This is a genomic window from Arthrobacter sunyaminii, assembly GCF_018866305.1.
Taxonomy (GTDB): Bacteria; Actinomycetota; Actinomycetes; order Actinomycetales; family Micrococcaceae; genus Arthrobacter_B; species Arthrobacter_B sunyaminii.
In genome coordinates, this window is sequence record NZ_CP076456.1 from 3,602,643 (window position 1) to 3,658,208 (window position 55,566).

The window sequence follows — 55,566 nt, forward strand, 5'->3', positions numbered from 1 at the left end:
GCCGCGGGTGCGGGAACGGCCAACACGGGTGCGGGACAGCTCGCCAACGGCGGCATCCAGCTTCGCGACGGTGCGGTCCGCGCTTCCGACGGTGCGCAGCAGCTTGCAGCGGGTTCGGGGGAACTGAACAACGGAGCGCTGAGCGCCGCTGAAGGTGCCGGTGCGCTTAACGCCGGTGCCGTAAAGCTCAACGACGGCGGTCTTGCACTTCGCAACGGCGCGGGACAGATTGTGGGCGGAGCCAAGGCGCTGAACGACGGCGGCGTGAAGCTCCGCGACGGCGCCTCGGCCGCCAATACCGGAGCGGGCCAGGTGGCCGCGGGAGCCGGGGACCTCAACAAGGGGGCACTTGCCGCCAAAGACGGTGCAGACCAGCTGACCGTGGGTGCCGGAGCCGCCAAAGACGGCGCCGACAAGATTTCCGGCGGCGCCGGAGCCATCGCCGACGGCGCGTCTGCTCTCAACGACGGCAGCATCGAGCTGAAAACCGGTGCCGAGAATGCTGACAAAGGAGCACAGCAGCTCGCCGCAGGCACAAAGGACCTGAACACCGGCGCAAAGTCCGCAAAAGCGGGCGCCGACCAGGTTGCGGCGGGAGCCAAGCAGGTTAATGGCGGCGTCTCCAAGCTGGCCAAGGGTGCCGGCGACCTCCGCGTAGGCGCAGTGGCCCTGTACGAAGGAACCGGATCTGCGGTGGCGGGCACCGAGGCGCTGCTGGCCGGCGCCAACCGGGTGAATGCGGGAGCGGCGGCTCTCAGCGAAGGCGTCAACACGGCTGCAAACGGCTCAACCGAACTGGCAGCGGGCGCACGGAACCTCTCCAACGGCATCAATGCCCTGGTCAATGGTGGTCCTGCGCTGCGTGACGGTGCTGCGAGTCTCGCCACCGGGATTCCCCTGGTCAACGGCGGAGCAGCCGGCCTGACATCCAGCGCCGATACGGTGGCAGGCGGCGCATCCAGCGCGTCCGCAGCCGCAGCCAACATGGTGGCCCAGCTGCAGCAGCTGCAGCAGGATGCGCCTTCCCTGACCGAGGCTCAGCTTGCTGAGCGCCTGACGGCCATCACGGCACAGGCGCAGGAAACCAAGGCCGGCGTGGACGGCATCGCCACCGGTGCCACCGACTTCAGCAATGCCTACAACACCCAGCTCAAGGACGGGCTGGAGCAGGTTCGTGCCGGCGCAGTGGATGCGGGTGCAGGCGCAGCGGCCGTGGCTGCCGGAGTCTCCGGCGTACGGGACGGCGGAATGCAGGTTGCCGCCGGCGCCGAGGCGCTGAACAACGGCGTCCTCGCCATCAAGGCCGGTTTCGACGGCCAGGGCACGCCGGAGGAACCGGGTCTGCGCAACGGTGCCAAGGGTGTGGCCGACGGTGCCGCGCAGCTTGCCGCGGGTTCCCTGCAGCTGCAGGGTGGGGCGAAGCAGCTTGTTGACGGAGCCGGTGCGCTCGAAACCGGTGTTGCCGATCTGGCGGCCGGAACCGGCGCTTTGGAGAACGGATCCGCTGATCTGGCCGACGGCAACGGAGAGCTTGCTGCCGGTGCCGGACAGCTGGACACCGGGGCCCAGACCCTCGCGGCCGGCACCCCGCTCCTCTCAGCAGGTGCAGGTCAGCTCGCTGCAGGTGCCGGAGCGCTGAACGCCGGAGCAACGGAGCTTTCCACCGGCGCGTCAGACCTCTCCACCGGACTGACCACACTGAGGGCCGGAGCAGGCAGCCTTGCCGCCGGCAACGGAACCATCGCTGTAGGTGCCGGCAAATTGAACACGGGCGCAACCGCTCTGGCGACGGGCACCAAGGCCCTGGAGACGGGCGCCGCCCAGCTGGCTACCGGTGCGGGTGTCCTCACGGCGGGTGCAGAAACGCTTTACGCAGGAACCGGGGAACTCTCCACCGGCCTGGCCACGCTCCGGGCAGGTGCCGGATCGCTGGCATCAGGCAACGGTGCCATTGCAGAGGGCGCCAACAAGCTCAACGCCGGAGCATCCGAGCTGGCCGCCAAGACACCGGACCTGGTTGCCGGTGCAGACAAGCTCGCCACCGGCGCGCAGACCCTCTCCACCGGCTTGAGCACCCTTGAGACCGGCGCGGTGACGCTCTCGGAAGGCAACGACCAACTGGCTACCGGGGCAACCACTCTGGCCGAAGGCACCAGCAAGCTGGTGTCCGGCAGCGGCTCGCTTGCGGACGGCACCGTCAAGCTGGATGAGGGCGGCAAGACGCTCACCGCAGGAACGGCGGACCTGAAGGACGGCGCCGCTGAACTGGCCGAAGGCAACACCAAGCTGGCCGAGGGCAGCACAACCTTGGCCGACGGCAACGGGGAAATCTCCGACGGCGCCGACACCATGCGGGCCAGCACCACGGCCATGACCCCCGGCGAAATCGTTACTTCCCCGAAGGTTCTGGCAGTGCTCATCCCGCTGCTTCTGCTCATGATTCCGGCGGTCATGCTGGTTTCCGGCCGCTCACGCGAGTCACAGCACTAGAAGCGAAACCACGTCCCGCCGAAAGGGCGGAGCCGCGCACGCGGCTCCGCCCTTTCTTTGTGGATGCTTCTTTGTGGACGCAGAGGCCTCTAGCCGGGCTCTTGGCCGTTGAACTCCTGGGAAATGGAGGTGGCGGCAGAGCGCAGCAGCGGAACAGCACGCTTGGCGAAACTTTCGTCCACCCGGGAGATGGGTCCGGAAACAGAGACGGCAGTGGGCGTGGGAGCGTCCGGCACGGCGATGGCGAAACAGCGCACGCCCAGCTCCTGTTCCTGTTCGTCGATGGCATATCCGCGCTTGCGGATCCGCTGGAGGTCAGCCAGCAACTCATCCATGGTCCCGATGGTCTTGTCGGTGGGTGTCGGCATCCCGCTGCGGGCGACGATGTCGCGCACCTTGTCGTCGGGCAGCTGCGCCAGGATGGCCTTGCCGACACCGGTGGCATGGGGGTGCACCCGGCGGCCGACCTCGGTGAACATCCGCATCGAGTGCTGGGAGGGGACCTGTGCCAAGTAGACCACCATGTCTGAGTCCAGCACCGCGATGTTGGCCGTCTCTCCGAGCCCGTCGACCAGCTTCTTGAGCTGGGGAAGGGCAAGGGATCCCAGCTGTTTTGTGGCCCCTTCCCCCAACGGGATGAGGCGAGGACCCAAGGTGTAGCGCCGGTTAGGCAACTGGCGGGCATATCCAAGCGTTACCAGGGTCCGGAGCAGCCGGTGGATGGTGGGAAGCGGCAGATCCGTGGAAGCCGAGAGTTCGCTCAGTGTTACGGCTCCGCCGGCATCTGCAATGATTTCCAGCAGCTCAAAAACGCGTTCGACTGACTGCACGCCGGAACCGGCGGCTTTTCCGGCCATGAGTTTTCCTTCCGAGATTTTCCTGCAAACTTTATCGCATGGCGGAAACTCTTTATTGCACTTCGGTTAGAGACCGATGCGCGGCCCCATATCCGCGGTTCCGAAAGGGATCGGCCGCAGCCGCAGGTGGAAGGTACCGCTGTCCAGGGTTTCCGATTCGAGAACCTGGAACCCTGACGGCACGGACCCGGCGTCAAAGAGACGCTTTCCCGTCCCCACCACCACGGGAAAGACGAGCAGCCGGAACTCGTCCACCATGCCGGCATCGTGCAGTGATCTGGCCAGCCGGTGACTTCCGTGAACCTGAATCTCGCCGCGCCCGCGCTTCAGCGCCTCAACGGCATTGAGCGGGTCCCCGGGGAGAACCTGGGTGTTGTGCCACGTCGGGTTTTCCACGGTGGAGGAGACCAGGTATTTCGGAAGGTGGTTGAGGGCGTAGGCAACGGCGTCGTCCGGGTCGGTGACAAGCTCCCAGAAGGGCTGCATCATCTCGTAGGTATACCTGCCCAGGAGCAGCGAATCAGCCCTCGCCAGCCAGCTGTTAACAATCTGTCCCACCATTAGGTCATGGAGGTAAGGCGCCAGCCAGCCGCCGCGGTCAAAGCCTCCGGACAGGTCTTCGTCCGCTGAACCCGGGCCCTGCATCACGCCGTCCAGACTCAGGAAGATGTTGACGGAGAGTGTCATAAGGGCAAATTTACGCCGCGGCAGGGCGCCACCGGTATGACCACTGCACCTTTTGCCGCTCCGGGGCCTTAGCTCTCTGCCCCTTGGGCCCAGGCGTGCGGCGCCGGCCGGCGGGTGCTCGGGAGTGCGCCGTCGGCCCGCCACTGCCGAACCCACTCGGGCAGTTCCAGATCCGAGGGAGGCAGGACTCCGGCTGCTTTGAAGATCTCTTCGTTGCTCACCGGACCGTTCTTGGACACAAAACGTGCGGCAATGTAGGCACGTGCGTAAATCTCGCCGTCGGCCACCATGCGCTGCTCAATGTAGCTGGCGCGGTCATCGAAGCCGATAACCTTGGTTTCGATCGTGTACCGCTGGCCCAGCTGAAGGGATTTGCGGAAACTGATCGTCTCGTTGCCCACCACCGGGCTCCAGCCGTTGCGCCGCATGCTGTCCCAGAATCCGCTGCGGACCATGAGGTCGAAGCGGCCGAGGTCCATCAGCGAAAAGTACATGCCGTTGTTCAGGTGCATGGCGATGTCGATGTCGGTGGGAAGCACCCGCATCGGGAGCGAGGACGAATCGAAGAAGTCCAGTTTCGGACGCCGGCGGGAACGGAACAACACGAGAAGAGTGCGAAGAAGAAGGTGCATGGACGCTATATTACTGGTCAGTAACTTAGTGGGCTACCCATTGCCGTGGCGGAAACGGCTGCCCACACTGGTTTTATGACGAATTCACCCGACGCGAACCCGCGGTATGCCGTGGGCGACCAGGTTCGCTGGAACTACCGGGGATCGGATATTAGCGGCCAAGTCACGGAAATCCATACCGCTGACTTTGAGTTCATGGGCCGGGTCCGGGCCTGCTCCGAGGACGAGCCGCAGTACAAGGTCCGCAGCGACTCCTCGCACCGCCACGCGGTCCACAAGGGTTCAGCCCTCCGGGCGGCGGAGGACTGAAGCTTCCCTCGTGGTGCAGCCTTACGTTGGGAGCCCGCGCTGATTTCCCTCCGTTTTGGGAAACGGCGACCGCTTTGGGAAACGGCGACCGTTTTGGGAAATCGCTGCCGGTTTAAAACGGCAGGGATTTCCCAAAGTGGCAGGGAATTCCCAAACCGGAGGGAAACGAGGGCCGGAAAAGTGTCAGCTGAAGGACCACCCCGCCGCTAGTTCTTCCCTGCGCCCCGCAGCGCCTTCCACGCGCCGGTGGACCACAGGGCCCAGATCACCAGCAGTGGCTGGAAGAACAGCCGGCCCAGACGCTTGCCGTCCGTATCCAGGCCGAAAGCATCAGTGTGCGTGACGTACTGGGAAATGTTGCCGGGGAAAATCGCCACAAAGAACGCCGCCGCGGCCCATCCCACCGGCACCCGTCGCTTGCGGAGCAGAATCAGCGCCGCGCCAAGACTGATTTCCGCCACCCCGGAAAGCAGCACCACGGCGTCGTCATCCAGGGGCACCCAGTCCGGAACCTGCGCCTGAAACTCCGAACGGGCAAACGTCAGGTGCGAGGTTCCGGCAAACGCCAGGATCGCACCCAGAGCGATCGCGCCCAGCCGTCGGGGTTTCGACGTCGGCGGGGCAGGACGGGCCGCAGCCGCGGCAAGGCGTGAAACGAGAGACATGCGGCCAAGCCTACGTCAGGCGGTTGTAGGCCAGCTGGGCCAGTGCGGCGGCCTGGTCACCCAGCACCGAGTCATCGAAAAGCACCCTCGGCGAGTGGTTCCAGGCCGCCGTTGCGGGATCCAATGACGGCGGTGTGGCACCCAGGAACAGGAAGGTCCCGGGGATTTCGTCCAGCACCAGGGAGAAATCCTCGGACCCCATCAGCGGATCCCGGGACTCCAGCACCCGGTCCTCGCCGAACAACCCCCGGAGGTCCGCGAGCGCCTCACGGGTGCGGCCGGCGTCATTGCGGGTGACGGGATAGCGGACGGTGAAATCGACGTCGACGCTGCAACCGTGCGCGGCAGCAATTCCTTCGGCGAGCGCCTTCGACTCCACGATCACCCGGTCCAGCGATTCCTCGGACAGTGTGCGCACGGACGCGCCCAGTCTGGCCGTATCCGGAATGACATTGATGGCGTCCCCGGCCTCCAGCTGCGTAACGGTGAGGACAATCGGATCAAAGACGGAGAACCGGCGGGTGGACATGGTCTGCAGCGCGGAGGCTATCTCCGTGAGCGCAGGGACGGGGTCGACGGCGGTCTGCGGCTGGGAACTGTGGCCGCCTGAACCTTTGACCGTAATGCGCAGCTCGTTTGCTCCGGCCATCAGCGTGCCCGGCTTGGTGCGGAAAACTCCCAGCGGACCGGGACGCACGTGGATCCCGTAGGCGGCAACGGGGCGTTCTCCTGCGGCGTCGAGCACTCCCTCATCGATCATCAGGCTGGCTCCGTTGTGGCCTTCTTCTCCGGGCTGGAACATGAAGATGACGCTGCCGGCCAGGTCCTGCTGCTGAGCGCAGAGCAGCTTTGCGGCGCCAACCAGCCCTGCCACATGCAGGTCGTGCCCGCAGGCGTGCATGTTTCCGTTGGTTGAGGCGTATTCCAGGTCCGTCAGTTCGGTCACCGGCAGCGCATCCATGTCCCCGCGCAGCAGGACGGCCGGTCCCGGCTCGGCTCCGCGCAGCACGGCGACTACGGACGAGGCCTTCAACCCCAGAGTGATTTCCAGGTCCAGGCCCTCCAGCGCAGCAACGATGCGGGACTGGGTCCGCGGGAGGTCGAGTCCGGTCTCCGGATCCTGATGGAGTTCGCGCCGCAGCGCCACAAGTTCCGGGAGGATCGCCTGTGCTTCAGAAACAAACATGCATTGAGTCCTGTCATCCGCGCTGATGCCCGGCCGCGGCAGCGGCAGGAGTGTTACTAAGGAGTAAACCATCCCTGTTGCTGAGGGCACAGCCGCCGCAGGGCTCCGGGACAGTCCCGGAAGCAACAGAACGAGAACAGTACCCGCGGAAGTTTTCCACAGCCGGCAGCATTACGCTGCCGGTACGGAGCGTCCCTGCCTACTCTGTGCACACGAGTCTGGGCACACGAGGGGGCAAGCTCATGAACTATGACATTGACACAGCGGCCGTACAGGCTGTGCTCATGGCCGTTGCCGTCGAGGGCACGGCACTGAACGAGTCAGCGAACGCTGCCAGGCAGGCGGGCGACGACGCCGCGGCCGGGTTCGGCACGGCGCAGGAAGTGGCGGAGGCCTTCACCAACTTCTGGAGAACCCGGGAAGATGTGGCACAACGGGTTTCCAGCTTGGTGTTCCGCAAGGCAGACAGCGTCGCTTCAGCCGCCCAAGCCTTCGTCGCGGCCAACCAGGAGATGACGGACAGCGCCCATCAGGCTCTCGCCCGCATCAATACGGACTTTGCCGCCCCCGTGCCCCGGCACCGGCCGAAAACTCCTGTGGCCTGACGCCATGGCATCCATCGACCCGGTTCTCCGCATCGACGTCCCCTGGGCGGAACTCACTGTTGCGGTGGAAGACATGCGGGCCAAGGCGTCGACCACCCCGAGCATCCTGGATGCTGCATCCGCTGCCTGGAACGGGCTGCAGCAGGCATATCGCCACCCCGGCACCCAGGACCGGGTTTACGCTGCGCTCAAGGACCTGCGTGATCCCACAGTCGATTGGGCCGTGGCGCTGTCCTCCGCGTGCGCAGCCGTGCAGGATTTTGCGGCGGCCGGGCGGCCGCTGCAGCGCGAATCGGAGTCCCTCGAAGCCGAACGCGCCGGACTCCTGAGAACGGCCGCCGAAGCGGAAGACTCCAGCACTGAGGACCAGGACTCCGCCGAACGCGCCGTGGCGGATTTCAATGACCGGGTTCGGTCCCTGCGGGACAGGTGGAACAGCCTTACTGCGGGCACCGCTGCAGAACTCGCCGGTATCACGGGAGGCACCGGAGACGGACTCCCGGTAACAGCCGCAATTGGCGGCCGGACACTCCCTTCGGTTGACTGGTTTCATCTGAGTTCCACTCTGGACAACATCAGCGCAATCGATCCGGAAGCCGTGGTGGACTCCATCCTTCACCTGAACGCTGAAGAGCTCCGCGAGTGGGCCCAGGTCAATCCGGAGGCGGCGCTTGTCCTAGCGACAAACAAGATGCCCCACCACGGTCGGGATCCCGAGCGGACCATGGGCAACGTCAGCAGCTACGGTTACCGGCGCGAGCGGGGCAGCCTCGCCGCAACCCTGGCGCCGGAAGGCATCGCACTGATCCGGGAGACCTGGCTGAATCTGACGGACCTGGAACAAAAGCGGCTGCTGCTCCTGTACCCCGGCACGTTCGGGAACATGAACGGCATACCGATGGAACAGCGCGCCTTTGCCAATATCGTCACGGTTGCCGGGTTGCGCGAACAGGTCACCCGGCAGATGGCCGCCATGGGAGGTGAACCGGTTAAGAGCAGCTTCGCGCAGAACCCCGGGGAGCAGGCGCTGTACACCTCGCTTCGCTCCGTCTGGGACGAACTCAATAAAAAGAAGACGGGCCTGGACAATGCCGTGGAGAGTAACCGGCAGGTGGTGATGGTCGGTTTGGAGGGAGACGGCCGCATTGTCACCATGAACGGCACTCCGTCGCAGCACGCTAAAACCAGCACCATACTGGTCCCCGGCACCAGCAGCGACCTGTCGGCTCTGGAGGATTACGCCCTGCGGCTGGACAACATCACCTCGGACCGGGGTGCGGACGATGTCTCCTTCTACTGGCAGGGCACCGACCTTCCCAACGAGGTGCCGGATAACAGGTCCAGCTCCTACAACGAAACCGGGGGACCTCTGCTTGCCGGCTTCGACGCAGCCCTTGACCTTGAGTTGTCGCCGGAGACGAGAAGCACGTACATCGGGTACAGCGCCGGAGCCGCCCTTGTGGGGACCGCTGAACGCGAAGGACTCAATTCCACCAACATCATCTATCTCGCCCCTTCCGGTGCCGGCAACGAAGTCGACGGCGTGGAAGACACCCGAAACCGGGAAGCCCACCGATATTGGATCCAGACCCGGGACGATCCCATCGTGCTGGCGCAGCTCCTCGGCGGCATTCCCCAGGGTGGAGACCCGCAGCAGATGGATGTGGTGCGGCTGGAATCCGGGTTCATAGACCACGCCCAGGGCGGCCCGTTGGTTTCGGGCCACGAGGAATACTTCTCACCGGACTCAACGGCCATGCTGAACATGCGCCGGGTGGTGCTCAATGAAGCCGTTTTTCCGTACGTTCCTGATGAAGCCTTCATGGATGAAGGCGGCATGTGGACGTACAGTCCATTACAAACCAGACCGCAGAATTACGCGGGAGAGAAAATGCCCTCGGTCCCCGTGGAAAGTGCAGGCCCCTGATGCAGGAACGTTCCTCGAAATCGCCGCGTCTCGCGGCCGCCGCACTGTTGATCTTCAGCCTGGGAGGCTGCACCTTGATTTCAGAAGCCGGAACACCCGATCCGTCCACCGCATCCTCGCGTCCCGCCGCCCAGGTGCTGCCCGAGCTGGAAACCATCCTGCCGGACCTCGTGGCGCTCGGCGGCGAGGCGTCGCCGCTTGCCGTCCAGCAGCTCAAGGAAGAATCCTGTCTTGACCCCTTGCAGGAGGACAACTGGAATACCCAGACCCGCGCCCTGGGGTGGCTGGTAGGCAGATTCACGGATCATGAGTCAGCCCAGGGAGCCATGGACGCATGGAAAAGCCACCTCGAAACAGGGGGGTGGGTCCAGGACGACGAGTTGCGCAACGCGCCGGAAACCAACGGCGATGTCCACGTCATGCGCTATCACCACGAGGACCTGCAGCTGAGTGCGCGCTACGACCATGCCGAACTTAACGGCAGCCGGAATGTGAGCGTCGTGATCACCAGCCCCTGCATGAAGAACCCCGAAGACCACCGGATGACCCGCTCCAAGCTGGACCCCGACTACGGCGTCAGCAGTAAGTACTATGACTCCGATGCCGAAAAGGCTGACCCCGCCTAGCCCCGGAAGACATGCCGTCCAGCCCTAGACTGTGTTCCATGATCGAGAGCGCGACCATAGGCGAGACCGCCCCGTCCCAAAGCACCGGTTGGGTCCGGGAGCGGCTGCGGAAGAAGAACGACGACGACTGGGAACGTCCGGCGCCTACGCCGGATCAGGTGCGGCGGGACGTCATCGGAACCGCCGCCGTCATTCTGGTTGCCGCAATTGCGCTTGAAACCAGCCGCGGATTCGGCGCTGTGGGCGGGGAGGACCGTCCGTTCTGGCTCCAGTATCTGGTGCTGGCGCTGATGGTGGTGCCTCTGGCTCTACGGCGCCGGCTCCCGATCAGCGTCCTGCTGGTGTCCTCATTGCTTTTCTTTCTCCTGAGCACCTATATGCCGGCCATCAGCACCCAGCTCGCTTTTCAAGCCGCGTATTTCGCCTCCATCTACTCGGCCGTGGCCTGGGCGCGGGACCGGAGGATGCTTCGGCTGGCACTGGCGGCGGTGATCGCGGCAATGGCGCTGTGGTTGATCCTCGGTTTCACCGTGTCCAGCGCCTATGACTCCTTTTTCGAAAACCTCAAAGAGAACGCCCCGGCAGGCGATGAAACCTACGGCGGTCTATTGCCTCCCCTGGCCTCCTACGCCGTGTACTCATTCCTGATCAATGCCGCCTTTTTCGGCGGAGCCATCCTGTTCGGCCTCACCTCCTGGCGCAGTGCGCACCAGCGCGAACGTCTCGCAGAACAGGCAGGGCAGCTGCGCGCCCAGTCGGCGGAGCTGGCGCACCAGGCGGTGGTGAATGAACGGCTGCGGATCGCCCGGGAACTGCACGACGTCGTCGCGCACCATATCGCGGTCATTGGCGTGCACGCCGGGGCGGCACGGCGCGTGATGGAGAAGAAACCCGAAGCCGCTGCGGGCGCCCTGCAAACCATTGAAGATTCAAGCCGTGAGGCGGTGCAGGAAATGCGTTCCCTGCTGGGCGTGCTGCGGGCCGGCGATGAGACCGATCCCGCCGGCGACGGCGCCCTTCGCCGGCCGGAACCGGGCCTTGCGGACCTGGATACGCTGGTGGCCGAACATCTGGCCAACGGACTGCAGGTGACTTTCACCCGGGTGGAAGACACACCGGGGGCGCTCGACGCCGTCGCGGCTCCGCTGGCCCTGTCCGTCTACCGCACCGTTCAGGAATCCCTCGCCAACGTGCGCCGCCATTCCACCGCCGGTTCCGCCGTCGTTGCCCTGCGCAGCGGATCGACCGACGGCGTGCGCTGGCTCGAGGTGGAAACGGTCGACGACGGCCTTCCCCGGACGGGCGGACAGCCCGGCTCCGGATTCGGGCTGCGGGGAATCCGGGAGCGGGCGGCCCTGCACGGCGGCACTGCGGAGATTGGCCCCCGGCCCGGCGGCGGGTGGCGGGTACGCGTCCGCTTCACACAGCGTTGAGATTCCGTGCCGCGGGAGGAAAGCCCGCTAAGCTCGTTGCCGGGGGATGAGGGACACCATGAAACCAATTCACGTACTGCTCGCTGATGACCAGGCCCTGGTGCGGGCCGGCTTCGCGATGATGCTCTCCGTCGAGGACGAGATCCATGTGGTGGGTCAGGTGGCCAACGGCGCCGAAGCAGTGGAATTTGCCGCCGCCAACCCGGTGGATGTCATTCTGATGGACGTGCAGATGCCGGTTCTGGACGGAATCCGCGCCACGGAACAGGTGGTGCGCGCCGGCACGGCCAAGGTCATCATCCTGACCACTTTCGAACGCGAGGATTACCTCTTCGATGCCATCCGGGCCGGAGCGAGCGGTTTCCTGCTGAAGAATGCGGACCCCGATGACCTGGTGGCGGCAGTGCACGCCGTCGCCTGCGGCCACGCACTGCTGGCTCCGGAAGTCACCATCCGCGTGATCGAGCGGTTCGCCCGCTCGCTCGAGTCCGAGTCCGAGGCTGAGTCCGGCTCCGAGGCAAGGGCAGCCGGAACGGCCCTTCCCGCCACGCCCGCCACGCCCGCCACGCCCGCCACGGAGCAGCAGAAGCTCCTGGACACCCTGACCTCCCGCGAGCGCGAGGTTCTCATCCAAATCGCCGCCGGCCGGAGCAACGCTGAAATCGCCCGGGAGATGTTCCTGGCCGAAGCGACGGTTAAGACCCATATCTCCAACCTGCTCGCCAAGATCCAGGTCCGCGACCGGGTGCAGGCGGTGGTGTTCGCCTATGAAAGCGGTCTCATCCTTCCGGGGGAGAACCCATCGGATCCCGCCGTCCGCAGCTCCTCCTAGCCGGCAACGGTTCACCCGCACGGCCGATCCGCCGCCTTCCCGCCGCACCTAGGGTTAAGGGAGAAGATTCCCACCATGCCCGGCGCGACCGGGAAAAGGAGCAGCCACCATGCTGCAGGTGCAAAACCTGACCCGAACATTCGGGGACAAAGTGGCGGTCGACAACGTCAGCTTTGATGTTCCGTCCGGCCAGATGACCGGTTTTGTGGGCGCCAACGGTGCCGGCAAGACCACCACCATGCGGATGATCATGGGGGTCCTGAGCGCCACCTCCGGCGATGTGCTCCTCGACGGTGCTCCCCTGACGGCCCTGGCCCGGTCGACCTTCGGGTACATGCCCGAGGAACGCGGCCTCTACCCCAAGCAGCCCATCCTGGATCAGCTGATCTACCTCGGACAGCTGCACCGGATGAGCCAGTCGCAGGCCCGCAAGGGCGCCATGGACCTGCTGGAGCGGTTCGGCCTCGGCGGCCGGACCAAGGACAAGCTGGAGTCCCTGTCCCTGGGCAACCAGCAGCGGGTGCAGATCGCCGCCTCGCTGCTGCACAAGCCAAACGTGCTGATCCTGGACGAGCCGTTCTCGGGCTTGGACCCGGTGGCCGTGGATTCCATGGTGGAGTTGCTGCGCGAGCGCACCTCCGCCGGAGTTCCGGTGCTCTTTTCCAGCCATCAGCTGGATCTGGTGGACCGGCTCTGCGACAGCATGGTGGTCCTGCAGCAGGGCAAGGTGATTGCCTCAGGCACGGGCGATGCCCTGCGTGCCCGGGCAGTCAACCGGCACCGCATTACGGTTTCCCCGGATGCCGGCTGGGTGCGGGACGAGCCGGGGATACGCGTCCTCGACGTTGCAGGTCCCACCGCCGTCCTGGAATTCGACGACGACGACGCGCGGCAGCGCCTGCTTGCCACCGCGCTCACCCGCGGCTCCGTGGAGGAGTTCGCCCCTATCCGACCGTCCCTGAGCGAAATCTACCGTGAGGTGACCGCAGTATGAGCTCCGTTTCCCGCCCCACGCCCCCCTGGGCGATCGTCACCCTCCGCGAGGTCATGGTCAAGGCCCGCGACCGCAGCTACCTGATCTCCACCCTGGTCACGCTGGTCCTGATTGTGGGCACCGTGGTCTTCAACGCCTACATGAGCACCCGCGCCGACGAATACACCGTGGCGGTGACCGAGATGCAAAGCACTGCCCTCGAGAATCCCGCCAAAGAAGTTGTTGAAGCCGCCAATGAAGCAGGCCAGGCCGACGGCGGCAACACCAGTTTTGAGGCGATCTTCGCGGACTCGCCCGAGCAGGCCGAGGAACTGGTCCGTTCCGGGGAGGCCGACGCCGCACTCCTGGTGGGCTACGACGGCTGGACGCTAACCGGCAACGAGGAACTCGACGGCGGCCTGCAGCAGGGCATCGCCGACGCCCTGCGCGCCTACACCTTGGAGATCAACGCCGGCTACGCCGGGACCACCGCAGAGGCACTGCTGGCAGGCAGCGAGTTCCAGACCGCCCTGTTGGACGGAAACACGGAAAACCAGTTCATGGCCCAGTTCACCGGCTTCGTGTTCGGGTTCCTGTTCTACATGGCTGCGATCATCTTCGGGATGGCGATCGCCACCTCGGTCCTCGAGGAAAAGCAGAACCGGGTGGTGGAGATTCTGGCCACGGCCATTCCTATTCGGCAGCTGCTCTACGGCAAGGTGGCCGGCAACACCGTCCTGGCCATGATCCAGCTGGCCCTCTACGCCGGGGCCGCCCTGCTTGCCCTGAACTTCACAGACACTGCGGAACTGGCCGGGACCATCATTCCTGCCTCGGGCTGGTTCCTGGTCTTCTTCCTGGCCGGCTTCCTGATCCTCGCTTCCCTCTGGGCCATGATCGGTTCCATGGCTTCGCGGTCCGAGGATCTGAACAACAGCTCCGGGCCGGTGCTCACGATCATCATCGCGGCACTCTTTGCGGGCCTGTTCGCCAAGGGACAGTTGCTGGTCGCGGCGTCCTACGTCCCGGTAATCTCCACCGTGGCGATGCCGGTACGGATGCTGAACGGCGACGTGCCGCTGTGGGAGACCTTCCTGTCGCTGGCGATCGCCCTGGCCGCGGCCTATGCACTGCTGCGCTTCGGCGAGAAGATTTACCGCCGGGCCGTGATGCAGAGCGGCGGCGCGTTGACCCTGCGCAAGGCGATGAAGCTGGAGTCCTGATCCGAAACCATCAGCACGGTACGCGGCACTTTGTACCGGGCCGGACGGCCGAAGAAGTGTTCCTCACCTCTTCGGCCGTTCCCCCGGACAGCTAAGTCAGATTGCGTCCCTGAGCAGGTCCGCCAGCGAGTTGAAACGCTCGTTGGACGGCAGATCATCAAGCAGAACGGCTTTGCCGTCCGGACCGCAAAGCGGAATGCGCCAGTTGGGATACTCGTCCCCGGTGCCGGGCTGGTTTTGGGTGCGCCGCTCCCCCACCGCATCAGCCAGCGCGACGCCGATGAGCACGGACGGGGACTGCAGGATGAAGGAGTGCAGTGCCTCCACGGACTGCTGGACGTTATCCGTACCGCTGGCTCCAGCAGGCAGCAGCCCGGCGCTGCGCACCAGCTCCAGGACGGATTCCCGGGCCGCAGCATCCGCTGCCCGCTCCTCCTCCACCGGACGGTTCAAAAGCCCCAGGGACTCTCGCAGGTCCACGTGTTCTCCGGCCAGGTAACCGGCCGTGGGCGGCAGGTCATGGGTGTTGACGGAGGTCAGGGCGCCCTTCCGGTATTCCGCCGGCGGGCGGGGACCGGCGTCGCCGTGCTCAAACCACAGGATGGAGGTGCCGAGCACGCCGCGCTCTGCGAGGTACTCCTGCACCCAGGGCTCAAACACCCCCAAATCCTCGCCGATCACCACGGCACCGGCGCGCTGTGCTTCCAGGACCAGGATTCCTATCAGCGCCTCGTGGTCGAAGTGCACGTATGCGCCGTCGCCGGGCCCCGAACCCTGCGGAATCCACCACAGGCGGAACAGGCCCAGGATGTGGTCAACCCGGATGCCGCCTGCGTGGCGGAGAATGGTGCGCAACATGTCCCGGTAGGGAAGGTAGCCCGCGTCCGCGAGGCGCCGGGGATGCCACGGCGGCTGGCTCCAGTCCTGGCCCTGCTGGTTGAACATGTCCGGCGGAGCACCCACTGACACTCCGGGAGCCAGGACCGGGCGCAGTATCCAGGCATCTGCCCCGGCAGGGTGCACGCCCACCGCCAGGTCATGGACAATGCCGATTTCCATGCCGGCGCTCCGGGCGGCACTCTGGGCTGTCTCCAGCTGCTGGTCGCAGATCCACTGCAGCCACTGATGGAACCGGCTGCGCTCCGTGAAGGCGGAGCGGTGCTCCCGGACCCATTCGCTGTCCGGACTGGCAATCTGCTGCGACTGGGGATCATCTGCCGGCACCTTCTCGGACAACGCACACCACAGGGCGAAATCCTGCAGTCCCTTGCCCTCCAGTGTGCAGAAGCGCTCAAACTGCTGCTGCCGCGCAATGCTTCGCGGCACGGCAAAGATTAGTTCCAGCGCGGCCAGTTTGGCGGCGTAGGTCGCGTTGCGGTCCAATTTCTCGGCAGAGTGGTTGGCCGCCCCGAAGGTCCGCGCAGCTTCCTCAACCCGGGCACGGTCTGCCCCCGGAAGATAGCCGTATTCGGGAATGTCCTCCACCCGAATGTAGAGCGGGTTAAAGAATCGGCGTGTGGTGGGCAGGTACGGCGAGGGTTCCACCGGCGGAACCGGTTCCGCCGCATGCAGCGGATTGGTCAGGAGGAAACCGGCGCCGTGGCGTCCGCCGGAGAGCGCTGCGAGATCTGCGAGGTCGCCCAGATCCCCGATGCCCCAGGACCGGGAGGAGCGTACCGAGTAGAGCTGGGCCATGAGTCCCCAGGCCCGGTGGCGGTCAAGGCCGGCGGTCGTCGTCAGCCGTTCCGGCGTGACCACGAGAACGGTGCCGGCCTGCCGCTGCCCGGCAGTCACTTCGAGCCGGTGCCAGCCCAGTGGAAGGTCCTCCGGGAGCGGAATCAGGGTGCGGCCGGTGAGGGTCCCGTCAACGTCCAGTTCCTCGCCGGGCACCGCCGGCCACTCCAGCTCACGCCGGCTTCCGTCCTCCAGCACGATCCGCACGTCCGCGTGCACTCCGGCGGGCAAATGGACGGGGACTGTCCGGCTGCGGTGTTCGCGCACGACGACGGCGCCCGGCAGTGTTTGGTGCCACCCCTGCAGGCGTGCCGAAGCCAATGACTGCGACAGGTCCTCCCGCGTTGCCGTGGCCACCCCCAACGCGCCGAGCACCTTTTTCAGGGTCTCATCGGAAACTTCGCGGCGGGTTCCGTCCCAGCCGTTGAACGTAATTGCTACATGATGATGTTCGGCCAGCTCCTGTAGGAGTGCGGTCTCGCCGGCTGGTTCGCCTGTGATATTCGCTTCAGTCATGTCAGCCAATCTAGGCGTCCCGGGGTCCCTTCGCCCAGCCGGGTGGAACCAGCTACCCTCAGCTGCGTTTTTCGGTGAGCCGCCAACCATCCTGATAATCGGGGTGGTCCTGGTAGCCGGCAGCCATGGAGGCCAGCGCCAGCGAGGTCCACTCCAGCTCATCGGCGAACAGTTTGCCCTGGCCGTCGGGATCCAGAAGCATCCGTGCCAGGGCATTGCGCCGAGCACCGCCGATGATGTCGATCAGCATGAGCTTGGCTTCGCACTCGCGCAGCAGCCGTTCCTCGTACCAGCGGTCAGACGGCGCGACGCCCCTGGCAGTCAGGAGCTTCCGGGACTCCGCGGCGTCGTCCTGAAAGCGTGTCAACAGGAAATCCACGATGTCCATGTCCATGCCCATGATCGTACGCAGGGATAAATGGCGCTGTCAGGGGTGGTACCCAAAATCCGCATGCCGGGGCAGGAATATTTCTTGCCGACGCTTGGTTGACATAACTAGTCGAACGAAAGAGAGCCCGTGCCAGCTGTCAGCGCACCGCACCACCCCTCAACCACCCGCTCCAAGCGGGTACGAAACATTCGCTCCATCCGCCGCGGAGATCATGTTGAAGTACGCAGCGGCGAACAGGTTTACTACCGCGGAGAAGTCCGTGAAACGGCTCCGGGTCTGGGCACCATCTGGATCCGCGGCGACGAAGAAGGAATCCGCACCGCAATCAGCGTTGAGGACTTCACCATTTGGAAGCTTCCGGCGTAGCCCGAATCTTCTCGTTGCCGCAGGGCTGTGGAAATATTCCGGTACCGGAAAACATCCGCACCGAATGAGCACCGCCGTGAGGAGCCGCCATGTCCCGCTCTCCCAGTCACTACCGGGTCCGGGTGCGCAACCTCAATGATTTGCGGCGGGGGGATCAGGTGGAAGCCATGATTCGCAGCGTTGTCCATCACCGGGGAAAGGTGCTGGATCTGGCGCCGGGACTCGGCGCCGTTTGGATCCGGACTGATGCCGGGCGACGGGCCCTGATCCATACGGATGAATACAGGCTTTGGCAGGTGCTCCCTGCCGAAGCGGGATGACCGCGGCGGGGACAGGCATGCGGCTAGCGGTCCATGAGCGCCCCGGCGCTGATATTCAAAGTTGCGGCCGTCATGCTTCCGGCTTTATCCGAAGCGGCAAAGGCTGCAGCATTGCCCACCTCTTCCAGGGTTGCCGCGCGCCGCAGCAGGGTGGCGTCGACGATGCTGTTGGCAACGTCCTGCCTCCCTTCCATATCCGGCGGCAGCGACTCGGGGATGCCGCCGCTGCGCAGGGTCACAACGCGGATGCCGTGCGGCCCAAGCTCCACCGCGAGCTGGCGCCGCATGGCTTCCATCGCCTCGAAGGCGGTGATCAGTCCGCCCAGCCAGAGGCCGGGCGAAGGGTTGCCTGAACCTCCGAAAGCCAGGATCACGCCGGAACGCTGCTGCATCATGTGCCGGGCAGCGGCGCGCGAGGTCAGAAACATGGTTTGCACCGCCGTGGACACCGGCCGCAGATAGTCCTCCACGTACATATCCACCATCGGCTTGCCCTGCACATCACCGTGTTGAATTACATTCATGGAGATGTCCAGACTCCCTGCCGTAGCCGCGACATCATTGGCGTGGTCATCCACCGCCTGCCCGTTGGTGGCATCCAGCAGCGCGGATTCCGCCAGCCCTCCGTTTGCCCGGATGTCCCGGGCCACCTTCTCCAGGGGTTCAAGGTGCCGGCCGGCCAGGAAAACGCGTGCCCCTTCCCTCGCGAAGGCCCGGGCCACCGCTCCCCCAATCGCTCCGCCTCCTCCGTAGATAACGGCATTCTTCTCGTTGAGCAGCATGGGAACCTCTTCGGCTAGCTGTGGCTGTGGCTGTGGCTGTCCATGATGGCACTGCCCCACCGGCATGGACAGGGGCCGGGCTGTTGCCCGGGCCCCTGTGCTGCTACCAGCGGACCTTTTTCTCCCTCCGCCCCTGTTTCCCGAAGCTGTGCGTGGGCTTATGGTCCTTGCCCAGGCTCTGCCACCCGGGGAGGGCGCTCTCGGTGTCTGTGCCGGGAACCGGCTTATCTCCGCCTTCGGCACCAAGCTTGGCTGCAGCTGCCGGGGCGATGTTCACTGTTGCCGTTACCGGCACCTCGGAGGTGACGGCAGACACGGACGTGAGGGAAGAGGCAGGGGCAGCTAGCCCCGGGAAAGGAGTGGACGGGTGTTTTTTGGATGTTGCCATGGTTGATCTCCGGACTGTTTAAGTACCGGCCGGGAACTGCGCTGATGATGGCCGTCCTGCACTGACAGCATGGACCGCCTACCCGGACGATACGGGCGAATGGGGTCAGCGATGAGAGCGGGTGCTCGGAGCCGGTAATCCGGCCCGGAAGGTCCCTACTCGTAAATCAGTTCCATGGGCAAAACCTTAACAAGAAAAGACGGCACCGGGATAGACCCGGTGCCGTCTTTTCTTGTTGCCGAATGTGCTGACTAGATCAGGGCATCCGAGAGGTGGTTCGGCGTCCCGAAGCGGTGCGCGGTGATGCTCACGGCCTGCTCATGCAGGAACGGCAGCAGCTCAACGCGCCCGGCCTCGGTGACCGGGTTGGCGTAGACGGCCACGTCGGGCCGTCCCCCAAGGGCGGTGGCCAGTGCCGAGGCGCCGGAGCCGATCAGCCGGATCCGGGTCCCCTGCGCTGCGGGGTCAAACCCTGCAGCGGAAGCCAGCCATTCGGCGTCGTTCTCCTCCGCCACGGGGACTCCCTGTTCCGTCAGGACGGCCCGGAGCGCCAGCGGCAGTTCGACGCCGGTGGAGACCCGCAGCGCGGATCCGGCCAGCAGCCCGGCAGCGGCTACGCGTACCAGGGCGTCGAGCGGCTCATTCTCGGACAGCCGGATGGTCACCGGCAGCGGCCGGTAGCGGAACACGTTGCGTTCCGCACTCAGCGCGGACACGTCCTTGGCAGTGCCGAACTCCTTGGCCCACGCCGCGGCATCGCTGCTCAGCGCACGCTGCAGGAAGCCGGTGTCAGCAGCGAAGCTGCCGGACACAGCGGCGGCCAGGAGCTTGGCGGCACCCTGGTGGCTCACCGGGGCTCCGGTGCCGGAGGCCTGCGCGGGCTCCCACTGTCCCAGACCCATGAGGTAGTTGGGGCCGCCGGCCTTGGTTCCGGCGCCCACTGCGGACTTCTTCCAGCCGCCGAAGGGCTGGCGCTGGACGATGGCGCCGGTGATACCGCGGTTGATGTACAGGTTGCCCGCCGAGATGTTTTCCAGCCACAGGTCCATTTCCGCCGGATCCAGCGAGTGCAGGCCGGAGGTCAGCCCGTAGTCGATCTGGTTCTGCAGTGCGATGGCTTCTTCGAGGGTGTCAGCCGTCATCACGCCGAGGATGGGACCAAAGTACTCGGTGAGGTGGTACTCGGAACCGGGACGGACCCCGGTGCGCACGCCCGGGCTCCAGAGACGGCCGGAGTCATCGAGCTGCTTCGGTTCGATGAGCCAGGACTCGCCGTCGCCCAGCACGGTCAGTCCGCGCAGCAGCTTGCCTTCGGCGGGTTCAATGATCGGGCCCATCTGCGTCACAGCATCCACCGGATAGCCGACCTTGAGCGACTGCACCGCGTCCACCAGCTGGTTGCGGAAACGCGGGGACTTGGCCACCGAGCCCACGAGGATCACGAGGGAAGCTGCCGAGCACTTCTGCCCGGCGTGGCCGAAGGCGGAGGAAACGACGTCGCGCGCGGCCAGGTCAAAGTCGGCGCTGGGCGTGACGATGATGGCGTTCTTGCCCGAGGTTTCCGCCAGCAGGGGCAGATCCGTGCGGAAGGACCGGAACAGCTCTGCCGTTTCATAGCCTCCGGTGAGGATGACCCGGTCCACGGAAGGATCCGAGATGAGCTGGCGGCCGAGTTCACGCTCGCCCAGCTGAACCATCTGCAGGACATCGCGGGGAACGCCGGCTTCCCAGAGCGCTTCCACCATGACGGCTCCGCTGCGCGCGGACTGCCGGGCGGGCTTGATGATCACGGAAGAACCGGCCGCCAGGGCAGCCAGGGTGGAACCGGCCGGAATGGCTACCGGGAAGTTCCACGGCGGGGTGACCACCGTGAGGCGGGCCGGGACGAAGCGGGCGCCGTCGACCTTTTCCAGGTCCTTGGCCCGCTCCGCGTAGTAGTGCGCAAAGTCGATGGCTTCGGAGACCTCGGGATCGGACTGGTCCAGGGTCTTGCCGGTTTCGGCGGCCATGACTTCCATCAGGTCCGCCCGGTGATCTTCGAGGACGGTTCCTGCGCGGTGCAGGATCTCGGCGCGGTCGGCGCCGCTGAGGGCGGCCCAGCCCTTGCTGGCAGAAACCGCTGTCTCGATGACGGCGGAGAGCGCCTCTTCGTCGGCCACCTGGGCGTCGGCTACGGCAGCCTTGCCCAGGGGTGATCCCTCGATGCGGGTCAGGATGGACCGGCCCCAGGCCTGGTTGGCCGGCAGCGACGGGTCAGTGTCCGGGGTGTTGGTAAAACCCGGATGGGCGTCGCCGGCTCCGGTGGAAGCATCCGGGCGCGGCTGGCTGCGGTCCTGGGTGCGGTTCGGGGCAGGAACCCGGTCATCCAGGTTTTCCAGCGAAGTGAGGAAGCGCAGCTTTTCGCGTTCAAAGAGGGCCTCGTTTTCGCTGAGCTCGAAGACCGCCGACATGAAGTTCTCGGAACTGGCGCCCTCTTCGAGGCGGCGGATCAGGTAGGCGATGGCGACGTCGAACTCCGCCGGGTGCACCACCGGCGTGTACAGCAGAAGCGAACCGACGTCGCGCTTGACCACCTCCGCCTGGCCTGTGGCCATGCCGAGCAGCATCTCGAATTCGATGCCCTTGGTCACGCCGCGCTGCTGGGCAAGCAGCCAGGCGAACGCCACGTCGAACAGGTTGTGTCCGGCCACGCCGATGCGCACGTTGGCCACGCGGTCCGGCTGCAGGGCGTAGTTGATGACGCGCTTGTAGTTGGTGTCCGTTTCAGCCTTGGTGCCGCAGGTGGCCAGCGGCCAGTCATGCAGCGAGGACTCCACCTGTTCCATGGGCAGGTTGGCGCCCTTGACCACGCGGACCTTGATGGGTGCGCCGCCGTCGGCCCGGCGGGCCGCAGCGAACTCCTGCAGCCGCATCATGGCGGAGAGGGCGTCCGGGAGGTATGCCTGCAGGACAATGCCGGCTTCCAGGTCCTTGAATTCGGGCATGGACATGAGCTTGGTGAAGACCGCCATGGTCATCTCCAGGTCCTTGTACTCCTCCATGTCCAGGTTGATGAATTTCTTCTGCGCGGAGGACGCGGCCCGCCGGTAGAGCGGGGTGAGCTTTTCCACCACATGCTCCACGGCTTCGTCGAACGCCCAGTGCGAGTGCGGCGAGACGGTGGAGGACACCTTGATGGAGACGTAGTCGACGTCGTCGCGCGCCAGGAGTTCGTGGGTTCCCTCCAGGCGGCGGGCGGCTTCGCGTTCGCCGAGCACGGCTTCGCCCAGGAGGTTCATGTTGAGCCGGACGTCGTCCTTGCGGATGCCGGCAATCGCCTTGCCGAGGCGGGCGTCGGTGGCGTCCACGATCAGGTGGCCGACCATGCGGCGCAGTACCTTGCGGGCTACCGGAATGACAACGTGGGGCAGCACCGGCGCCATAACTCCGCCCAGACGGACGGCGGAGCGCATGTACCAGGGCAGGAAGCCCGGCACACGGGGTGCGAGGGCGGCCAGATTCCGGCCGGCCACGCGGAGGTCTTCGGGGCGGATGACGCCGTCAACGAACCCAACGGTGAAGTCCAGTCCGGCCGGATCTTTCAGCACGCCGGCAAGCTGTGCAGCGGACGCGTCCACCGGGACGCTTGCCGCTTCGGCGAGCCAACGGCGGACAAGGGCCACCGCCTCATCAGCCAGGGCCTGTGGGGTGTCCGATCCCGCGGTGGTTTCGGTGAGGATGTTGCTCATGCGGGCAGCTCATTTCAACGTGCAACTGATAGGTATTCCTCTAAGTATCCGCACTATTTCCCATTAGGCAAAGATGGGTTTTCTTACCGGTATAGATTAGATTTACTAATGAATTGAAAGGGGGAAATGACCGTGCTCGATGTTCGCCGCATGATCCTTCTCCGGGAAGTCAAAGCCCGCGGAACCCTGGCCGCAGTGGCGGAAGCACTGAGCCTCAGCCCTTCCGCGGTATCCCAGCAGCTGGGCCAGCTGGAGAAGTCCGTGGGGGTGGAACTGCTTCGGAAAACCGGGCGGGGCGTGCAGCTGACACCGCAGGCTGAGATTCTGGTGGCCCATGCCTCCGACATCCTTGAATCGCTGGAGCGGGCCGAAGCGGATCTGGCTTCATCGCTGACCTCGGTGACCGGATCCATTCGGATAGCGGTGTTCCAGTCAGCCGCTTTGGCCCTGCTGCCCGATGCCCTCCGCATCCTTCGCCGTGAGCATCCGGAACTGCGCGTGGAAATGGTTCAGCGTGAGCCCGAGACAGCACTGTACGAAACCTGGGCACGCGACTTTGACCTGGTGATCGCTGAACAGTATCCCGGACACGCCGCCGTCCGGCATGCCCAACTGGACCGGGTGCACCTGACCTCGGATGCCATCCGCCTGGCCGTGCCGCCTGAGGGCCTACCGCCGGTGCAGTCCCTGGCGGACACCGCGGGGCTTCCGTGGGTGATGGAACCGCGGGGCGCGGCCTCCCGGCACTGGGCGGAGCAGATTTGCCGGCGGGCGGGATTTGAACCTGATGTCCGTTTTGAGACGGCCGATCTGCAGGCCCAAATCCGGCTGATCGAGTCCGGAAACGCCGTGGCGCTGATGCCGGACCTGGTGTGGACCGGCCGGGATCCCAGCGTCCACCTAATGGATTTGGACGGCAAGCCGCACCGAAGCATCTTCACGTCCGTCCGGCGGGCCGGCGCCAACCGGCCGGCGGTCCTGGCCTGCCGTGAGGTGCTCGAGCGCACTGCCCGCCAGGTGGCGGCGTCATAAGTACGCCATAACACGATGCGGGGTTCCGGCAACTGCCGGAACCCCGCCCTCAAACGCTGCGCTTCAAATTACCTGCTGCTGCCTGAGCTGCCCGAGCCGCCGGAACCGCTTTCCCCGGACGTGCCGCCGGAGTGCCCGGAACCGCCGTGGGAATCCGTGCCGGAGCTTCGACGGATACCGTCGTCCGTCTCGGTTTCAATCTGCTCCTTGCGGACTTCCTCTGACACGCTTTCCGTGTCCGTGACAGTTTCGGTATCCATCCGGACCCGCTCCACCGGCACCGTCTTCTTGCTGACGACCGGCTCCTCGGCGTGAAGCGTCACTTCGTGCTCTTCTTCGCTGAGCTCCCGTCCGGCCATGGCGGAATCGACATTGGCATCCGTGATCGGTTCCGTCTCAATGCGGACCTCTTCATGGCTGACCGGAACCTCGGTGGTGACGGTCTCAGTGACGATGTACTTCCGCAGGCGCGCCTTGCCGGTCTCACGCGACCGGGTGCCCACGTCCAGCTGCTCTTCCGAGCGGGTCATGGCGTCATCAGTGGTGGGGCCAGAGGTATCGTGGCCCACAGTCGCGTCCGAGGACATGCCCGAGCGCGTCATGTCGCTGTCCTCCATGAAGTCCGACCGGTCGCCGCTCCGGGTTCCGACGCCGGAATCCGTCATGGTGCCCGAATCCGTCATGGTGCCCGCGTCCATGGTGGAGACGTCGTCACTGCCGTCGTCGTAAGTAAATCCGTAGTACCGGTAGAGGGTCACTTCCTCTTCGGGCGTGATGGATCCATCGGATTCGACCTGCGGGGAGTTCTTAACCTCGTCCTTGGAATAAGGAACCAGGACGTCCATGCCCTCCACCGTTGCTTCGCTGAGGGGCACAAAGGACTCGTTCGTTCCGAGAATTCCGGTGTTGACCGTGACCCAGGCGGGTTCATTGGTCTGGTCATCCAAATAGAACGTTCCAACGGCGCCAATCTTGTCACCGTTGGGTCCCAAGACGTTGCCGGACCCTGCCATGAGACCTTCAACTTGCTGGTTGCTGATCATGCTGTTCTCCTTCAGCTGTGAAGCCATCGCCGTTGTACGGTCTGGTTTCACGTTTGGGCCGAGCCTGCAACAGGCATCGCGAAGATACCTGCGGGGGCCTTATTGGGCGGCTGTAGTATCAGGCAGACCTGAAATGCCAAGCCTGCTTACCATTCCAACCCAACGCCTTCGGAGCGTCAATAGGTAATCCGGAAGGGAGCCTACTTCTCGCTGGTCAGCAGTTCGCGCACCTGGCGGCGGAGTACCTTGCCCAGCAGCGACTTGGGCAGCTCCTCAATGGCCACAATCCGGCGGGGAACCTTATACGGGGTGAGCCGCTCGCGGCACCAGGCCCGCAGTCCGGCTTCATCCAGTTCCGCACCCTCGGTCAGGACAACGGCCGCCACAACCTGCTCGCCGCCGTCGGGGCGGGGCAGGCCCACCACTGCGACGTCGGCGATGGCCTGGTTGCTGCGCAGCACTTCCTCCACCTCGGTGGGAGAAACGTTGAAGCCGCCGGTGATGATCAGTTCCTTGCGGCGGTCCACCACCTTCACAAAGCCGTCGTCATCCACGGTGACAATATCGCCGGTGCGCAGCCAGCCGCCGTCGAGCAGCACCTGTTCTGTGTCCTCAGTGTTGTTCCAGTAGCCCGCGAAGACCTGCGGGCCGCGGATCAGCAGTTCACCCGGCACGCCGTGCGGCACCTCGGAGGAAGGCTGTTCCGGATCGACAACGCGCATTTCCGTGCTGGGGAACGGAACACCGATGGTGCCGTTGCGGCGGCTCTCGGCAAACGGATTACCCAGCGCGACCGGCGAAGATTCGGTGAGGCCGTAGCCCTCCACCAGGAGTCCGCCCGAAACCTCTTCCCAGAGCTTTACGGTGGCCGCCGGCAGGGTCATTGCGCCGGAAATGGCGAAGCGGATGGTGGAGAGGTCAATGCCCCGCTTCTTGGATTCCAGCGCCGTCCTCTCATAGATCGGCGGGACGGCGCAGAAGACGGTGGGCTTGGATTTCTTGGCGGCGTCCAGCACCAGATCCACGTCAAACTTGGGGAAAAGCACCAGCCGCGACCCGGTCAGCACGGAGAAGGTCAGGTACAGGGTCAGCCCGAAGGCATGGAACATCGGCAGCACACCGTAAATGACTTCCTTGCCCTCCTGCGCACCGTGCATCCAGGCCTGCCCCTGCAGCGCGTTGGAGCGCAGGTTGAAGTGGGTGAGCATGACGCCCTTGGGGATTCCCGTGGTGCCCGAGGTGTACTGCAGGGCGGCCAGGTCCCGCACCGACGGGCGGGGATGGGCGCTGTCGATCGGAGCGGAACTGAGCAGCTTTTCCCAGGACATGGTGTTTTCGGTCTTGGTTGTCAGCCCTGCCCGGGTACGGCGGATCGAGGGCAGCGGCAGCCGCAGCCCAATGCGCTTGAGCCGCGGCATAGCCTTGGTGATGTCCACAGCAATCACCGTTTTGACGGCAATGTCGTCGGGGAAGTCCTGGATTTTCTCCACGGCCTTGTCCCAGATGATGGCTACCTGCGCACCGTGGTTTTCAAACTGGTGGCGAAGTTCGCGTTCCGTGTAGAGCGGGTTGTGCCCGACGACGACGGCGCCCAGACGGAGCACGGCATAGAACGCGATGAGGTACTGGGGGCAGTTCGGCAGCACGATTGCGACGCGGTGTCCGCGGCGCACACCCAGCTTCCGGAGGCCTTCGGCGGCACGGTTGATCTGGTCGCCGAGGTCGGTGTAGGTGGTTTCGGCACCGAAGAATTCCAGTGCCACCTTGGGCCCGTAACGGTTAACCGCGTCCTCCACCATGTCCGTCAGTGACTCGGTGGGCAGCTCAATGGTTGCCAGAACGCCGGGCTGGTAGTTCTTGACCCACAATGGTTCCTGGGCAGCAGTCATTGAGGAAGCTCCTTCACTTTGGATAATCCTGACTATAGCGACGCGCCCGGCCCGGAGATAAATTGTTTGTCCTGCACCACGTCGCAGCGAGGCAGAAAGGTGCCGCCCTTAGGCGCCAACCCCCTTGAGATACTGAGCCAGCGCGCGGGGCGCCGAGCGCGGAGCGGCGGCCTCGACCACGGCGTTGTAGTTGGTGTTGGTGTTCACGTCATAGGTGAGGATGCGGCCGTCGGCCGTTTCCATGAATTCAATCCCGCAGACCTCCAGGCCCATGCGCTTGGCGAACTCGAGGTACTTACCGATGATCGGATGGTCGAAGCCCTCCCGCAGGCTGAAGAGCTGGGTGTCCTCATCCGGGGCGATGGTGGCGCCGGGCGGCATGATCGGCTTGCCGGTGGACGGGTCGATGGCACAGGCGTCCGCCGGGCAGAGCTGGAATCCGCCGCGGGCGGTGTCTGCCCGGATCGCATAGATGAACTCGCTGCCAACAATCTCCACGCGCGTAATGAACGGCTCGGCGGCGTTGATGAACTCCTGGATAAGGGTGATGCCGTCAGCTGGTTCCTCAAAGTCCGGTCCCGACACATAGTCGGCCAGCTCGCCGTGGGACTCGAATTTGCGGACCCCCAAACCCTTGCCTCCCTGGTTGTGCTTGGTGATGAAGGGGGCCGGAAATTCCTTGGCAGCGGCCAGGATGGAGTCCCGGCCGACGGCGGCCACCGTGCGCGGAGTGTCGATGCCGGCGGCGCGCAGCGCGGTGAGCTGGTCCACCTTGCTCATTTCCAGTTCCAGGATCCGCCGCCCGTTGACCGTCCGCCGGCCGTGGGCTTCCAGCCAGGACAGCACCGCCCGGGCATAGTCCTTGGACAGGCCGTGGTCCCGGGTGTGGGAGGAGGCACTGATCCGGGACCAGAAGATGCCCTCCGGCGGCACCGAGTCCAGATCCAGGACGCCATCGGTCAGCAGCCATTCCTCCACTTCCAATCCTTCGGCTTCGAAGGCGCGGGCAAACGGCGGAAACCACTCGGTGTTCTCATGCAGGGCGTAAATCTTGGGACTGGTCGAGCTCATGGCGCGTTGCCTTTCCTCTGTAGTTATTGGAATCCAGCGCTTAGCCGTCGATGTATATTCCATTGCCCGGGCCCAACGGTGAAGGGCAGCATCCGGGTGATGACCGTAGTCAGCCCGATGAACTGACCGAGGATGAACGCCAGCACCAGGAAGCCGCCGTCATCGTTGCGCCAGGGTGAATCCGGAAGCAGCGCTCCCGGTATCTGTGCCTCGTCCTCGGCTATTTCCTCAGTGGGCACATCCTGCCGCCGCCGCCGCGGTTCCAGGATTTTGTCGATGATCGGCGTCGAGCTGGTTGAGATACGCGGGACTGGGATTTGTGGCGCTCGTCATAGCCACCCACACTAGGGGGCGGGCCCCGAAGGATCGAGCTGGATTACGGCGTGTTCCGGACCCGGGGCGGCTACCGGCCGCGGCCCGCGATGCGTGCCACGAGTGCCTGCGGACCGCGGGCGCCAAACCAGGCCAGCGCCTTGTACCGCTTGCTGGGAATGGAGATGCCCTTGCCGGCAAAGGCATCCGCAAGACCCTCGCGGACCACGCGTTCGGCATCAAGCCACATCCAGTCCGGATAGAGGGTCTTGTCCATGTCCATGCGCTGGTGGAATTCCGTATGCACAAACCCGGGACACAGCGCTGTGACGTGCACGCCGCGTCCGCCGTAGTTGATGTTCGCCCAGCGGCTGAACGTAATGACCCAGGACTTGGCCGCACTGTAGGTGCCGCGGGGAATGAAGCCGGCCACGGAGGCCACGTTGATGATGTGGCCCCCGGGTTTTTCCATCTTCGAGAGCATCGTGTTAAGAGCGGTATGGCTCAGCTGCAGAGGTGCCGCCACCAGAACGTTCAGATGGTCCATTTCGGCGGCCAGCTCATTGCGTTCAAAGCTGTTCTTCAACCCGTAGCCCGCGTTGTTCACGAGCATGGCGATGTCCGGTTTTTCCAGCCGGCGGCTCACCCGTTCAACGCCGTCGGGCTCGGCCAGGTCCGCCGCGATGTACTCCGCCTGCACGGAGTACTCGGCTGCCAGGCGGCCGGCGGATTCCTTCAACCGTTCCTCATTCCGGGCGGTGAGGACCAGGTTGTAGCCGCGGTTCGCGAGCTGGCGGGCAAATTCGGCACCAATGCCGGACGTGGCGCCGGTAATCAAAGCTGTGGGAGTCATGGGTCCACCTTTCCACGCCCACCCTGCTATGCCCGGCAACCTTTCGCAATCCGCTGCACGGGATCACTGCCGGTGCCTTGCCAGCCGTGCCGGCGGCACCCTACCGTGTCAAGAAACCGGCCCCTGCAAGGAGGAGCCATGGCATCATTTAGCCGGTATCGGGACAGGCAGGACGCCGGAGTCCAGCTGGGCGTAGCGCTCGCTCCCTACCTCGGCGCGCCAAACCTGGTGGTGTTAGGCCTGCCGCGCGGGGGCGTGCCCGTGGCTGCCGAAGTCGCCAAGCTGCTCCACGCGCCGCTGGATGTTGTCGCGGTGCAGAAAGTGGGCCTCCCCGGGCAGCCCGAGCTGGCCGCCGGGGCACTGGCATGGGTGGCCGGGACAGTCACTACCGTGCAAAACGAGGCCGTTCTTGCAGACTGGCAGAGCTCCCTGCATTCCGGCACCTCCTCCAGCGACGGGCCCGGCTCCGCGGAGCAGGCCTTCGAAGCCGCCGCCGCCATCGCGCAGCTCGAGCTGATCCGCCGCGACAAGCTTTACCGCATGCGGCGGGACCCGTTGAATGTTTCCGGCCGCACGGTGGTGCTGGTGGATGACGGGCTGGCCACGGGCGCGTCCATGCACGCCGCACTGCTGGGACTCCGCGGGCAGAACCCGGCCAGGCTGGTGGCGGCGGCTCCCGTGAGCTGCGGGCCGGGTGCGGAAACCGCAGCGGCGTTGGCGGACGACGTCGTGATCCCCTGGCAGGCGATTGGGCTTACCGCCGTGGGCCAGGCCTACGAGAACTTCGACGAGATTACCGACGCCAACGTCCAACGCCTCCTCGGCCTGCCGTAGAAGCATCCTGTAAAGGGGAACACTCAATGAACAGAGCATCAGCAGACTGGACCGGAGCCCGGTACGTCGCCCTGGGCAGTTCGTTCGCATCAGCCCCCGGACTGGGCACTCCGGTGCCGGGCAGCCCGCCGGAGGCCGGGCGCACTGACGTCAATTATCCCCACCTGCTGGCCCGGCAGCTGCAGCTTTCCCTCACTGATGTCACCAGTTCCGGAGCCACCACCGCGGATGTGCTGTGGCGCTCCCAGTACGGGCAGGCGCCGCAGGCGGATGCCCTGGCGGCGGACACGGACCTGGTCACCGTCACCATCGGCGGCAATGACATTGGCTTCGCGGCGTACCTCATGGCAGCAGGCCTGCCTCCGCTGGCCCGTCTCAAGCATCTGCCCTCACTCGAAATGCTCAAGGCCCTTGCACCGGCCGTCCTGAACCGGCGGCTCGCGCTGCTGCCTGCGGCCATGGCCTCCGTGGGGCAGCTGATCCGCCGGCGCTCCCCCAACGCCGTCGTCCTGTTCGTGGAATATCTAACTGTGCTGCCGCTGGACCCGCACATCCGCGTGGCCGGCATGAAACCGGCGCAGGCCGCCGCCGGCCGTGAGCTGGCCGTGCATCTGGCGCTGGCGACCGAAGCCGGAGCCAACGCCACCGGCGGTTCCGTGGTGCGCGTGGCCAAGGCCAGCGCTGACCACTATGCCGGCTCGGATGACCCGTGGACGGTGGGCGCCTTTGTCCCCACCGAGGGTGGGCCGCTGCCCTACCATCCGAATCAGGCCGGGCATGAAGCCGTGGCGCAAATGATCCAGGACCACCTCACCCGGCTCGCAGGTACGGGTTCCGGCTTGCCGGAGCGAATGGGTTAGCGTGCGGATGGATTAGATTGGGCGGATGACTGCGCAGACGCCCCTGGATATCCGCACGGAACCGCCCGAAGCAGCCGGTGAGCGCGAGACGCTGACCGGCTTTGTGGATTACTTCCGGGCCACTGTGGTTCTGAAGGCTGCCGGACTCAGCGATGCCGACGGCGCCAAACGGCTGCTGCCCTCCCTCACCACGGTGTCCGGGCTCGTCAAACACCTGACCGATGTTGAGCGCTATTGGTTCCGCACCCGGCTTGACGGGCAGCGGGATGTGCCCACGCGATGGTCTGCCGCTGACCCGGACGGGGAATTCAGGGTCAATGACAATGACAGCCTCGCGGAACTCATCAAGGACTATGAGGCTGCCTGCCGCGAATCCCGGGAGGTGCTGGAACGCTATGACCTCGAGGACCGCTGCCGCGGCAGAAGCGCCGGCGAAGGTGACGGAGACGGGGACGTCGACGGGGACGTCGACGGGCAGAACGTGCGGTGGGTCCTGGTACACATGATTGAGGAAACCGGCCGGCACTGCGGCCACTTGGACATCCTGCGCGAACTGCTGGACGGATCCACCGGAGACTGACCGGCGTGCTGTCTGGCCCTTCCGAGGGCTCTGCGGCAGGCCAACCCTAGAGATCAGGGCATCCCCGGAAGGATAATTTTCGGAACAGGGGCGCTGCCAGCCCGACTCTACGGGAGGTTTCACATGTCCATGTCAGGAAGTACTTTTGGGTTCGGAGGGTTGAGCCTGGAGGTCAGCGAGCTCACCCGCAAGGTGGTCCGGGGCATCCGCACGGGCATGGTCGTCACCGGGGTCCTCTCAGTGGTGCTGGGTGCGCTGGTTTTGTTCTGGCCCGGAGCCACCCTGGACGTGATTGCCGTCCTGTTTGGCCTGTATTTCGTCGTCGCCGGGGCGGTCCGGGTGGTCACAGGGCTGGTGACTCCGCTGCTCGGCGGACTGCGCGTCCTGAACATCCTCATCGGCCTTCTGCTCTTGATCGCCGGAGTGGCAGCGATCCGTAATCCGCTGGCCTCCCTGTCCGTCCTCGCCCTGTTCATTGGAATCGCCTGGATTGTGGAGGGCATCATGTCCCTGACCGAGGTGGAGAGCGGCGGATCACGGTGGTACGCCATCATCTACGGGATCGTCAGCATTATTGCCGGCGTGGTGGTCCTGTTCCTCCCGGTGAGCTCCCTTGCAGCACTGGTGATTTTCGGCGGCGTTGCCCTGGTGGTGCTGGGCATTGTGGAAGTGGTGCGTGCCTTTTCCTTCGGCCGCGGAATGCCGCTCAACTACTAGGAAACGTTCAGCGAGCATCCAGCAGCTGTTAACACAGGGATAACTTGCGCGGAAACGCGGTTGTAATACGGGGCGCCCACGCTGGGAGTAGCACGGTTTCCACCCGCCGCTCCGGCCCGCGCGGCCGGCCACCCCCGAATGGAGTATCTCCATGGACTCTGGAAACACCGCCTGGCTGCTCGCCAGCGCCGCCCTGGTTTGTCTAATGATCCCCGGCATCGCCTTCTTCTACGGAGGAATGGTGGGCTCGCGCCGAATCCTGAACATGATGCTGATGTGCTTCGGCGGGGCCAGCCTTGTCGCAGTCCTCTGGGTGCTTTACGGCTACTCCGCAGCGTTCGGCAACTCCCTCACGGGAGCCGGTCTGCTCGGAAACCCGCTGGAATTCTTGGGTCTGTCCCAGTTACTGGTTGAGGATCCGGACTCTTCGATTCCCGTGGCGTTGTTCGCCGCCTTCCAGCTGATGTTTGCCTGTGTGACCACGGCACTGGTGGCCGGCGCCGCCGCCGGCCGGATGAAGTTCGGCGCGTGGATGCTGTTTGCCGGACTCTGGGCCACCCTGGTCTACTTCCCCGTGGCGCACTGGGTCTTCGCCTTCAGCAGTGAGGACGGATCCGTAACCGGCGGCTGGATTGCTAATCAGCTCGGTGCCATCGACTTCGCCGGCGGCACCGCTGTCCACATGAACGCCGGAGTCGCAGCCCTGGCCCTGGCCCTGGTCCTGGGCCGCAGCAAGGGCTGGCCGCATGCCTCCGGAAAGCCGCACAGCCGCCCGCTGGTACTGCTCGGCGCCGGGCTGCTCTGGGTGGGCTGGTACGGATTCAATGCCGGTTCGGCCCTAAGTGCCGGACATTCCGCCGCCGTCGTCTTCCTGAACACGGCTGTGGCAGCCGCAGCCGGCCTGCTCGGCTGGATGCTGATGGACCGGCTGCGGCTGGGAACCTCGTCCTCCCTCGGAGCTGCCTCGGGTCTGATTTCCGCCCTGGTGGCCATCACTCCGGCCTGTGGTGCCGTCAGTCCGCTGGGCGCCTTGGCCATCGGACTGATTGCCGGCCTCGTCTGTTCCCTGGCCATCGAATGGAAGTACCGGCTCGGGTACGACGATTCCCTCGACGTCGTCGGCGTCCATGCCGTGGGCGGCCTGCTGGGCACCCTGCTGATCGGCCTGTTCGCCACCGACGCAGCTCCCAACGGTGTCAGCGGCCTGTTCTACGGCGGCGGGCTCGAACTGCTGGGCATCCAGGCCCTGGCCTCCGCTGCGGTGCTCGTCTACTCCTTCGTGGTGACCTGGATCATCGCCAAGGTGCTGGCGACGACCATCGGGCTGCGCATTCCGGAGGAAAGCGAGCTGCAGGGCATCGATATGGCAGCCCATGCCGAATCCGCGTACCTGAACGACGAGGAGCCCGTGGAGCTGGGCGCCCGTCCGTAACGTTCCTCCTCCGCCGGGGATCAGCCCTCCAGGGCTTCTTCCTGGCGGAGGTAGACGGACAGGAGGTCCCGGGCGTGCTGCGTCTGGGGCCCTTCCTTTTCCATCGCTTCCATCATGGACGCTGCCTGTGCCTTGCCTCCGGGGAACGGCGGCAGGAGCGGAACGTCAGGATCCGAGACCACCTCAATGATGTACGGCCGGTCAGCCGCGAGCGCCTGGTCCCAGGCAGCACCGAGCTGCTCCGGATCGTCCACCCGGATGCCCTCAAAGCCCAGCAGCTCCGCGTAGCCGGCATAGTTGAAGTCCGGAAGCGCCTGGCTGTCCGGGAAGCGCGGTTCGGTTTCCATCTCCCGCTGTTCCCACGTCACTTCCGCCAGTTCTCGGTTGTTCAGGACGCAGACAATGAAGCGCGGGTCCGCCCACTGCTGCCAGAGCCTGCTGACCGTAATCAGTTCGGTGATCCCCGCCATCTGCATGGCGCCGTCTCCGGACAGGGCAATAAGCGGGCGGTCCGGACGGGCAAGCTTTGCGGCCAGGCCGTAGGGCACAGCGCATCCCATGCTTGCCAGCGTGCTGGACAGATGCGCGGGAACGCCGGCCGGCAGCCGCAGTTGGCGGGCGTACCAGTAGACGCTGCTGCCCACGTCCACGGCTACCTGGGCGTCCGCGGGCATGCGGCTGCTCAGCTCGTAGACGGCGCGCTCGGGGTTCACCGGGTCGGCCGGGGTAAAGGCACGCTCGCGCGCAAGTTCGTGCCAGGAACGCACCGCCTGTCCGACGTCGTTCCGCCAGTCGGAGGGTCCGCGCTCCTCCAGCAGCGGCAGCAGGGCGTCCAGGCATGCGGCAGCTCCACCGGGAAGCGCAACTTCCACCGGGTACCGGTTGCCGATCGCCGCCGAATCGATGTCGATCTGCACGGCTCGAGCAGCCCCGGGCGGCGGATAGAACTCGGTCCACGGGTCATTGGAGCCAATGATCAGCAGCGTGTCGCAGTTGGCCAGCACATAACCGCTGGCCGAGGTACCCAGATGGCCCATGACTCCGGCCGCCAGCGGCAGGGACTCGTCCACGTACGGCTTGCCGAGCAGGCTGGTGGTAACGGCAGCGCCCAGCTTTTCGGCCAGGGCCATCACCTGTTCCTGCGCGCCGCGGGCTCCCTGCCCTACCAGCAGGGCGACTTTCTGACCGCTGTTCAGCAGGTTGGCGGCGGCCTGCACGTCTTCGTCGCGGGGCAGGATCCGGGCCGGCCGCCATACCGGAGCGGTGGTGAGCACGCCGTGTTCCTGGTCCAGTTCCGGAGCCGGCGCCTGCTGAACATCATGCGGCAGGATCACCACGGAGGGAGTGCGGGTGGCAAGGGCTTCTTTGAAGGCCCGGTCAATGACCAGCGGCGCCTGTTCCGGGCTGGACACCTGCTGCCGGAATCCGGACGCAACGTCCCGGAACAGGTGCATCAGATCCACTTCCTGCATGTAGCCGGACCCCAAAACACTCAGGCTCTGCTGTCCGATGACGGCCACCACCGGCACCGAGTCCATCCGGGCGTCATACAGGCCGTTGAGCAGATGGATGGCACCCGGGCCCTGGGTGGAGACCACCACGCCCACTTCCCCGGTGTACTTGGCGTGGCCCACCGCCATAAAAGCTGCGTTCTCCTCATGCCGGGCCTGGATAAACTCCGGTCCGCCCGCCCGCCGCAGGGCACCCATCAGCGGGTTGATGCCGTCGCCGCTGTATCCGAAGATCCGGCCCACTCCCCATGCCTGGAGCCGTTGGACCACCAGGTCCGCTACCAATTCCGGTTCATCCTGTGGTCCTGTGCCGTCCATTGCATGCCTCCCATGGAAGATCAGTGTGCTTGGTATCCCCCACTCTTCCATCCCGCGGGCAAGAAATGCACGTTTGGACGGCCCGCTGCTCATGCATTGATGTGTGACGCTGTGCCCGCCGCTATGCTCAAAAACATGGGTAAGGTCATCTATTACGTTGCATCGTCACTGGATGGCTACATAGCCACCGAAGACAACAAGCTCGACTGGCTGCTGGACTTCGGCTTCGAGGCGTTCCAAACGCACTATGACCAGTTTTTGGCCGGGGTCGGCGCACTGGTGATGGGTTCGGTAACGTACGACTTCGTCCGCGCCGAGGACCCCGGTTCCTGGGCCTACGGCACCCTGCCCTGCCAGGTGCTGACCAGCAGAAATCTGCAGGCGCCGCCGGACACCGGTGTACGTTTCGCCGCCGGTAACATCCGGGATATCTGCGCAGCCGCAGTGGCCGACGCCGGCAACCGGAACGTCTGGGTGGTGGGCGGCGGTCATGTCGCAGCCCAGTTTGCCGACGCCGGGCTGCTGGACGAAGTACGGGTCACCTATATGCCCGTGGCGCTCGGCAGCGGGCGCCCCCTGCTTCCCGTCGCAGCGCCCACCGGCCGCATGCGGCTGACGGGGACGACGTCGTTCAACGGCGGGGCTGCCGAACTCCGCTTTTCCGCCGAATAGGCCGGCAGCCGCAACGCATCCCTGCCCGCTTCCCGGTTCACTGTAGGGTGTGTTCCGTGCGCGCCCTCTGGTGGCCCTCGAAGACGCCGGCGACCTGCCGGGGCACGTCACCGCGTCCCTGAAGGCGGCGCTGCGAAACTGGGAAAAGCTGCTGGCACTGGTCTCGGACCTCCTCACGGCCGCCACAGCCCGCGCAGCGAGGCAGAGCGGGGCACTGTCTTCACCGATACCCTGCCGCTTGCCCGTTCCGGTGCTGATTTTGTGCCCCGCGCAAGGCTGTGAAAATATCCAGTTGGATCCGGCACCCTACCGGGCACATTCAGCAGGGGAATTTACTTGATGGCCAACCACGGCATTTCACCCGTCCGCAAGGTACTGCGGCGTCTGGGGTCCTTCTCCCTCGTCGGCGCAGTGGCCTTCGTTGTGGATGTCTCCCTTTTCAACGTCCTGGCCTCGACAGTGCTCGATGACAGCCCCATAACCGCCAAGGTCATCTCCGTTGCCGCTGCCACGACCGTCTCCTGGGTCGGCAGCCGATACCTGACCTTCCGCAGCACCCGGGGGCGGAGCGTCCGCAGCGAAACCCTGCTTTTCGCCCTGACCAACGTGGTGGGGCTGCTCATCGCCACCGGCTGCCTGTTCGTGTCACACTACGTGCTGGGTTTCACCAGCCAGTTTGCGGACAACATTTCCGGCAACGTCATCGGTGTCCTGGCCGGCAACGTGTTCCGGTACTTCGCGTACCGCTACGTTGTTTTCACCACGGAAGAGGAACGGGCAGCCCGGAGCGCGCTGAAAGAAAACGCATAAGGGCTGCCCGGCCGTTCGGCTACGCTACTTCCGGGACTGCGGCGTGCGGATCAGCTTCTTGTTGACGAACTCATCCATGCCGTAGCGTCCCAGTTCCCGGCCCACGCCGGAGCGCTTGACGCCGCCGAAGGGCAGGTCTTCCTGGGTTCCGGACACGCCGTTGATCCAGACCATGCCCGATTCCAGCCGGTCAGCAACCTCAAGGGCCTTGTCCTCGTCAGCGCTGAAGACGGCGCCGCCCAGGCCGTACGGTGAGCTGTTCGCCAGTTCTACGGCTTCATCGGCGCTGGAGACCTTGTAGATCACGGCGGCCGGACCGAAGAGCTCCTCCGAGAAGGCACGCATATCCTCCGTGACGCCGGTCAGCACGGTGGGCTGAACGTAGGCGCCGGGCCCGTCCACCAACGCACCGCCGGTGTGGAGAGTTGCGCCCTTGTCCACGGCATCCTGAATCTGCTCCACCAAGGAGTCTGCGGCAGCCTGTGAGGACAGCGGTCCAAAGCGGGTGCCCTCGTCCAGCGGATCACCGGGCTGGATCTTCTGCATCTTCGCGGTGAACTTCTCCACGAAGTCGTCGTAGAGATCCTCCATGACGATGAAACGCTTAGCGGCGTTGCAGGCCTGTCCGGCGTTGCCCATGCGGCCGGCCACGGCGGACTTGACCGTGGAGTCCAGGTCCTCGGAATCCAGCACGATGAACGGATCGCTGCCGCCCAGTTCCAGCACGTACTTCTTCAGGTTCCGGCCGGCCACCTCGGCAACGGCGGAACCGGCACGCTCCGAACCGGTCAGGGAAACGCCCTGGATCCGGGGATCTGCAATGATGTCCGCGGCCTGGTCATTGGTGGCGAAAAGGTTGATGTAGGCATCCCGGGGCAGCCCGGCATCGTGGAAGATCTGCTCCATGGCCAGGGCTGACTGCGGGCAGTTGTTGGCATGCTTGAGCAGCACGGTGTTGCCCAGCATGAGGTTGGGGCCGGCGAACCGGGCCACCTGGTAGTACGGGTAGTTCCACGGCATGATGCCCAGGATCGCGCCGATCGGTTCGGTGCGCACGGTGGCCCCGCCGCCGCCCTTTACGCTCAGTTCCTCATCGGCCATGAAGCCGGGGCCTTCGGCGGCGTAGTAGTCGTAGATGTCTGCGGACAGGGCAACTTCGCCCTTGGCCTCACGCAGGGGCTTGCCCATTTCGGTGGCGATCAGGGCCGCCAGCTCGCCGCTGCGTTCGCGGTACAGCTCGGCCACCCGGGCGATGATCTTGCTCCGGGCCTCAACCGGCTGGCTGCGCCACGAGGAAAAGGCACCGTGGGCTGCGCTGATTGCTTCGTTGATTTCGGCGTCGGTGGCTTCGGCGAATTCTTGCAGTGTCTCCCCGGTTGCGGGGTTCACGGTTTTGTAAGCAGTCATGGGGCTCACGTTACCGGCGGCTGTGGCAGGAGCCACAGCGGTTCGCTCTTGGCTCAACCGCCGCACCCGGCACACCAGGCGCGGCTAGCGGCGGGCCGGGGCGGCGTCGCCGTCGGGTTCCGGCGGATTCCGGCGGGCGGAACGAGGCCGGGGAAAGCGGCCGAACCGGGGCCGCGGCCAACCCTGTTCCTTCTTGCGTGAGCCGGCTTCGGCAGCCCCGGATCCGCTGGGTTTGCTGCGCGTCCGGCGCGGAAGCCGCACGCTCAGCTCCCCCGGGCCGGGCAGGCGCCAGCCGCGGCGGCGGGCCACGGTGCAGATGACGGCGGCGGAGACGATGGCCACGGCCATGCCCACATTGCGCAGTCCCAGGTGATAGAGGACGGCCATTTCAATGGCGGCAATGAGGGCGCCGGTGGCGTACAGGGTGTTGCCGCCGAAGATCGCCGGCACCCGTCCCACGGCGATATCGCGGATCATGCCGCCGCCCACCGCTGTGGCGACGCCGATCAGGATGGCAGGCAGCCACTCCAAGCCAAAGCCCAGGGCCTTGGATGTTCCGGTGGCCGCCCAGCAGCCAAGGGCAAAGGAATCAATGACGATCAGGAACCGATTGGCCCATTTCCCCTTGAGCTCAATCAGGTAAGCAATGAACGCACCGGCAATGGCTGCAAAGAGGTAGGCGGGATCGGTCAGCGCCACCGGGGTGCCCGCCTGCAGCAGCGTGTCGCGCAGGACACCTCCGCCCAGGGCTGAGGTGAGCGCCAGGACCACAAAACCCACCGGGTCCATACGCAGCTGCCGGGCAACCGCTCCGCCCAGTACGCCGTTCGCCAGCACCCCGGCCAGGTCCACGACCCTGAACACGGCCTCCGGATCCAAAATCTCCACGCCGCTCCCGCTGTTGATTGGTGCCGTGTTTTCCGGCGTCCAGTCTAGCGCGGCAGGGTCCCGGGTTCGGCAGCATCACCTTTTATCAGTCACCGGGCGGCAAAATAATCCGCCAGCTTTTCCAGCGTTTGTTCCAGACTCGCAGGATGCCGGCGGGTCACTCCCATGATCCGGTACATGACGCGGTGGCGGACGCCCCTGGCATCCCACTGCTCGGTTACAAGGGTCCCGCCGTCTGCAGGCTCCAGCAGGTAGCGCCAGATATGACCGCCCATATGCCGCCAGGCAATCCTGTGCCCCTCCTGAAACTCGGTGACCGTGTTGCGGATCTTGTAGGGAACGCCCATCTTCATGTCCATGCCGAAAGTGGCTCCGGGGGCCAGTCTGGCAGGACCGTGGGGGTGCGCGTCACGGACGGTTCCAGACCCGTCGATAACACTGTGCATGGCCGGACGGGCCAGCAGGTCAAACACGGATTCCGGCGAGGCGGGAACAAAGCGCTCGCGGCTGATCAGGTAGGGGCTGTTCATCGGGTCAGTCTAACGGCACGTAAGTTTCAGGCTCCGGGTCCGGTTACAGGCCCCGGTTACAGGGTCCGTTCGTAGAGCCAGCCGTCTCCGCCCATGACCAGCCGGTGCCGGGCCTCCGGGTCGCCGGGCAGCTGGGGGTACTCGGCGTCGCCGTGCCAGACCATTACCGGCGGCGTCTGGCCGGGCAGCTGGCGGGTTGTGTAGGTCTGCGGCGCGGCAGCGCCGGCCGCTGCGAGCGCGGCGGCAACCGTTTCCACCCCCAGCAGCCCGTGCAGTGTCACCCAAGTGGGCGGGTACAGTTCCATGCTCCCCTCCCGCTGCCGGCGGAACGCATCGGCGGGAGTCAGCCAAACCGCGTCCACATGTTCTTCGGGGCTGAGCAGGATCTCTCCCTCGGGTGCTTCGGCCAGGAAGAACCACGTCCGGTAGCGGCGCGGCGCTTCGGGCGGCGGCTCCCAGCAGGAAAGCCGCACCAGGTTGGGCTCCGCCAGGCGGAGCCCGGTTTCCTCTTCGGTTTCACGCACGCCCGCCCGGAGCGCGGCCGCAAGTTCACCGTCGTCGTTCGCCGTAGGCTGCACCGAATCCGCCGGCAGTCCGTAGTCCTCGGGGTCCACCCGCCCACCGGGAAACACCCAGGCGCCGGCAAAGGATCCCCGGTGGCGGGGACGCTCCAGCAACAGGACCTGCAGTCCGTCGGGCGCATCGCGCAGCAGCACCACTGTGGCGGCCGTGCCGTGAAGCATGATGGATTCCGTTCGTGAGGGGGAGACTTGCGGGACCGTACTGGAGTCCCTTGAAGGATGGTAGCCGTTATCCGCAGGCAGTAGCCGCGGGCACAGGACCCGCCCTATCCTGAAAACCCCGCGGAAGGGCGCGCCTGCTATGGAAAAGGCTGTAACGGACAAGTTCGACTTCAAGAAAAGCTACCCCGAGCTCTACGCCCCCAAGTCCGGCGATTTCGCCCTGGTAGAGGTTCCGGCCCTGCAGTACCTTGCCTATGACGGACACGGGGATCCCAACACGTCGAAGGAATATCAGGGCGCCTTGGAATGCCTCTACCCCACTGCGTATGCGGTGAAGTTTGCGTCCAAAAAGGACCTCGGCCGCGATTTCACCGTGGGCCCGCTCGAAGGACTCTGGCGTGCGGCTGACATGGACGCTTTTATCCGCGGCGACAAGGATTCCTGGGACTGGACCATGCTGGTGGCCCAGCCGCCGTGGATTACCCCTGGCCTGGTTTCGGATACCGTCGCCGCGGTTGCCAGGAAGAAGAAGCCGCCGGGGCTGGACAGGGTGCGCCTGGTGACCCTTGAGGAAGGCACCTCGGCGCAGATCCTGTACATCGGAGCTTACGACGCCGAGGGCCCGGTCCTTGAGCGCCTGCATCACCAGTGGATGCCGGCACACGCACTCACCTTCAACGGCGACCACCATGAGATCTACCTCAGCGATCCGCGGCGGACCGCCGTGCACAAGCTCAGGACGGTGCTGCGGCAGCCGGTCCGCCCGCTGGGCCCTTCCGCCTAGGCGGGTTTGTCCAACCCGCGCGGTTTGGCGGCCGGCGCACCCAGCATCGCTTTCAGCTGGTCATCGCTCACCCGTGTGAGAGCGGTGAGCAGGTTCATGATGCGGGCACGCTCACGGGCGTCAAAGCGGGTGGCATCGAGAATGTCGCTGACCCAGAGTCCGTCCATTGCCAGACGGACAATGACGCCGATGACTCCGGTGGGCTGCCCGGGGTCCAGGTTGTCCTGGTCAAGCCTGCGGTTCAGGTAAATCAGGGACTCCGCCAGGTTGGGGCGTCCGACGGCGGTGGCCAGCAGTGCCCCCTGGTCAGTGTCGCTGTTGGACTCGGCATCCGAGAACGCCTTGATGTAGGCGCGGTCCGAGGCTCCCACCTGTTCCGGGTCCGAGTCCGCGAGCCGGCCCAGCTTGTGGACCAGCTCGATAATCATTGCTTCAACGTCCTGCTCGATTTCTTCGAGAGGTGCGCCTGGCCTGAACATTTTGCCTCCAGCTCAACGGTCAACCGCCGTTCGGTTGACCGACCAGCTTAGCCCGGTTCCGTTTTATTCTCAGCTCCGGGGAGCTTCCCGCCGCCACGCCGGGCGTAGCGCCGGGCACCGGTTTGAAGTCCGGCAGACAACAGGCTTGTCTTAGTCCATGACGTGGATCACCGTACGCCGTGCCGTCCAGCTGCTGGTCGGGCTGTTTTGCTATGGCTTTGCCATTGGCATGATGATTCAGGCTCATCTGGGCGTTTCCCCCTGGGATGTGCTGGGACAGGGCGCAGCCCGTTCTTCGGGCATTCCCTTCGGCATCGTGACCGTCCTGATTGGCGCGCTCGTGCTGCTGCTGTGGATCCCGCTGAGGCAGAAACCGGGCATCGGCACCGTCCTGAATGTGCTGCTGATTGGTCCCAGCGCCGAAGTTTGCCTTGCCCTGGTGCCCGCTCCTGATCAGCTTTGGGCGAGGGTTTTGCTCTTCACCGGCGGTCTGGTGCTGCTGGCTGCCGCCACCGGCGTCTATTTAGGGGCACGGCTGGGCCCCGGCCCGCGGGACGGGCTGATGACCGGGATGCACCGCCGCTTCGGATGGCCCGTTTGGGCCGCGCGCACCGGCATAGAGGTGGCAGTGCTCAGTGCGGGGTGGGCGTTGGGCGGCACCGTGGGTCTGGGAACAGTGGCCTTTGCCCTGCTGGTGGGTCCGCTGGTCAGCCGTACGATGCCGTTCTTTGATATCCGAGCGCTCGGTCCGCTTCCGGGGGCGTCACGTCCGCGGCCCGTAGGTCAGGATGGCATTGCCTGATGCAGTGGTCCGGGACTCGAGCAGCTTTAGCCGGGTGAGCGGGTCTCCGGACTGAAACAGCCGCTGCCCCGAACCGGCCACCACCGGGTGCACCATGAGTGTCAGGGAGTCCAGCAGCCCGGCGAAAAGGAGCTGGCGCACGAGTGAAATGCTTCCGTTCACGGCGATGTCTCCGCCGTCGCGTTGCTTGAGCCGGCGCACGAAGCCCTCCAGCTCATCGTCCATTAGGTGGGAGTTGTTCCAGCTCAGGTCTTCATCGGTGAGTGTCCGGGAGGCCACGAACTTTTCGACCGGGTTGATGAAATTCCCGAAGCCGTCCCCGGTGTTTCCCGGCCAGTAGTCCGCCCATTCCTGATAGGTCGTCCGGCCCAGCAGCACCGTATCCTGGCCCGCCAGGACGGATTCCATCAAGGGCCCCATGTCCTCGTCAAAATGGTCAAACTGCCAGTCTCCCGGGTTCTCCACCACGCCGTCGACTGAGCTAAAGAGTGCCGCCGTCACCTTGCGCATCGTGTCCTCCTGCAGCTGCCGGTCTTGGAAACGTGTCCGCCAAATCTGGCTTCCTCCGCGAAGGTACCGCAAGACCCTTCCGGGCGGGAGGGAGCGGACTTAGGATGGCCGTGCCGGTTCACCCTTCCGCAGGAGGAATCATCATGGTTGACGGCCCGTCTTCACCATCCGGAACGCAGGGACCGCCTGCCGGCTACGGCAACGTTCCGGTGATTTTCTCCGCTGTGCTGGCAGCGGTCGCGGGCGTGGCTGTGGCCGTCTTTTCCACCGGCGGAACAGAGCGGGAATTCCGGTGGGAGCTGGGACTCGCCGCTGCCTGCGCCACCTTCATCGTGTCCCTGCTGATATTCCTGCTGCTGATCATCACGTCGCGCCCCAACCCTGAAGAATTGGGCAAGGGCACCGGCATCAAGAGGAGCTTTGGTTCCCTTCCGGACACGGCCGACGGCGATGACAGGTTCCGCCCGGACGGCACCGACCAGCGTTAGCTGCCGAAGATCCTCTCCAGGAGTACCCCCGCACGATCCATGATGCCGGTGTCCGGCCAGACGTCGTCGTGCTCCAGGTGGTTCTGCTGCAGCACCACCCGGACCACCCCCAGAGCCAGACCCACCACCATGCCGGCCTCCGCGGCGAGGTCCGGTTCGGATTTGCGGAGACCCGCAGCCGCGTAACGTTCCATCACCAGGTCCGTTAACTGCTTCTCATGATCGGCCATCCATTCGTTCTGTTTGGAAAACAGAACAGGTGAGGCCATGATGGCCTTCATCCTGCGGCCGGCCAGCTCCGGATCGGGCTGGCCGGCCACCAGGGCGGAGACTACGGCCGCAGCAAGGCTCAAGACAACCGGGGTGCCGTGGTCGGGCAGGAACTCGCGGGCGACGGCGTCGCGCATTTGGGCGGGCGGCGGACCCAGGAAGACGCCTTCCTTCGAACCGAAATAGTTGAAGAACGTCCGCTGCGACACCATGGACGCAGTGCAGATCATGTCCACGGTGACGTTGTCATAACCCCGTTCCAGGACCAGCGCCACAGCCGTTTTTTCGATCTCCGACCGGGCGGCTGCACGCTTGCGGGCACGCAGCCCCCCGGATGCTTCAACGCCTTGGTCCATCACTCCGCCTTCCGCCGTGATGCAATTCCCGATGCCGCTGCTTACTCGTACCGCAGGGCGTCGATGGGGTTCTGCCGGGCTGCCCGGCGAGCAGGCAGCGTGCCGGCAAGGAACGCAATCAGCATGACGACGCCGATGATGACGGCTACGGAGGCCGGCGTGAACAGCATAATGTTCAGGCCGGGAAGGGCTGAAAGCACCGTGTTGGACAGGACGGAGCTGATCGCCGTGCCGAGCCCGATGGCCACGCCGGCTCCCAGCGCAGATCCAAGGAAACCAATAAAGATCGCTTCGAAGCTGAACAGCGCGAAGATCTTGCCGCCGCCCATGCCCATGGCCTTCATGAGACCGATCTCGCGGGTGCGTTCCTGCACGCTCATCAGCAGGGTGTTCACGATGCCGAACCCGGCAGCCACAAGGGCGATGACGGCGAACGCGTTGAGGACGCCGATGATGCCGTTGATGACGGTCTGGATGGCACCGATCTGGTCCGCCACGGTCAGTGCGGTGAAGCCCTGGTCTGCGAGGTCGGACTTGATGCCGTCCAGCTCGTCCGCGCTGATGTCCGTGGACAGGTAGGCAACGGAGGTGATGTAGCCGCTGGGAACACCGGCAGGCATGCCGGTTTTCTGCAGGGCGTCCATTTCGGTCCGCAGCTCCTCGTTGAATCCGGCACCGTCGCCAAACAGGGAGTCGTTCTGCACACCGGCCACCACGGCATCCACCGTGTGCTGGGTTCCGGCGTAGTCAGTGACCGCAATGGAGACCGTCCGGTCCAGGGCTGCCTGCTCGTCGGCGAAGCCCATCGGCTCCAGGTATGAGGACGGAAGCAGCACTTCACGCGATCCGCTGCCGTCTTCAAGCTGCCGCCCGGCGGCAAGATCCGCATCCGCCATCCCGATCATCGGATTGACGGTCAGCTCGAACTTGGTCCCGCCGTCGTACTGGATGAAGTCGGGTGCCAGCATGGCGGCCGGTTCAACCTTGTCGATGCCGTCCGTGGCGCGGATGGTTTCGATGTCCGCCTCGGAGAGCAGCGTGAAGCTGCCCTGCATGGCGGCACCGTCCGGATCGTATTCCTTGGGCCCGTCATCGGCCGCTGCGGTTTCTGCGGCGGGCGAGACGGTGAGCAGATCGTCGCCGCCAATGGCGCCTATTTGCTTGTCGATGTAGTCCGAGACTCCAGCACCGATGGCGCTGGTCAGGGTCAGCGTGAAGGCACCGATAAAGATGGCGACCACGGTCAGTGCCGTGCGGACCTTGCTGCGGAAGGTGTTGGATACTGCTGAGCGGAGAATGTCGCCGGCGGTCATGCTGAGGCCCCTGTGGTGATGGTGGTCGAGATGAGTTCATCGGCGGACACTTCACGTCCGTCCTTGATGTAGAACTGGCGGCTGCAGCGGGCCGCGAGATCCGTGTCGTGCGTGACGGTAATCAGGGTGATGCCCTGTTCCCTGTTCAGCGAGAACAGAATGTCTTCCACGACGGCGCCGGTGGCGGTGTCCAGGTTGCCGGTGGGTTCATCGGCGAAAATCACCGACGGATTGTTGACCAGGGCGCGGGCAATGACCACGCGCTGCTTCTGGCCGCCGGAGAGGTCAGTGGCCTTGTTCTTGGCCTTGTCCGCCATTTCCAGGCGTTCCAGCGCCTCCATGCCGCGGCGCTTGCGTTCAGCGGGCTTCACTCCGGCAATCATCAGCGGCAGCACAACATTGTCCAGCACGGAGGAGTTGGGGGTGAGGAAGAACTGCTGGAACACGAAACCGAAATCCCGGTTGCGCAGTTCGTTCAGCTCATTTTTTCCCAGCGAACGCGCATCCTGGCCCTTGACGGAAATGGTCCCCTCGTCGGGGCTGTCCAGCAGGGCGAGCAGGTGCATGAGGGTGGACTTTCCCGAACCGCTCTTGCCGACAATCGCAAGGGACTCGCCGCTTTCCACGGCCAGGCTGACGCCCTTCAGGGCATCAAACCTGTTTTCCCCCTGCCCGTACGATTTCGTCAGGTTCTGCGCGCTGAGTACGTGTGGTGTCATCTTTCCGACGTTACATGCAGTTCCTGCAAGTTTGCCGGGCCTGCAAGTTCGGCGCATCAACGCAGCATTCCCCGTTCTTTACACCGCACGGATGCAGCGGTTAACTCAGACGCAAGCCCCTGAGGAGAGGGAACCCGGATGTCTGCGCTCTCATTAGCCCCGGCACTGATTCTGCTGGTTGCCGGTGCCTTCATTCCGGGATGCCGCCCCGTGCGTCCCACTGACGGCGGAGCCCTGGCATCCCGCCTGCCTGCCCGCCCGGGTACAGCTGCTCCGGCACTGTCCGTCCCCGCCCGGTCCGCCCCCTCCCGGGCCTTCGGCACAGGGACGCCCGGACAGCCGGACCTGCACACGGTAGGCGATGGGGACGCGCTGCTTAGGCTTCCGGCGGTTCGTTCCGGTTCGCCGGATCCACTGGAGGAACCCCTGCCGCTGCTGGTCATCCTGCACGGGGCCGGGTCAGATGCCGCCAAGGGAATGTCAAAGCTGGCGGCGCTGGCCGATGAACTCGGGGTCGTGCTGCTGGCGCCGATTTCCCGCTCCAGCACGTGGGATGCGGTGCGGGGAAGTTACGGCGCCGATGTGCGCCAGATCAACAGTGCACTGGAGGACACTTTCGCCAAGGTGCGCATCGATCCCGGGCGGATCGGTGTTGCCGGCTTTTCCGACGGCGCCTCCTATGCCTTAGGCCTGGGGCTGGCCAACGGGGATCTCTTCACGCGTGTCCTGGCGTTTTCGCCGGGCTTTATCCCCGGCGGACCGTGCCGCGGGGCTCCGCGGTTCTTTGTCTCCCACGGCATCGGCGACGATATCCTGCCTATCCATGTGACTGCCCGCAAGATTGTGCCGGCGCTGGAGAGCGACGGGCACCCGGTCACCTACCGGGAGTTCGACGGCGGCCACGCCGTTCCGCAGCAGATCGCCCGGGAGGCGCTGGACTGGCTGGGCTGGTAGGAGCTGGGCACCGGAGGGTTCAGACCCTGCAGTACTCAGACCGTGGGGGTCCAGGCCGGCCGCCACTGCACCCAGTGGCACCCTGCCTGCAACTGTCTCTCCGTCCCATGCCGCCGGATCCGCCCAGGCACCGGCCATGGCCGTGAGCTGGTTGGGGATGCGCTCCCGCCACCCTTCGGCCAGATGTCCGCCCGGCGGCGGGGCACTCTTGCGGGCGGAGAGCTGGAACTCCTGCGACAGCCCGTCAAAGTGATCCAAGAGGTCACCAACCGTGTATTCCGGCGACGGGGTGGGCCAGCTCAGCTGATCGTCACGGATCCTGGCGATCACGGCACCGGCGTCCCGCGCTGCATGGTGGAAATCGACTGGAGCACGCATGGTTCCTCCTCGTGGAAACACCTTTGCCTTCGGCAAAGATGCTGTCTGGTTCAAAACCTGCCTCTGACAAGCTGGCGCGCCTGCTCGGAGCGGCCTTGGCGGGGCCTTGCGCGCTGACGCGCGCTAAAAGCGGCGCCGCTGCCGCGGCGTGGGTGGCTGGATCGCTCTCTTGCCGGCCCTTCGCACGGGGCCGCAGCGGGTGGGTGCGCTGCCCGCCTGCCCAGCGGCGTGAGGTGGCCCGTGGACGGCCTCCCGCAAGGATCCGCGCCGCCCAAGCCCGGCCGGCTCCCTTCCCAATGACGAGGCGGGGCACCCAGCCCCCGCGCCGCAGCCAGCCCGACCTACCGCCCAGCGCCCGCACCACTGCCCCACCCCGGTGCACGGCCCCGGCCCCGGGCACCGAGGCAGCCGGCCCCCGACGACGGACCCCCCGACCAGCAGCAAGGCACGCAGCCGGCCCGCCCAGGACCCCCCGCACCAAGGGGACAAGACGAAACCACACCACCCGCCAGCAACCCGCAACCCGCCCCCCTGCCAGCCCCGCAAACCACCAACCACCCAGAACCCCCACCACCAAAAACCCCGCAAAACCCCCAACCAAACCAGCCCCACACCAGAAACCGCCCGCCCCCAGACTCGCCCCCGGCACCAAGGCAGCAGCCCGACGACGACCAGGGCAACCAGGCACAGCCGGCCCGCCGGCCAGCACCAAGGCAGCAAGGCAGCAAGGCAGCCAGCCAGCGCAACCGGCCAGGGCAGCCGTAACCCCAGGGGGTCGGAGCACCGACCCCCCCCAGGAACCACAGCCACGACAGCCAGCCCGACAGCGAGGCAGCAAGGCCGGCCCCAACCCGCGCCCCTTCACCCCAAAAGCTGACAGCGACCGGACCGCCCAGCCACATACCAAGGCAACCCGCCAGCCCCGCCTGCCCGCCGGCCTCCGGCCCAAAACAGGGGGGCTGGACCGCCACCCCCCCCCCCCCAAGCACCACGCCCAAGGCCACCAGCACCCGCAGCGAAGCAGCCACGCCGGCCCGCACCAGGGCCACCAGGGCAGCCGGCCGGAGACTAATCTCCAGCACCCACCGGTCCGCCAGGATCCACCCGCCCCCCGCGTCCTTCCACCCCAAAACCTGCCAGGGCAATGAGCATCCCGCCGGCCCGGCCGACTCCTACACCGAACCCCAGCAGCCCTACCCAGACGCCACCCGCAGCAACGGAAGTAAAAGAACCCCAGAACCACGGGAACCACCGGAACCACGCCGGACAGTCCAAAAACCCCTACAGCACAAGGGCATAGAGCAGGCCGGATAGAAGCACCAGAAGTAAAAGACCCACTAGACCTACCGGAACGACCAACACCAAGGATCTCCGGAATCACACAACCCCGCGTAACACACTCCCGGAAATAACGGTCTTACCCCCACGAACACAGATCCCAAGCGGGTGACGACGCTCCTATGCAGTGTGGCCGCACACAAAGAAGTAACCGATCCCGATCGGCGCCCCGTCCGATCAAGAAACCTGACAAATCGCGGCAGAGACAACTAGCCGGTCAATAACACAGACGCCGCCTAGGCGCCGAAGCAGATCCTTGCTTGTAAAATCAAATCTACTTGCTCGGGCCTTATGGTCGTCCTGTACATCGGTAGTGGGATATTTGACCAAGATTTCTGCTGCGAATAGCAGCCGACAACATTAGGAGACAAATTTTGGCCAGTGTTGTGAATCCCGAGCCGTTTCAAGAGCGATTCGATCAGTTGTTGACTGTGATTGAATCATTGAAAAGACTACAAAATCTCTCCAGCACACTAGCTAAGTCTGTCCGAAATGCAGAAGAGATCGATCTCTCAATCATTGATTTAGTTGCAGACGCTTGGTTGACGATCCTGGAGGATGGGCTTATTCGAAAAGGGTTTGAGGAGGATGCTGCACGGCCAACAGGTGATGCCACAATACACTGGGTAACAACTGAAGTTCTTAAGCGTGTCGAATTCATCGTTGGTGAAATAAATCGCACCTTGGACGAAGCCAAGAAAATACCTGTCGACTGGGCATATCTCTTGGCAGACGAACTCGATAAAGTCATTTCAGTTGCAAGGACCTTTCATTCAGAGGGCCAAAGGGGCGAAATCCACAGAAGGCAGCTTCACCACGCTGCCAACTTGCTCAGGCAGGCCGGAGCCGTGCAGGAATTACGCACAATTACGACAAACGCGAGTCAGGCACTCCAAAGAGCGGAGAATTCTGCATTCAAAGCGTCAAAAGCAGCCGGTTCAACTGGCAACAATATTCTGGCTCAGCATTACCAAGATCTTGCGGTCAATGAATCCACTACTGCGCATAAATTCAGATTATGGACGATAATTTCAACCATTGTAGGTGGTGCAATCGCCGGCATCTTTGTACTGGGATCATCCCTGGGATGGGACAAATTACAAATCGATTCCGATGACTGGGTTCACTTGGTACAAAGAGCCATTACCACAGTTGCGGTCTTTGGGCTCTCTGCCTATCTTGCAAGGCAGGCTCATCAGCATCGCATGATGGCGAACTGGGCGGGCTCACTCGCGGTACAACTCAAGACCTTTGAAGCTTTCCTCGATCCCATCAAGTCTGAGGAGGTACGAGACCTTTTAAGGACTTCCTTCGCAACGCGGGTCTTCGGCGACCATCCGGTGATAAAAGGGGAACCCTCGGAAATCGGAACGGCTGGGGTGGCTGAGAAAGCTCTAGACATGCTTGCGAAACGTTCTTCCAGGTAGGCGTCGCAAACAGCTCCGTGCCTAACTGCTGCGCGCCGACCAGCTGCGAATACTGCGCCGCCAACAAACTCCCACTAGCGGCGGCCCGTGGTTTCGGATTCTCGTTCATGCCATTAAGCATGCGGCCTCCAGAAATCCGAATACACGGCACGCCGGGCTCAAATGGGTAGCTGGAGACTAGTCTCCAGCCACCCATACCGAAGTGTCACCGCCCGATGCCATCCTGTAAACGTGAACAAGGTAGACCCCTCAGCAGCATCTGAAATCTTCAACACCCCACGCATCGGCGGCCCACCCCCAGGGAACGTAACCCACGCTCCCTAACGCCAGGATCCCTATATCCGGGTGACCTACCGGGACGGCACCACCCGAGACGGCAAGGCCGTCGCCTGGACCCCCGCCTGGGTACTGATCCACACCAAAAAAGAATCCGTACACGAGGAATGGGTACCCGCCCCAGCCGTCACCCGTATCACCCGCGAAGAATCAGACTGGCAAGACCCCTACGACGTACTAGCCGCCTGATCAACACCCCCTCCCGATCTGCCTCCCCCGGCGCTCGCCGGGACGTTCCGGAATCCCCGATAGCATCAGGCGGTGAATAAAAACGAGGGAAATCAGGGGACCGGCTCCAGCACCAGGTACAAGGTTCCCCAACCTCCAGCGACCAGGCCCATGAGAACGACGGCAAAGGCAGCGCCAGAAGTCGCAGCGGCACGCAAAACGCTTAGGGCATCAACGGCCGCGCCGGAAGCCGCAGCAGCACGCAAGGCACGCCGAGCACGCAAGGCCACGAGAAAGAGGCGCTGGTTACAGAAGCTCCGAATAGCGCTGCTCTGGGCATGGGACGCAAGCAAGGCAGGCATGGCAGCGCTAGTAAGGCGCTGGTTACAGATTCCCTGGGTAAGAAAAATCTATCTAAGGCAGCGCCGGATAGCTGCCTGGTATCCGCGGATTTGGGCTACCGGGCAGATAGTCCAGTTTTTGATCATTCCGGCCATCTTTGCTGCCTTAGTTGTCTGGGCGGCCAGAAATTCCGTTGGCTGGAGTCTCGCAGGCACAAATACGCTGGGTGCATTTTTCGTGGCAGTTGGCGGCAGCCTGGGAATAGCTGGAGCGGCCCGGAACATCGAAGGTGCAACAGTGGTCTCTTGGAGTTGCGTGGCACTTGGCGGGTGGATTGTATTCATGGGCAGCTCTGAGGACATTTGGAACTGGCTCCCCGTTTTTGATTCCCGGCAGCCGGAAACTCCTATCCCGTGCCCCCTCCGGAGCCTCTGCTTAACGCCTTAGTTATCCCTTGGCCTCAGACGCGAACTCAAGGTTTACTTCCCGGATCGGGTAGACGTGTTCCACTGATGCCGGCGCGTTTTTCGCATTGTTTGAAGCTTCTTTGAGGGCTCCAACCATTCTTATGTCAGCAGAAAACGTTGCCTGGGGAGAGTCTGCCGGTACTTGATACCAGATTTCCTGGCCTCCGCCAAAGAAACCATTATCGAAGTCGCCAAGCTCCCCGGTAATGCTCTTACCGTCAACCTGCATTGTTGGCGCTTCGATTGTATTGGTCAGCCCATATACGCCGCGTTCGAAGCCTTCCCCGTCCCATTCAAGTCCGTTAGTGGTCGTGCTGAGGCTGACTACTAGCCTGGACATACCGGCTGCCGGCCACTTGCGTTCCGGGTCATAAGCCAGCCGCTCGGCTTTCACGTTAAAGCTGAGATTCCCGGAGAACGTGTTATCCGCCTTGGCCGGGGTCATCGTCATTTCCCCGCTACGGCTGTCGGATTCCTTGGGTTCTGTCTCCAGCTCGCTGTACAGGCCGACCGCGACAGCTTCATTTGTGCGGCTGATGTCGGACAGTGCCAGGTCTTGATCCAGCCCGTCATAGGTCAACCGGAGCAACGCTTTTTCAGGATCCCCGGCCACCGGGACAACGACTGTTTGTCCTTCTGCGGTTTCAATCGGGTACGTCTTGTCCCTAACGACCACGGCCATTGCTGACACGTCCGAAGAAGGCTTGAATCCGGTGAGTTCGGAGAAGTTGATCGTCAGGAACTGTGTGCCTTCTGGGGCCTGCCGGTTGGTGGCGTCCCCTATGCACTCAGATATTGCTGTGCTGACCACGCGCTCACGTTTCCTACCTGGCTTTTTAGGATTCCCGGCTTGGCGGTTGATGATTCCGCTTCGGCTGGCGCCTGGGCGACGGTCAGCCAGAATGGTGTGTCTTTCTCCGCTACCGGAGCATCCGGTTCGTCCAGGGCCAGCTCGGCGGGGGGGGTGCTTATCGTCTGGGCGGTACAGCTCTGTGTTCGCCTGCAATTCCTGGCCAGGGGTGAAGATGCTCAGATGCTTTAGGGTGTGTTTGTTACCGTCTGCGGCTGCCTTCCACTGTGCCCCGTCCCAGGTTGTCTCGTCGTCTCCGAGGTAGTGCACCGGCCCGCACACTGCGGTCTCTGCCACAGTGTCCCCACTGACTTGGAGGTAACAGCGCTGAAGTTCGCTTTCACCCCGTCAGTGATGGCTTGCTTCCATGCGGCGTCGGTTTTTCCAGGGACTTCTCTACGTCGGAAAGTTCCTGCCTTGACAGATCAGCTGATGGCCGCCGCAACCGGTCAAACCGATAATTGAGACAAGGCACGCGATGGACGCGGCCGTGAGTTTCTTCTTCATGTTTGTCCCCCCCCCCCCCCCCCCCCCCGCTGAGGTGTAGCTCTAGGTTAGACGGCCGGTTTGGTGCTTTGCGGGATCCGCCTACGGCTCCGTTTTTGTGTGTTTGCGGCTTCTCGAACGGTAGCAATACGGGTTTCCGTCCGTAAGGGGGATCCGGACGCGACCGCTGCCGGCAGTGCATGACGTCCATTCGCCCTCGGTGCCGGTTAACCGATCAGGGAAGCGCCCTGTTCAGCGAGCAGCACCAGGGACAGGCAAACCATCAGGACACCGCTGGCCAGCGTGACGGCACGGGCACCGCCCGGCCGCGAGCGCAGCAGCCGTCGGGCCGCAAGGGCAACACAGGTGTAGACCAGCACGGACACGCCAAAGTGGGACAGGCCCAGGACCAGGGTCTGCAGCGGTACGGCCAGGCCGGCATTGGCATCCACAAACTGCGGGATGAGCGCCAGATAGAGCAGCAGCGCCTTCGGGTTGGTGCCGCTGGTGCCCAACCCCTTGAAGAAGTCCTGCCGGCCCCCGCGGCGGGCAGGCCCGGGGCGGACAGGAATCGGAGGGGCGAGGGTGGCCAGCCTGCCTCCGGCGTCAATCGATTCCGGCGCCGCACCGCCGGGCAGGGCAGGTTCCGCACCACCGGGCAGGGCGGGTCCCGCACCGCCGGCCGACCCGCCGGCACCGGAACCCGCGGAACCCGCCGTCGTCGTCGTAAAACCGGCCGAACGCCAGGTGCGCAGCGTGGAAATCCCCAGCCAGAGCAGGTAAGCCGCACCGAGCAGTGTTAGGCCGGCCAGGAGCTGCGGGGTGGCGGCAATCAGCGCCGCGAGTCCGGCGACGATCAGTGCGGTGTGTAAAAGATAGCCGGCGGACAGCCCGGCCACGGCGGGTGCAATCCTTCGGTCGCGCAGGCCGGAGGAGATGCAATATGCCCAGTCGGCCCCCGGAGTCATGGCCAGGGTGACGGAGACGATCGCAAAGCCCGCGAATTGCTGAAAATCCATCCCTCAAGCCTAGGGATCCGGCGGCGAAAAGTGCTGACCGGAAGAGGCCCGCCCACGGCTCTGAACGATACGATTCTTGCGTGATTGACGCTATTGACCATGAAATTTTGCGCCTGCTTCAAATTGACGGGCGGATGAGTGCCACGGCGCTTGCTGCTGAGGTGGGGCTGACGGTTGCGCCCTGCCACCGCCGCATCAAGGAGCTTGAACGCAAGGGAGTGCTGACGGGCTATCGTGCCGTGGTTGATCCCGCCGCCGTCGGGCTGAGTTTTCAGGCTTTGGTGTTCGTAACCCTGCGCGACCGCGCGCAGATGCTTACCTTTGAGAAGGCAGTGGGCCTTCACGAACAGATCGTGAAGGCGGACAGGCTTTTCGGGGATCCGGATTTCCTGCTCAAGGTCATCGCGGCGGATCTCCTCGGCTACCAGCAGTTCTACGATGAAGTGCTCGTGGGCCTGCCAGGAGTCGAGAAGCTCACCAGCACCATCGTGATGAAAACCGTGAAGGAAGAAGCCGGCCTGCCGCTGTGAGGTGAGAGACCCGGACGAGTCCCGTAAATTGGAACCATGCCAGCTCAGTCCGAACATCTCACCGTGGCGGTCGGTGAGGGTAAAGTCAGCGCCGTCTGCGCACAGCCCGCTGATCCGTGGGCGTCCATGGTCGTGGCGCACGGCGCCGGTTCCGGCATGGAGCACCCGTTCCTCACCGGGTTTACCGATGCAATGAACGACAGCGGTGTGGCCACCTGGCGGTTCAACTTCCCCTACCGGGAGGCCGGGAAGAAATTCCCGGACCGAGCCCCGGCAGCGATTGAGACGTGGCGCGCGCTGATGTCCGCCGCTGAGGACCGTGCCGACGGATTACCTGTGTGGGCGTGCGGAAAGTCCTTTGGCGGGCGGATGGCGTCCATGGCCGTGGCCGAGGGGATGCAGGCAGCGGGACTGGTGTTCCTGGGCTATCCGCTGCATCCGCCGGGCAAACCCGAAAAGCTGCGCGACGAGCACCTGTACGGGCTTTCCCTGCCCATGCTGTTCCTGCAGGGCACCCGGGATCCCTTCGCGTTGCCGGGCGAGCTGGAACCGGTGGCGGAGCGGATCGGCCAGTCCGCCGTCGTCGAACGGATTGACGGCGGAAACCACATGTTCGAAGTGCGCGGGAACAAGCGGGCGCAGGAGCAGATCGGTGCATCTCTGGCAGCGCCGGTGCTCGACTTCATGCGGGGCCATCAAAGCCGCAGCTAAGCTCACCCCTATGAGAACGGATTTCGATCCGGCCGCCATGGGCGGCCGCAGTTTCTACCGGCTGCTTACCTCCGTGGTGGTGCCGCGCCCCATCGCCCGGGTTTCGACGGTCTCGGCCGACGGCGTGGACAACCTGGCACCGCATTCCTTCTTCACCGTCGCCTCGGTCAACCCGCCGGTGGTGTCCTTCACCTCGGTGGGCGAGAAGGATTCGCTGCGGAACATCCGCGAGACGGGCGAGTTTGTCATCAGTCTCGCCCCGGAGAACCTGTTTGAGGCGGTCAACGCGACCGGCACCGGTTTCACCGCGGAGGTCAGCGAGTTCGATGCCGCCGGGATTGCCCGGGAGCCCAGTGCCACGGTGCGGCCTCCCCGCGTTGCAGGCTCTCCGGCTGCTCTTGAATGCCGGCTGCGGGAGATTCATCCAGTGGGCGACTGTTTTGTGGTCTACGGCGATATCACCTTTGCGGCCATCCAAACGGACGTGCTCGACGGCGATTCCCACCCGCGCATCGACAAGCTGCGGCCGCTCTCCCGGCTCGGTTTGAACGAGTGGGGTACCGTCGGCGAGGTCCGGGAGATTACCCGGATCCGGCCCGAAGAATGGCCGGGTCATTACCGGGGCGACCAACTCCAGTAGGGCGCCCGCGATACAGCGCGCCGGCGA

55 protein-coding genes (1 of these 55 cut by a window edge) are annotated in these 55,566 nt (G+C 64.7%); 28 read left to right on the forward strand and 27 right to left on the reverse strand.

The window, feature by feature from the left end; all coding sequences use genetic code 11:
• On the forward strand, positions 1 to 2,490 hold the 3' portion of the coding sequence (locus KG104_RS16345) for a beta strand repeat-containing protein (protein ID WP_181032462.1). 390 nt of this gene lie to the left of the window's left edge; 2,490 of the gene's 2,880 nt are visible here — the last part of the coding sequence; its start codon lies beyond the left edge, outside the window; the stop codon is at positions 2,488 to 2,490.
• 89 nt (positions 2,491 to 2,579) lie between these two features.
• On the opposite strand, the gene KG104_RS16350 is transcribed toward KG104_RS16345, so the two are convergent.
• The 3 genes from KG104_RS16350 to KG104_RS16360 all read right to left on the reverse strand — a co-directional run bounded on the left by KG104_RS16350 (position 2,580) and on the right by KG104_RS16360 (position 4,666).
• Entirely contained in the window at positions 2,580 to 3,347 is a 768-nt protein-coding gene (locus KG104_RS16350) for an IclR family transcriptional regulator (protein ID WP_104053198.1), read from the reverse strand.
• A 66-nt stretch (positions 3,348 to 3,413) separates the two neighbouring features.
• A complete protein-coding gene (locus tag KG104_RS16355) occupies positions 3,414 to 4,034 on the reverse strand; it encodes a dihydrofolate reductase family protein (protein ID WP_104053199.1) in 621 nt (206 codons plus the stop codon).
• 68 nt (positions 4,035 to 4,102) lie between these two features.
• Positions 4,103 to 4,666 (reverse strand): acyl-CoA thioesterase, encoded by a 564-nt coding sequence (locus KG104_RS16360; RefSeq protein ID WP_104053200.1) that lies wholly within the window; start codon positions 4,664 to 4,666, stop codon positions 4,103 to 4,105.
• Positions 4,667 to 4,741: 75 nt separating this feature from the next.
• Here KG104_RS16360 and KG104_RS16365 point away from each other — a divergent pair, with 75 nt between their 5' ends.
• On the forward strand, positions 4,742 to 4,975 hold the full coding sequence (locus tag KG104_RS16365) for a hypervirulence associated TUDOR domain-containing protein (protein ID WP_104053201.1): 234 nt from the start codon (positions 4,742 to 4,744) through the stop codon (positions 4,973 to 4,975).
• A 206-nt stretch (positions 4,976 to 5,181) separates the two neighbouring features.
• On the opposite strand, the gene KG104_RS16370 is transcribed toward KG104_RS16365, so the two are convergent.
• Positions 5,182 to 5,640 carry a DoxX family protein gene (locus KG104_RS16370; protein WP_207347695.1) on the reverse strand — a complete coding sequence of 153 codons (459 nt, stop codon included), beginning with the start codon at positions 5,638 to 5,640 and terminating at the stop codon, positions 5,182 to 5,184.
• 10 nt (positions 5,641 to 5,650) lie between these two features.
• Entirely contained in the window at positions 5,651 to 6,826 is a 1,176-nt protein-coding gene (locus tag KG104_RS16375) for a M20 metallopeptidase family protein (RefSeq protein WP_207347694.1), read from the reverse strand.
• A gap of 242 nt (positions 6,827 to 7,068) precedes the next feature.
• Here KG104_RS16375 and KG104_RS16380 point away from each other — a divergent pair, with 242 nt between their 5' ends.
• From KG104_RS16380 to KG104_RS16410, 7 genes are all read left to right on the forward strand, one after another.
• Positions 7,069 to 7,431, forward strand: coding sequence for a DUF6507 family protein (locus KG104_RS16380; protein WP_207347693.1), 363 nt, complete (start codon positions 7,069 to 7,071; stop codon positions 7,429 to 7,431).
• Between the two features lie 4 nt (positions 7,432 to 7,435).
• Complete coding sequence (locus KG104_RS16385) at positions 7,436 to 9,358, forward strand: hypothetical protein (RefSeq protein WP_207347692.1); 1,923 nt, start codon at positions 7,436 to 7,438, stop codon at positions 9,356 to 9,358.
• Positions 9,358 to 9,984 (forward strand): hypothetical protein, encoded by a 627-nt coding sequence (locus tag KG104_RS16390; protein ID WP_207347691.1) that lies wholly within the window; start codon positions 9,358 to 9,360, stop codon positions 9,982 to 9,984. Before KG104_RS16385 ends, KG104_RS16390 begins: the two co-directional genes overlap by 1 nt.
• A gap of 38 nt (positions 9,985 to 10,022) precedes the next feature.
• The gene (locus tag KG104_RS16395; RefSeq protein ID WP_207347690.1) at positions 10,023 to 11,417 is read left to right on the forward strand and encodes a sensor histidine kinase; all 1,395 of its coding nucleotides are present in this window, start codon (positions 10,023 to 10,025) and stop codon (positions 11,415 to 11,417) included.
• A 58-nt stretch (positions 11,418 to 11,475) separates the two neighbouring features.
• Positions 11,476 to 12,249 (forward strand): response regulator transcription factor, encoded by a 774-nt coding sequence (locus KG104_RS16400; protein ID WP_207347689.1) that lies wholly within the window; start codon positions 11,476 to 11,478, stop codon positions 12,247 to 12,249.
• Between the two features lie 109 nt (positions 12,250 to 12,358).
• Positions 12,359 to 13,243: an ABC transporter ATP-binding protein gene (locus KG104_RS16405; RefSeq protein ID WP_207347688.1), complete on the forward strand. Its 885-nt coding sequence runs from the start codon at positions 12,359 to 12,361 to the stop codon at positions 13,241 to 13,243.
• Positions 13,240 to 14,445 carry an ABC transporter permease gene (locus KG104_RS16410; RefSeq protein WP_207347687.1) on the forward strand — a complete coding sequence of 402 codons (1,206 nt, stop codon included), beginning with the start codon at positions 13,240 to 13,242 and terminating at the stop codon, positions 14,443 to 14,445. The genes KG104_RS16405 and KG104_RS16410 overlap by 4 nt, the downstream gene beginning before the upstream one ends.
• Before the next feature lie 96 nt (positions 14,446 to 14,541).
• Here KG104_RS16410 and malQ read toward each other — a convergent pair whose 3' ends face one another.
• Positions 14,542 to 16,695, reverse strand: a complete 2,154-nt coding sequence (malQ, locus tag KG104_RS16415; RefSeq protein ID WP_237687083.1) for a 4-alpha-glucanotransferase — start codon at positions 16,693 to 16,695, stop codon at positions 14,542 to 14,544.
• 58 nt (positions 16,696 to 16,753) lie between these two features.
• Positions 16,754 to 17,089 carry a DUF6221 family protein gene (locus KG104_RS16420; RefSeq protein ID WP_104102068.1) on the reverse strand — a complete coding sequence of 112 codons (336 nt, stop codon included), beginning with the start codon at positions 17,087 to 17,089 and terminating at the stop codon, positions 16,754 to 16,756.
• Positions 17,090 to 17,212: 123 nt separating this feature from the next.
• Between KG104_RS16420 and KG104_RS16425 the strand changes: the two genes are divergently transcribed.
• The gene (locus tag KG104_RS16425) at positions 17,213 to 17,452 is read left to right on the forward strand and encodes a hypothetical protein (RefSeq protein ID WP_104053215.1); all 240 of its coding nucleotides are present in this window, start codon (positions 17,213 to 17,215) and stop codon (positions 17,450 to 17,452) included.
• Positions 17,453 to 17,541: 89 nt separating this feature from the next.
• Positions 17,542 to 17,772: a hypothetical protein gene (locus KG104_RS16430; protein WP_104053216.1), complete on the forward strand. Its 231-nt coding sequence runs from the start codon at positions 17,542 to 17,544 to the stop codon at positions 17,770 to 17,772.
• 23 nt (positions 17,773 to 17,795) lie between these two features.
• On the opposite strand, the gene KG104_RS16435 is transcribed toward KG104_RS16430, so the two are convergent.
• From KG104_RS16435 to KG104_RS16445, 3 genes are all read right to left on the reverse strand, one after another.
• Positions 17,796 to 18,554, reverse strand: coding sequence for an SDR family NAD(P)-dependent oxidoreductase (locus KG104_RS16435; RefSeq protein ID WP_207347685.1), 759 nt, complete (start codon positions 18,552 to 18,554; stop codon positions 17,796 to 17,798).
• A 103-nt stretch (positions 18,555 to 18,657) separates the two neighbouring features.
• On the reverse strand, positions 18,658 to 18,942 hold the full coding sequence (locus KG104_RS16440) for a hypothetical protein (protein ID WP_104160183.1): 285 nt from the start codon (positions 18,940 to 18,942) through the stop codon (positions 18,658 to 18,660).
• Positions 18,943 to 19,193: 251 nt separating this feature from the next.
• Positions 19,194 to 22,670: a proline dehydrogenase family protein gene (locus KG104_RS16445; RefSeq protein WP_207347684.1), complete on the reverse strand. Its 3,477-nt coding sequence runs from the start codon at positions 22,668 to 22,670 to the stop codon at positions 19,194 to 19,196.
• 132 nt (positions 22,671 to 22,802) lie between these two features.
• Between KG104_RS16445 and KG104_RS16450 the strand changes: the two genes are divergently transcribed.
• Positions 22,803 to 23,702 (forward strand): LysR family transcriptional regulator, encoded by a 900-nt coding sequence (locus KG104_RS16450; RefSeq protein WP_207347886.1) that lies wholly within the window; start codon positions 22,803 to 22,805, stop codon positions 23,700 to 23,702.
• Between the two features lie 68 nt (positions 23,703 to 23,770).
• Here the strand turns inward: KG104_RS16450 and KG104_RS16455 are convergent, their stop codons facing one another.
• From KG104_RS16455 to KG104_RS16475, 5 genes are all read right to left on the reverse strand, one after another.
• A complete protein-coding gene (locus tag KG104_RS16455; RefSeq protein WP_207347683.1) occupies positions 23,771 to 24,745 on the reverse strand; it encodes a YsnF/AvaK domain-containing protein in 975 nt (324 codons plus the stop codon).
• A 200-nt stretch (positions 24,746 to 24,945) separates the two neighbouring features.
• Positions 24,946 to 26,634 (reverse strand): long-chain-fatty-acid--CoA ligase, encoded by a 1,689-nt coding sequence (locus KG104_RS16460; protein WP_207347682.1) that lies wholly within the window; start codon positions 26,632 to 26,634, stop codon positions 24,946 to 24,948.
• A 108-nt stretch (positions 26,635 to 26,742) separates the two neighbouring features.
• Positions 26,743 to 27,705: an ATP-grasp domain-containing protein gene (locus KG104_RS16465; protein ID WP_207347681.1), complete on the reverse strand. Its 963-nt coding sequence runs from the start codon at positions 27,703 to 27,705 to the stop codon at positions 26,743 to 26,745.
• A gap of 23 nt (positions 27,706 to 27,728) precedes the next feature.
• Positions 27,729 to 27,944: a hypothetical protein gene (locus tag KG104_RS16470; protein ID WP_207347680.1), complete on the reverse strand. Its 216-nt coding sequence runs from the start codon at positions 27,942 to 27,944 to the stop codon at positions 27,729 to 27,731.
• Positions 27,945 to 28,108: 164 nt separating this feature from the next.
• Positions 28,109 to 28,870: an SDR family NAD(P)-dependent oxidoreductase gene (locus tag KG104_RS16475; RefSeq protein WP_207347679.1), complete on the reverse strand. Its 762-nt coding sequence runs from the start codon at positions 28,868 to 28,870 to the stop codon at positions 28,109 to 28,111.
• A gap of 138 nt (positions 28,871 to 29,008) precedes the next feature.
• Between KG104_RS16475 and KG104_RS16480 the strand changes: the two genes are divergently transcribed.
• The 5 genes from KG104_RS16480 (at position 29,009) to KG104_RS16500 (ending at position 33,293) form a co-directional block, all read left to right on the forward strand.
• Positions 29,009 to 29,704: a phosphoribosyltransferase gene (locus tag KG104_RS16480; protein ID WP_207347678.1), complete on the forward strand. Its 696-nt coding sequence runs from the start codon at positions 29,009 to 29,011 to the stop codon at positions 29,702 to 29,704.
• A gap of 26 nt (positions 29,705 to 29,730) precedes the next feature.
• Positions 29,731 to 30,564 carry an SGNH/GDSL hydrolase family protein gene (locus tag KG104_RS16485; protein ID WP_207347677.1) on the forward strand — a complete coding sequence of 278 codons (834 nt, stop codon included), beginning with the start codon at positions 29,731 to 29,733 and terminating at the stop codon, positions 30,562 to 30,564.
• Positions 30,565 to 30,589: 25 nt separating this feature from the next.
• Positions 30,590 to 31,144, forward strand: a complete 555-nt coding sequence (locus tag KG104_RS16490; RefSeq protein ID WP_237687082.1) for a DinB family protein — start codon at positions 30,590 to 30,592, stop codon at positions 31,142 to 31,144.
• Between the two features lie 129 nt (positions 31,145 to 31,273).
• Positions 31,274 to 31,861, forward strand: coding sequence for an HdeD family acid-resistance protein (locus KG104_RS16495; protein WP_181032210.1), 588 nt, complete (start codon positions 31,274 to 31,276; stop codon positions 31,859 to 31,861).
• Positions 31,862 to 32,012: 151 nt separating this feature from the next.
• Positions 32,013 to 33,293, forward strand: coding sequence for an ammonium transporter (locus KG104_RS16500; protein ID WP_207347676.1), 1,281 nt, complete (start codon positions 32,013 to 32,015; stop codon positions 33,291 to 33,293).
• Between the two features lie 20 nt (positions 33,294 to 33,313).
• Here the strand turns inward: KG104_RS16500 and KG104_RS16505 are convergent, their stop codons facing one another.
• Complete coding sequence (locus tag KG104_RS16505) at positions 33,314 to 35,122, reverse strand: thiamine pyrophosphate-requiring protein (protein WP_207347675.1); 1,809 nt, start codon at positions 35,120 to 35,122, stop codon at positions 33,314 to 33,316.
• Positions 35,123 to 35,257: 135 nt separating this feature from the next.
• Here KG104_RS16505 and KG104_RS16510 point away from each other — a divergent pair, with 135 nt between their 5' ends.
• Together KG104_RS16510 and KG104_RS16515 are read left to right on the forward strand one after the other, a co-directional pair.
• Positions 35,258 to 35,794 (forward strand): dihydrofolate reductase family protein, encoded by a 537-nt coding sequence (locus KG104_RS16510; RefSeq protein WP_207347674.1) that lies wholly within the window; start codon positions 35,258 to 35,260, stop codon positions 35,792 to 35,794.
• Between the two features lie 339 nt (positions 35,795 to 36,133).
• On the forward strand, positions 36,134 to 36,604 hold the full coding sequence (locus tag KG104_RS16515) for a GtrA family protein (RefSeq protein WP_104160175.1): 471 nt from the start codon (positions 36,134 to 36,136) through the stop codon (positions 36,602 to 36,604).
• 24 nt (positions 36,605 to 36,628) lie between these two features.
• Here KG104_RS16515 and KG104_RS16520 read toward each other — a convergent pair whose 3' ends face one another.
• The 4 genes from KG104_RS16520 to KG104_RS16535 form a co-directional block, all read right to left on the reverse strand.
• Positions 36,629 to 38,011, reverse strand: a complete 1,383-nt coding sequence (locus tag KG104_RS16520) for an NAD-dependent succinate-semialdehyde dehydrogenase (RefSeq protein ID WP_207347673.1) — start codon at positions 38,009 to 38,011, stop codon at positions 36,629 to 36,631.
• A gap of 84 nt (positions 38,012 to 38,095) precedes the next feature.
• Positions 38,096 to 38,899 carry a trimeric intracellular cation channel family protein gene (locus KG104_RS16525; protein WP_237688615.1) on the reverse strand — a complete coding sequence of 268 codons (804 nt, stop codon included), beginning with the start codon at positions 38,897 to 38,899 and terminating at the stop codon, positions 38,096 to 38,098.
• 89 nt (positions 38,900 to 38,988) lie between these two features.
• The gene (locus KG104_RS16530; protein ID WP_104053235.1) at positions 38,989 to 39,429 is read right to left on the reverse strand and encodes an SRPBCC family protein; all 441 of its coding nucleotides are present in this window, start codon (positions 39,427 to 39,429) and stop codon (positions 38,989 to 38,991) included.
• Positions 39,430 to 39,485: 56 nt separating this feature from the next.
• Positions 39,486 to 40,172 (reverse strand): NUDIX hydrolase, encoded by a 687-nt coding sequence (locus KG104_RS16535; RefSeq protein WP_104053236.1) that lies wholly within the window; start codon positions 40,170 to 40,172, stop codon positions 39,486 to 39,488.
• 139 nt (positions 40,173 to 40,311) lie between these two features.
• Here KG104_RS16535 and KG104_RS16540 point away from each other — a divergent pair, with 139 nt between their 5' ends.
• The gene (locus tag KG104_RS16540) at positions 40,312 to 40,956 is read left to right on the forward strand and encodes a GyrI-like domain-containing protein (protein ID WP_207347672.1); all 645 of its coding nucleotides are present in this window, start codon (positions 40,312 to 40,314) and stop codon (positions 40,954 to 40,956) included.
• On the opposite strand, the gene KG104_RS16545 is transcribed toward KG104_RS16540, so the two are convergent.
• The gene (locus KG104_RS16545) at positions 40,953 to 41,435 is read right to left on the reverse strand and encodes a TetR family transcriptional regulator (protein WP_104053238.1); all 483 of its coding nucleotides are present in this window, start codon (positions 41,433 to 41,435) and stop codon (positions 40,953 to 40,955) included. The two genes, KG104_RS16540 and KG104_RS16545, sit on opposite strands and share 4 nt — an antisense overlap.
• Before the next feature lie 157 nt (positions 41,436 to 41,592).
• On the opposite strand from KG104_RS16545, the gene yczE reads away from it, so the two are divergent.
• Positions 41,593 to 42,237 (forward strand): membrane protein YczE, encoded by a 645-nt coding sequence (yczE, locus tag KG104_RS16550; protein ID WP_104053239.1) that lies wholly within the window; start codon positions 41,593 to 41,595, stop codon positions 42,235 to 42,237.
• Here the strand turns inward: yczE and KG104_RS16555 are convergent.
• Positions 42,199 to 42,747 (reverse strand): dihydrofolate reductase family protein, encoded by a 549-nt coding sequence (locus tag KG104_RS16555; protein ID WP_207347671.1) that lies wholly within the window; start codon positions 42,745 to 42,747, stop codon positions 42,199 to 42,201. The two genes, yczE and KG104_RS16555, sit on opposite strands and share 39 nt — an antisense overlap.
• A 143-nt stretch (positions 42,748 to 42,890) precedes the next feature.
• On the opposite strand from KG104_RS16555, the gene KG104_RS16560 reads away from it, so the two are divergent.
• Complete coding sequence (locus KG104_RS16560) at positions 42,891 to 43,235, forward strand: hypothetical protein (RefSeq protein ID WP_146067186.1); 345 nt, start codon at positions 42,891 to 42,893, stop codon at positions 43,233 to 43,235.
• Here KG104_RS16560 and KG104_RS16565 read toward each other — a convergent pair.
• Genes KG104_RS16565 through KG104_RS16575 form a run of 3 tightly spaced genes read right to left on the reverse strand, consistent with a single transcriptional unit; the run spans position 43,232 to position 45,893 of the window.
• Complete coding sequence (locus tag KG104_RS16565) at positions 43,232 to 43,861, reverse strand: TetR/AcrR family transcriptional regulator (RefSeq protein ID WP_104160168.1); 630 nt, start codon at positions 43,859 to 43,861, stop codon at positions 43,232 to 43,234. The genes KG104_RS16560 and KG104_RS16565 overlap by 4 nt on opposite strands.
• A 41-nt stretch (positions 43,862 to 43,902) precedes the next feature.
• Complete coding sequence (locus tag KG104_RS16570; protein WP_207347670.1) at positions 43,903 to 45,174, reverse strand: ABC transporter permease; 1,272 nt, start codon at positions 45,172 to 45,174, stop codon at positions 43,903 to 43,905.
• The gene (locus KG104_RS16575; protein ID WP_207347669.1) at positions 45,171 to 45,893 is read right to left on the reverse strand and encodes an ABC transporter ATP-binding protein; all 723 of its coding nucleotides are present in this window, start codon (positions 45,891 to 45,893) and stop codon (positions 45,171 to 45,173) included. Before KG104_RS16575 ends, KG104_RS16570 begins: the two co-directional genes overlap by 4 nt.
• A gap of 138 nt (positions 45,894 to 46,031) precedes the next feature.
• Here KG104_RS16575 and KG104_RS16580 point away from each other — a divergent pair, with 138 nt between their 5' ends.
• From KG104_RS16580 to KG104_RS16590, 3 genes are all read left to right on the forward strand, one after another.
• Positions 46,032 to 46,847 carry an alpha/beta hydrolase gene (locus KG104_RS16580; protein ID WP_207347668.1) on the forward strand — a complete coding sequence of 272 codons (816 nt, stop codon included), beginning with the start codon at positions 46,032 to 46,034 and terminating at the stop codon, positions 46,845 to 46,847.
• A 2,090-nt stretch (positions 46,848 to 48,937) separates the two neighbouring features.
• A complete protein-coding gene (locus KG104_RS16585; RefSeq protein ID WP_207347667.1) occupies positions 48,938 to 49,990 on the forward strand; it encodes a hypothetical protein in 1,053 nt (350 codons plus the stop codon).
• A gap of 345 nt (positions 49,991 to 50,335) precedes the next feature.
• Positions 50,336 to 50,515 carry a hypothetical protein gene (locus KG104_RS16590; protein WP_207347666.1) on the forward strand — a complete coding sequence of 60 codons (180 nt, stop codon included), beginning with the start codon at positions 50,336 to 50,338 and terminating at the stop codon, positions 50,513 to 50,515.
• 768 nt (positions 50,516 to 51,283) lie between these two features.
• Here KG104_RS16590 and KG104_RS16595 read toward each other — a convergent pair.
• Complete coding sequence (locus KG104_RS16595) at positions 51,284 to 52,114, reverse strand: hypothetical protein (protein ID WP_207347665.1); 831 nt, start codon at positions 52,112 to 52,114, stop codon at positions 51,284 to 51,286.
• 752 nt (positions 52,115 to 52,866) lie between these two features.
• Entirely contained in the window at positions 52,867 to 53,658 is a 792-nt protein-coding gene (locus tag KG104_RS16600; protein WP_207348303.1) for a LysE family translocator, read from the reverse strand.
• An 80-nt stretch (positions 53,659 to 53,738) separates the two neighbouring features.
• Here KG104_RS16600 and KG104_RS16605 point away from each other — a divergent pair, with 80 nt between their 5' ends.
• Genes KG104_RS16605 through KG104_RS16615 form a run of 3 tightly spaced genes read left to right on the forward strand, consistent with a single transcriptional unit; the run spans position 53,739 to position 55,539 of the window.
• Positions 53,739 to 54,188: an Lrp/AsnC family transcriptional regulator gene (locus tag KG104_RS16605; protein ID WP_207348302.1), complete on the forward strand. Its 450-nt coding sequence runs from the start codon at positions 53,739 to 53,741 to the stop codon at positions 54,186 to 54,188.
• Positions 54,189 to 54,224: 36 nt separating this feature from the next.
• Entirely contained in the window at positions 54,225 to 54,899 is a 675-nt protein-coding gene (locus KG104_RS16610) for an alpha/beta hydrolase family protein (RefSeq protein ID WP_207348301.1), read from the forward strand.
• A 10-nt stretch (positions 54,900 to 54,909) separates the two neighbouring features.
• Positions 54,910 to 55,539 (forward strand): flavin reductase family protein, encoded by a 630-nt coding sequence (locus KG104_RS16615; RefSeq protein WP_207348300.1) that lies wholly within the window; start codon positions 54,910 to 54,912, stop codon positions 55,537 to 55,539.
• Positions 55,540 to 55,566 lie beyond the last annotated feature (27 nt).

Coding starts and splice junctions, on each gene's coding strand:
- KG104_RS16350 (WP_104053198.1), bottom strand. CDS start 3,347: ATGGCCGGAAAAGCCGCCGGTTCCGGCGTGCAGTCAGTCGAACGCGTT.
- KG104_RS16355 (WP_104053199.1), bottom strand. CDS start 4,034: ATGACACTCTCCGTCAACATCTTCCTGAGTCTGGACGGCGTGATGCAG.
- KG104_RS16360 (WP_104053200.1), bottom strand. CDS start 4,666: ATGCACCTTCTTCTTCGCACTCTTCTCGTGTTGTTCCGTTCCCGCCGG.
- KG104_RS16365 (WP_104053201.1), top strand. CDS start 4,742: ATGACGAATTCACCCGACGCGAACCCGCGGTATGCCGTGGGCGACCAG.
- KG104_RS16370 (WP_207347695.1), bottom strand. CDS start 5,640: ATGTCTCTCGTTTCACGCCTTGCCGCGGCTGCGGCCCGTCCTGCCCCG.
- KG104_RS16375 (WP_207347694.1), bottom strand. CDS start 6,826: ATGTTTGTTTCTGAAGCACAGGCGATCCTCCCGGAACTTGTGGCGCTG.
- KG104_RS16380 (WP_207347693.1), top strand. CDS start 7,069: ATGAACTATGACATTGACACAGCGGCCGTACAGGCTGTGCTCATGGCC.
- KG104_RS16385 (WP_207347692.1), top strand. CDS start 7,436: ATGGCATCCATCGACCCGGTTCTCCGCATCGACGTCCCCTGGGCGGAA.
- KG104_RS16390 (WP_207347691.1), top strand. CDS start 9,358: ATGCAGGAACGTTCCTCGAAATCGCCGCGTCTCGCGGCCGCCGCACTG.
- KG104_RS16395 (WP_207347690.1), top strand. CDS start 10,023: ATGATCGAGAGCGCGACCATAGGCGAGACCGCCCCGTCCCAAAGCACC.
- KG104_RS16400 (WP_207347689.1), top strand. CDS start 11,476: ATGAAACCAATTCACGTACTGCTCGCTGATGACCAGGCCCTGGTGCGG.
- KG104_RS16405 (WP_207347688.1), top strand. CDS start 12,359: ATGCTGCAGGTGCAAAACCTGACCCGAACATTCGGGGACAAAGTGGCG.
- KG104_RS16410 (WP_207347687.1), top strand. CDS start 13,240: ATGAGCTCCGTTTCCCGCCCCACGCCCCCCTGGGCGATCGTCACCCTC.
- malQ (WP_237687083.1), bottom strand. CDS start 16,695: ATGACTGAAGCGAATATCACAGGCGAACCAGCCGGCGAGACCGCACTC.
- KG104_RS16420 (WP_104102068.1), bottom strand. CDS start 17,089: ATGGACATGGACATCGTGGATTTCCTGTTGACACGCTTTCAGGACGAC.
- KG104_RS16430 (WP_104053216.1), top strand. CDS start 17,542: ATGTCCCGCTCTCCCAGTCACTACCGGGTCCGGGTGCGCAACCTCAAT.
- KG104_RS16435 (WP_207347685.1), bottom strand. CDS start 18,554: ATGCTGCTCAACGAGAAGAATGCCGTTATCTACGGAGGAGGCGGAGCG.
- KG104_RS16440 (WP_104160183.1), bottom strand. CDS start 18,942: ATGGCAACATCCAAAAAACACCCGTCCACTCCTTTCCCGGGGCTAGCT.
- KG104_RS16445 (WP_207347684.1), bottom strand. CDS start 22,670: ATGAGCAACATCCTCACCGAAACCACCGCGGGATCGGACACCCCACAG.
- KG104_RS16455 (WP_207347683.1), bottom strand. CDS start 24,745: ATGATCAGCAACCAGCAAGTTGAAGGTCTCATGGCAGGGTCCGGCAAC.
- KG104_RS16460 (WP_207347682.1), bottom strand. CDS start 26,634: ATGACTGCTGCCCAGGAACCATTGTGGGTCAAGAACTACCAGCCCGGC.
- KG104_RS16465 (WP_207347681.1), bottom strand. CDS start 27,705: ATGAGCTCGACCAGTCCCAAGATTTACGCCCTGCATGAGAACACCGAG.
- KG104_RS16475 (WP_207347679.1), bottom strand. CDS start 28,870: ATGACTCCCACAGCTTTGATTACCGGCGCCACGTCCGGCATTGGTGCC.
- KG104_RS16480 (WP_207347678.1), top strand. CDS start 29,009: ATGGCATCATTTAGCCGGTATCGGGACAGGCAGGACGCCGGAGTCCAG.
- KG104_RS16485 (WP_207347677.1), top strand. CDS start 29,731: ATGAACAGAGCATCAGCAGACTGGACCGGAGCCCGGTACGTCGCCCTG.
- KG104_RS16490 (WP_237687082.1), top strand. CDS start 30,590: ATGACTGCGCAGACGCCCCTGGATATCCGCACGGAACCGCCCGAAGCA.
- KG104_RS16495 (WP_181032210.1), top strand. CDS start 31,274: ATGTCAGGAAGTACTTTTGGGTTCGGAGGGTTGAGCCTGGAGGTCAGC.
- KG104_RS16500 (WP_207347676.1), top strand. CDS start 32,013: ATGGACTCTGGAAACACCGCCTGGCTGCTCGCCAGCGCCGCCCTGGTT.
- KG104_RS16505 (WP_207347675.1), bottom strand. CDS start 35,122: ATGGACGGCACAGGACCACAGGATGAACCGGAATTGGTAGCGGACCTG.
- KG104_RS16510 (WP_207347674.1), top strand. CDS start 35,258: ATGGGTAAGGTCATCTATTACGTTGCATCGTCACTGGATGGCTACATA.
- KG104_RS16515 (WP_104160175.1), top strand. CDS start 36,134: ATGGCCAACCACGGCATTTCACCCGTCCGCAAGGTACTGCGGCGTCTG.
- KG104_RS16520 (WP_207347673.1), bottom strand. CDS start 38,011: ATGACTGCTTACAAAACCGTGAACCCCGCAACCGGGGAGACACTGCAA.
- KG104_RS16530 (WP_104053235.1), bottom strand. CDS start 39,429: ATGAACAGCCCCTACCTGATCAGCCGCGAGCGCTTTGTTCCCGCCTCG.
- KG104_RS16535 (WP_104053236.1), bottom strand. CDS start 40,172: ATGCTTCACGGCACGGCCGCCACAGTGGTGCTGCTGCGCGATGCGCCC.
- KG104_RS16540 (WP_207347672.1), top strand. CDS start 40,312: ATGGAAAAGGCTGTAACGGACAAGTTCGACTTCAAGAAAAGCTACCCC.
- KG104_RS16545 (WP_104053238.1), bottom strand. CDS start 41,435: ATGTTCAGGCCAGGCGCACCTCTCGAAGAAATCGAGCAGGACGTTGAA.
- yczE (WP_104053239.1), top strand. CDS start 41,593: ATGACGTGGATCACCGTACGCCGTGCCGTCCAGCTGCTGGTCGGGCTG.
- KG104_RS16555 (WP_207347671.1), bottom strand. CDS start 42,747: ATGCGCAAGGTGACGGCGGCACTCTTTAGCTCAGTCGACGGCGTGGTG.
- KG104_RS16560 (WP_146067186.1), top strand. CDS start 42,891: ATGGTTGACGGCCCGTCTTCACCATCCGGAACGCAGGGACCGCCTGCC.
- KG104_RS16565 (WP_104160168.1), bottom strand. CDS start 43,861: ATGGACCAAGGCGTTGAAGCATCCGGGGGGCTGCGTGCCCGCAAGCGT.
- KG104_RS16570 (WP_207347670.1), bottom strand. CDS start 45,174: ATGACCGCCGGCGACATTCTCCGCTCAGCAGTATCCAACACCTTCCGC.
- KG104_RS16575 (WP_207347669.1), bottom strand. CDS start 45,893: ATGACACCACACGTACTCAGCGCGCAGAACCTGACGAAATCGTACGGG.
- KG104_RS16580 (WP_207347668.1), top strand. CDS start 46,032: ATGTCTGCGCTCTCATTAGCCCCGGCACTGATTCTGCTGGTTGCCGGT.
- KG104_RS16600 (WP_207348303.1), bottom strand. CDS start 53,658: ATGGATTTTCAGCAATTCGCGGGCTTTGCGATCGTCTCCGTCACCCTG.
- KG104_RS16610 (WP_207348301.1), top strand. CDS start 54,225: ATGCCAGCTCAGTCCGAACATCTCACCGTGGCGGTCGGTGAGGGTAAA.
- KG104_RS16615 (WP_207348300.1), top strand. CDS start 54,910: ATGAGAACGGATTTCGATCCGGCCGCCATGGGCGGCCGCAGTTTCTAC.